Source organism: Mycobacterium sp. E3247, assembly GCF_001667785.1.
Taxonomy (GTDB): Bacteria; Actinomycetota; Actinomycetes; order Mycobacteriales; family Mycobacteriaceae; genus Mycobacterium.
This window is the reverse complement of record NZ_LZJG01000155.1, coordinates 1-41,399: the sequence shown is the minus strand read 5'-3', so window position 1 is coordinate 41,399 and position 41,399 is coordinate 1. Positions and strand designations below refer to the sequence as shown.

At 65.1% G+C, this 41,399-nt stretch carries 22 protein-coding genes; 16 read left to right on the top strand and 6 right to left on the bottom strand.

The window, feature by feature from the left end:
* The 3 genes from A9X04_RS08265 to A9X04_RS08255 all read right to left on the bottom strand — a co-directional run.
* A partial coding sequence (locus tag A9X04_RS08265) for a non-ribosomal peptide synthetase (RefSeq protein WP_067919227.1) occupies positions 1–7,052 on the bottom strand: 7,052 nt, incomplete at its 3' end.
* Positions 7,049–17,293, bottom strand: coding sequence for an amino acid adenylation domain-containing protein (locus A9X04_RS08260; protein ID WP_067919220.1), 10,245 nt, complete (start codon positions 17,291–17,293; stop codon positions 7,049–7,051). The genes A9X04_RS08260 and A9X04_RS08265, both read right to left, overlap by 4 nt.
* A gap of 40 nt (positions 17,294–17,333) precedes the next feature.
* Entirely contained in the window at positions 17,334–17,564 is a 231-nt protein-coding gene (locus tag A9X04_RS08255) for an MbtH family protein (RefSeq protein ID WP_067919218.1), read from the bottom strand.
* A 992-nt stretch (positions 17,565–18,556) separates the two neighbouring features.
* Between A9X04_RS08255 and A9X04_RS08250 the strand changes: the two genes are divergently transcribed.
* The 14 genes from A9X04_RS08250 to A9X04_RS08190 all read left to right on the top strand — a co-directional run bounded on the left by A9X04_RS08250 (position 18,557) and on the right by A9X04_RS08190 (position 35,063).
* Positions 18,557–18,976 (top strand): MmpS family protein, encoded by a 420-nt coding sequence (locus A9X04_RS08250; protein WP_067919225.1) that lies wholly within the window; start codon positions 18,557–18,559, stop codon positions 18,974–18,976.
* Complete coding sequence (locus A9X04_RS08245) at positions 18,973–21,870, top strand: RND family transporter (RefSeq protein ID WP_067919215.1); 2,898 nt, start codon at positions 18,973–18,975, stop codon at positions 21,868–21,870. Before A9X04_RS08250 ends, A9X04_RS08245 begins: the two co-directional genes overlap by 4 nt.
* Positions 21,871–22,035: 165 nt before the next feature.
* Positions 22,036–24,948, top strand: coding sequence for an RND family transporter (locus A9X04_RS08240; RefSeq protein ID WP_067919213.1), 2,913 nt, complete (start codon positions 22,036–22,038; stop codon positions 24,946–24,948).
* A 99-nt stretch (positions 24,949–25,047) separates the two neighbouring features.
* Positions 25,048–25,995 carry an ATP-binding cassette domain-containing protein gene (locus A9X04_RS08235; protein ID WP_156764268.1) on the top strand — a complete coding sequence of 316 codons (948 nt, stop codon included), beginning with the start codon at positions 25,048–25,050 and terminating at the stop codon, positions 25,993–25,995.
* A complete protein-coding gene (locus tag A9X04_RS08230; protein ID WP_067919211.1) occupies positions 25,992–26,732 on the top strand; it encodes an ABC transporter permease in 741 nt (246 codons plus the stop codon). Before A9X04_RS08235 ends, A9X04_RS08230 begins: the two co-directional genes overlap by 4 nt.
* Positions 26,732–27,523: an ABC transporter permease gene (locus A9X04_RS08225; RefSeq protein ID WP_197509095.1), complete on the top strand. Its 792-nt coding sequence runs from the start codon at positions 26,732–26,734 to the stop codon at positions 27,521–27,523. The genes A9X04_RS08230 and A9X04_RS08225 overlap by 1 nt, the downstream gene beginning before the upstream one ends.
* Positions 27,520–28,506, top strand: coding sequence for a glycosyltransferase family 2 protein (locus A9X04_RS08220; RefSeq protein WP_067919209.1), 987 nt, complete (start codon positions 27,520–27,522; stop codon positions 28,504–28,506). Before A9X04_RS08225 ends, A9X04_RS08220 begins: the two co-directional genes overlap by 4 nt.
* Before the next feature lie 114 nt (positions 28,507–28,620).
* A complete protein-coding gene (locus A9X04_RS08215) occupies positions 28,621–29,382 on the top strand; it encodes a class I SAM-dependent methyltransferase (RefSeq protein ID WP_156764267.1) in 762 nt (253 codons plus the stop codon).
* Between the two features lie 215 nt (positions 29,383–29,597).
* The gene (locus A9X04_RS30285) at positions 29,598–30,518 is read left to right on the top strand and encodes a hypothetical protein (RefSeq protein ID WP_156764266.1); all 921 of its coding nucleotides are present in this window, start codon (positions 29,598–29,600) and stop codon (positions 30,516–30,518) included.
* The gene (gene rfbF, locus A9X04_RS08210) at positions 30,515–31,288 is read left to right on the top strand and encodes a glucose-1-phosphate cytidylyltransferase (protein WP_067919205.1); all 774 of its coding nucleotides are present in this window, start codon (positions 30,515–30,517) and stop codon (positions 31,286–31,288) included. The genes A9X04_RS30285 and rfbF overlap by 4 nt, the downstream gene beginning before the upstream one ends.
* Complete coding sequence (gene rfbG, locus A9X04_RS29540; RefSeq protein ID WP_231985678.1) at positions 31,276–32,364, top strand: CDP-glucose 4,6-dehydratase; 1,089 nt, start codon at positions 31,276–31,278, stop codon at positions 32,362–32,364. The genes rfbF and rfbG overlap by 13 nt, the downstream gene beginning before the upstream one ends.
* Positions 32,361–32,912, top strand: coding sequence for a dTDP-4-dehydrorhamnose 3,5-epimerase family protein (locus A9X04_RS08200; protein WP_067919201.1), 552 nt, complete (start codon positions 32,361–32,363; stop codon positions 32,910–32,912). The genes rfbG and A9X04_RS08200 overlap by 4 nt, the downstream gene beginning before the upstream one ends.
* Complete coding sequence (locus A9X04_RS08195; protein WP_067919199.1) at positions 32,909–34,132, top strand: class I SAM-dependent methyltransferase; 1,224 nt, start codon at positions 32,909–32,911, stop codon at positions 34,130–34,132. Before A9X04_RS08200 ends, A9X04_RS08195 begins: the two co-directional genes overlap by 4 nt.
* Before the next feature lie 79 nt (positions 34,133–34,211).
* Positions 34,212–35,063 carry a hypothetical protein gene (locus A9X04_RS08190; RefSeq protein ID WP_067919197.1) on the top strand — a complete coding sequence of 284 codons (852 nt, stop codon included), beginning with the start codon at positions 34,212–34,214 and terminating at the stop codon, positions 35,061–35,063.
* 478 nt (positions 35,064–35,541) lie between these two features.
* On the opposite strand, the gene A9X04_RS29535 is transcribed toward A9X04_RS08190, so the two are convergent.
* The 3 genes from A9X04_RS29535 to A9X04_RS08175 all read right to left on the bottom strand — a co-directional run bounded on the left by A9X04_RS29535 (position 35,542) and on the right by A9X04_RS08175 (position 39,063).
* Entirely contained in the window at positions 35,542–36,591 is a 1,050-nt protein-coding gene (locus tag A9X04_RS29535; RefSeq protein ID WP_082974872.1) for a putative sugar O-methyltransferase, read from the bottom strand.
* 343 nt (positions 36,592–36,934) lie between these two features.
* The gene (locus tag A9X04_RS08180; RefSeq protein WP_067919193.1) at positions 36,935–37,852 is read right to left on the bottom strand and encodes a bifunctional 2-polyprenyl-6-hydroxyphenol methylase/3-demethylubiquinol 3-O-methyltransferase UbiG; all 918 of its coding nucleotides are present in this window, start codon (positions 37,850–37,852) and stop codon (positions 36,935–36,937) included.
* On the bottom strand, positions 37,852–39,063 hold the full coding sequence (locus tag A9X04_RS08175) for a glycosyltransferase (RefSeq protein ID WP_082974870.1): 1,212 nt from the start codon (positions 39,061–39,063) through the stop codon (positions 37,852–37,854). Before A9X04_RS08175 ends, A9X04_RS08180 begins: the two co-directional genes overlap by 1 nt.
* 459 nt (positions 39,064–39,522) lie before the next feature.
* Here A9X04_RS08175 and A9X04_RS08170 point away from each other — a divergent pair, with 459 nt between their 5' ends.
* Complete coding sequence (locus A9X04_RS08170; protein WP_067919189.1) at positions 39,523–40,344, top strand: NAD(P)-dependent oxidoreductase; 822 nt, start codon at positions 39,523–39,525, stop codon at positions 40,342–40,344.
* A 150-nt stretch (positions 40,345–40,494) separates the two neighbouring features.
* A partial coding sequence (locus A9X04_RS08165) for a glycosyltransferase (protein ID WP_082974869.1) occupies positions 40,495–41,399 on the top strand: 905 nt, incomplete at its 3' end.

Here is a 41,399-nt window from a genome sequence, read left to right as displayed (position 1 = left end):
AACACCGAGACCGGCAGCCCGCACAGGTCGTGGGCCTCGCGCAGCAACACCTCGCCGGCCCACTTGCTGTTGCCGTAGCCGTTGGCGTAGCTGCCGTCGATCTTGCGGATGGGGCTGATGACGCGGATGTCGGCGTCCTCGGTGAATGCCGCCGGGTCGATCTGGCGGCCGACGTCGGAGGTGGACACGTAGGCGTACGGCTTCAGCTTGCTCGTCAGGGCCACCCGGATCAGCTCGGCGGTGCCGGCGACGTTGGGGGCGAACAGCTCGCTGTAGGGCAGCACGCCGTTGACCAGGGCCGCCGAGTCCACGATCAGGTCGACGGTGTCGGCCAGCCGTTGCCACGTCGGCTCATCCAGGCCCAGGTTCGCCGCACCCTTGTCGCCCGCGATGACCTCCAGGTGATCGGCGGCCAACTCCTGGAAATACCGCAGCAACTTCGGGTCACCGCTGTCGAAGGTCTTCTCCAGCCGCTGACGAGCCTCCTCGTCCGAGCCGGCCCGCACCAGGCAGATCAGCTTGCCGTCCACCAGCTCCAGCTGCTCCAGCCACTGCAGGGCCAGGTAACGGCCCAAGAAACCGGTCGCCCCGGTCAACAGGACCGTCCGCACCTCCGAGCTCGGGCCGGGCAACGACGGTGCGCCGCTCAGCGTCGCCGCGTCGATGAACTTCTCCAGCGTCAGATCGCTCGCGTAGATCTGGGTGGCGTCGCGACCATGCACCGAGGCGAAGCTGGCCTCCCCACCCTCGGCTTCGTCCGCGCCGCTGGCGTCGTGCTCTGCCCGTTGGCCGAGGCGTCGCACCGTCGGCGCCTCGAACAAGGTGCGCACCGAGAGGTTGGCGTCGAGGGCCGTGTTGATCTCGGCGATCACCCGCATAGCGGACAGCGAGTCGCCGCCGAGGTCGAAGAACGAGTCCTCGACCGAAACCCGCTGCAGCCCAAGGACGTTGGCGTAGATCTCGGCGAGGGTCTCTTCCACTGGGGTGGCCGGGGCCCGGTATTCGCCGCCGGTCTTCTGGTACTCGGGGGCGGGCAGGGCCCGCTTGTCGAGCTTGCCGTTGACGGTCAACGGCAGCGCGTCCAGTACCACCACCGCAACCGGCACCATGTACGCCGGCAGCCTTTCGCCCAACTGGGCCCGGATCTCGGCCGGGTCGGCGGTGCCGGTGATGTAGCCGACCAGCCGCTTGTCGCCGGGGCGGTCCTCGCGGGCGATCACCGCCGCCTGCTCCACCCCGTCCAAACCGGCCAGGGCCGCCTGGATTTCGCCGAGCTCGATGCGGTAGCCACGGATCTTGACCTGCTCGTCGACCCGGCCCAGGTACTGCAGCTGCCCGTCGGCGCCCCAGCGGACCAGGTCCCCGGTGCGATACATGCGCGCACCGGGCGCCCCGAACGGGCACGCCACGAACCGCGAGGCCGTCAGGCCGGAGCGGCGCGCATAACCGGACGCCACACCGCGACCGGCGATGTAGAGTTCGCCGACGACGCCCTGCGGCGCCGGACGCAGCCACCTGTCCAGCACGAACAGCGCCGCCCCCGGGACCGGGGAGCCGATCGGGGCTCCCGTGTCCGGGTTCAGCGGCGAGCTCATCGCCGCGTACACCGTGCCCTCGGTCGGGCCGTAGGCGTTGATCATCACCCGGCCCGGCGCCCACCGGTCCACCACCTCGGGCGGGCAGGCCTCCCCGGCGACCACCAGGGCCGTCGCTTCCAGCCCCTCGGGCGAGAGCATGCCCACGGCCGACGGGGTCTGGCTGAGCACCGTCACGCTCTCCGCGACCAGCAGGGCGTGCAGGTCCTTCGGGGAGCCGGCCACGGACTCGGGCACCACGACCAGCCGGCCGCCGTGCAACAGCGCGCCGAAGATCTCGTGCACCGAGACGTCGAACACCAGCGAATGCCACTGCGCCCACACGCCCGGGGCCGGCAGGTCGGCGTGCAGCTTCTCCAGCAGTTGGGTGGCGTTGAGGTGGGTGACTGCTACACCTTTCGGGACACCCGTGGTGCCCGACGTGTAGATCAGGTACGCGATGTCCGCGGCCGTCGGTGCCGGTAGCGCCGTGGCGGGCTGGGTGTCCACCGCCGGGTCGTTGACGTCGATGACCAGCAGGTCGGAGCCGTCCAGCCGCGACCGCAGGTCGGCGGTCGTCACGGCGGCGACCGGCGCGGCGTCGGTGAGCACGAACTCGATCCGCGCCGCCGGAACCGCCGGGTCGATCGGCAGGTATGCCGCCCCCGTCTTGAGCACCGCCAGGATGGCGACGATCGCCTCGGCCGAGCGGGAGAACAGCAGCGCCACGCTTTCGCCCGGGCCCGCGCCGTGCGCGGCGAGCAGGTGGGCCAACCGGTTCGCGGCCTCGTCCAGCTCGCGGTAGGTCATCGAGCGACCCTCGAACGTCAGCGCGACGGACTCCGGCACGCGGGCTACCTGCCTGGCGAACAGGGCCGGGATCGACTTCGCCGCCCGCACCGGCGCGGTCAGCACCGCCCGGTTGCCCCACTCGTCGAGGCGGGCACGCTCGTCGCCGTCCAGCACATCCATGACCGAGAGCCGCTGGCTGGAGTCGGCGGTCATGGCCCCCAACACCCGCTGGAAGCGCTCGATCAGCGACTCGATCCCGGCGGTGTCGAAGACGCTGGTGTCGAACTCGACGCGCAGGCCCAGTTCACGGCCCGGCAGCGCCATCACCGAGAGCGGGTAGTGGTTGTATTCGCGGTTGGTGACATCGGTGATCGCCAGCTCGTGGAAGCCCAGCGGCACGCTGGTGTCGATCGGGTAGTTCTCGTACAGGAACAGGGTGTCGAACAGCACGTCGTGTCCCGTGACGCGGTGAATCTCGTTGAGCGCCAGGTGCTCGTGCTCGATCGTGTCGTTATGGGCGCGCTGCAGTTGTTGCAGCAACTCGGCCACCGTCGTGCCCGCGCTGACGTTGGCGCGCACCGGCACCGTGTTGATCAGCAGGCCCACCATCGAGTCGGCGCCGACCAGATCGGCGGGCCGGCCCGACACCGCGGTGCCGAAGGCCACGTCGTGCTGGCCGGTCAACCTCATCAGCAGCTGCGCCCAAGCCGCCTGCAGCACGGTGTTGATCGTGGTGTGGCAGGACCGGGCCAACTCGCCCAGCGCGCGTGTCGTCTCCGCGGGCAGCCGGTACGACTCGACGCCGCGCCGACCCAGACCCAGCCGGGCCGGCGGACCCACCAGCGTGGGGGTGTCGAAGCCGGCCATCACCTCGGCCCACGCCGCCCGGGCGGCCGTGCGGTCCTGGGCCGTCAGCCAGTTCAGGTAGCTGCGGTAGGACGCGGGCGCGGGCAACCGCTCGCCGTAGTAGCTGGTCAGGATCTCCCGCAGCATGATCGGCAGCGACCATCCGTCCATCACGATGTGATGGTTGGTCAGGACGAACCGGTGCCGGTTGTCGGCGGTGCGGATCAACGCGGCCCGGAACGCCGGCCGGTGGGCGAGGTCGCTGACCGCCGCGCGCTCGGCAGCGCAGAGCTGTTCGATCTTCTCCTCGGGGTCCAGGTCTTCCGAGCCGAGCTGGACGTAACGCCATGCCATCACCGGGTCGGCAGGAATGACCTGAACCGGCTCGCCGAACTGCGGGCAGAACCGGGCCGCCAGGTTCGGATGCCGCTCGACGACGGTGTGGACGGCCTCACGCAACCGGTGCGCATCGAGGTCACCGGTCACGGTGATACCGAGCTGCACCGCATACACATCGTCGCCGAGGTCGTGCGCGAAGCTGGCGTGGAAGAGCAGCCCCTGCTGCAGCGGGGTCAACGGCAACACGTCGGCGACCGCGTACTGCTGGCACAAGTCGTCGAGCTGCTGCTGGGTCAGCCGGGCGGGGGCGACGTCCGACGGGGTCAGGCCGCCGCCGCCGCTGCGCACGTGCGCGCAGATCCCGGCGAGGGCCTCGAACCACAACTGGCTCAACCGGCTGACCTGCTCGTGGTCCAGCGCCGAGGGCGCCCAGGTCCAGTTGGCCTGCAGGTGGGGGCCGGCCTCGGTGTCCATGGTCCCGGCGTTGAGGTCGACGGTGTGCATCAACGGCATGGGCAGCGCCGCGCTGGCGGCGCCGGTGAACGACAGGCTGTCCTGGCTGATCCGCCACATCTCGCCGGGCAGGTCGGCGGCAGCACCCAGGCGGCCCAGGTAGTTGAACCCGATCACCGGGTCGGACCCTTCCAGGTCCACCTCGGCGTTCATGTACCGCAGCAGCCCGTAGGTCAGCGGGTCGGGCAGGGCGCGCAGCTGTTCCTTTGCCTTCTTCACCAGCTCGCCGAGCGCGGGGTCGCCGGCCATCACCTGCGCCCAGTCCAGCTCGCCGACGGTCAGCGCGACCGGGTACTTGGTGGTGAACCAGCCCACGGTGCGGGACAGGTCGACGTGCGGACCCAGTTCCTCGTGGCGGCCGTGGCCCTCCACGTCGATGCCGATCGGCGCGCCGGTGCCGACGAACCGCGCCCAGGCCAACCCGAACGCGATCAACAGGATGTCCTGCACCCCGGCGTGGAACGCCGCGGGCACCTCACCCAGCAGCATCCGGGTGGTGTCGACGTCCAGCGACACCGACAGCTGCTTGGCCGTCTCGTAGGTGTCGAGGTCGGGGCGCACCGCCGGCAACAGCGCCGGGGTCGCGGCGACCTCACGCCACGCGTCGGCCTGGGCGACGACGTCGGGGCGCTGGGCGTGCTCGGCCAGGATCGCCGACCACCGGGCGAACGACGTCCCGCCCGTCGGCAACGCCACCGGCTGGCCGCTGTGGTGCTGGGCCCAGGCGATGTTCAAGTCTTCCAACAGGATTCGCCACGACACCCCGTCGACGGCCAGGTGGTGAATCATCAGCGCCAGCTGGGCCGTGGCTTCGGCCCACACGGCGCGCAGCATGATGCCCGCCGCGGGGTTGAGCTGCGAACGCGCGGCCACCAGCGCCGCGTCGGACAACGTGTCAACGGTGTGCATGCACGCTTCCGCCTCGACCGCACCGACCTCGGGCACGTGCAGCGACCAGCCGCCGGCGCCGTCGTCGTCCACCCGCATCCGCAGGGTGGCATGCCGGTCCAGCAGCGACTGGAGCACCACCTGGACGTCCTCGCGGGTGACGCCCGCGGGGGCCTGCACGACCATGGTCTGGTTGAACTGGTCGGTGGGGCCGTCGACCTGCTGGAGCCAGCGCATGATCGGGGTGGCGACCACCGCGCCGAGGCCCTCGTCGACGACGTCGTCGTCGGAGGCCACACCGGCCACCCGGGCCAGCCGGGCCACGGTCTGCTCGACGAAGACGTCGCGCGGGCGGCACACCACGCCGGCGGCGCGGGCGCGGGCGACGACCTGCATCGACAGGATGCTGTCGCCGCCCAGGTCGAAGAACGAGTCGTCGACGCCCACCCGCTCGAGGCCGAGGACCTGGGCGTAAATGGCGGCCAGGGTCTCTTCGACGGCTGTGGTCGGGGCGCGGTATTCACCGGTTGTCTTCTGGTACTCGGGGGCGGGCAGGGCCCGCTTGTCGAGCTTGCCGTTGACGGTCAACGGCAGCGCGTCCAGCACCACGATCGCGGCGGGCACCATGTATTTGGGCAGCCGTTCGCCGAGCCGGGCGCGGATCTCGGCCGGGTCGGCGGTGCCGGTGATGTAGCCGACCAGTCGCTTGTCGCCGGGGCGGTCCTCGCGGGCGATCACGGCCGACTGCTCGACGCCGTCCAGCGCGGCGAGCGCGGTCTGGATCTCGCCGAGCTCGATGCGGTAGCCGCGGATCTTGACCTGCTCGTCGGCCCGGCCCAGGTACTGCAGCTGGCCGTCGACGCCCCAGCGGACCAGGTCGCCGGTGCGGTACATCCGCGTCCCCGGCGCCCCGAACGGGCACGCGATGAAGCGCGACGCCGTCAGACCCGCCCGGCGCACGTACCCGGAGGCCACGCCGCGACCGGCGATGTACAGCTCGCCGACGACGCCCTCCGGCGCGGGCCGCAGCCACTTATCCAGCACGAACAGCGCGGCCCCTGGCACCGGTGAGCCGATCGTCGGCGCCCCCGACTCGGCGGTCAGCGGCGCGCTCATCGATGCGTACACCGTGCCCTCGGTCGGGCCGTAGGCGTTGATCATCACGCGCCCCGGCGCCCACCGGTCCACCACCTCGGCCGGGCAGGCCTCGCCCGCCACGATCAGCGCAGTCGAATCCAGGCCGTCCGGCGACAGCATGCCCACCGCCGACGGGGTCTGGCACAACACGGTGACCTTCTCGGCGACCAGCAGCGCGTGCAGGTCGTCCGGGGAGCCGGCCACCGACTCGGGCACCACGACCAGGCGCCCGCCGTGCAGCAGCGGACCCCAGATCTCCCAGACCGACACGTCGAACACCAGCGAGTGCCACTGCGACCAGACACCGGCCTTCGGCAGGTCGGCGGGCAGCTTCTTCAGCAGTTGGGTGACGTTCTGGTGGGTGACCGCCACGCCCTTGGGCGTTCCGGTGGTGCCCGAGGTGTAGATCATGTACGCGATGTCCTCGGGGGCCGGCCCGGGCAGCCCCGAGGTGGGCTGTTCGGCCACCGCCGGGTCGTCGACCTCGACGACCAGCAGGTCGAACCCGTCCAGGCGCGGCCGCAGCTCGGCCGTCGTCACCGCGGCGACCGGGGCCGCGTCGCCGAGCATGAACTCCATCCGGGAGGCCGGGACGGCCGGATCGATCGGCAGGTAGGCCGCGCCGGTCTTGAGGACGGCCAGGATCGACACGATCGCCTCAGCCGAACGTGACTGGAGCAGCGCCACGCTTTCGCCGGGGCCCGCGCCGTGCTCGGCCAGCAGGTGCGCCAGCCGGTTGGCGGCCTCGTCGAGTTCGCGGTAGGTCAGCGTGCGGCCGTCGAACGTCAGCGCCGGAGCCTCCGGGACGCGGGCGACCTGCTTGGCGAACAACGCCGGGATCGAGACAGCACCCGTCGCCGGCGCGGTCAGCACCGCCCGGTTGCCCCACTCGTCGAGGCGGTCGTGCTCGCCGCCATCGAGCAAGTCGATGGACAACAATCGCCGCCCTGCACCGACGGTCATGACTGCTCCTCCAGATCTGCGGTCATGGCTTCCAGCACGCGCCGGAACCGCTCTATCAACCTCTCGATTCTGCCCGTGTCGAAGACTTCTGTATCGAATTCGACGCGAAGACCCAGTTCGTGACCCGGCACGGCTTGCACCGAGAGCGGGTAATGGTTGAATTCCCGGTTCGTGAAGCCGTCGATGGCCAGTTCGTCGACGGTCGATAACGCGGCGGTGTCGATTGGATAGTTCTCATACACGAACATGGTGTCGAATAATTGGTCGTGTCCCGTTACACGATGAATCTCATTCAGCGCTAAGTGCTGGTGCTCGAGCGTGTCGTTGTAGGCGCTTTGTAGCTGGTTGAGCAGGTCGGCGATGGTGGTCTCGGCGCCGATCGTGGCCCGCACCGGCACCGTGTTGATCAGCAGCCCCACCATCTGGTCCGAGCCGGCCAGATCGGTCGGGCGGCCGGAGACCGCCGTCCCGAAGGTGACGTCGTGCTGGCCGGTCAGCCACATCAGCAGCTGCGCCCACGCGCCCTGCAGCACGGTGCTGACGGTGGTGTGGCACGACCGGGCCAGCTCGCCGAGGGCCCGGGTGGTCTCCGCCGACATCTGGAACGACGAGACGGCCCGCGGCCCGAGGCTCATCCGGCCGGGCGGCCCGACCAGCGTGGGGGTGTCGAAGCCGGCCAGCACCCGCCGCCACGCCGCCTGGGCGGCGCCGCGGTCCTGCGCGGCCAACCAATCGACGAACTTGCGGTAAGGCACCGGGGCGGGCAGCGGCACCCCGTAGTAGGCGGCGAAGATCTCCTGCAGCAGAAGGGGTTTCGACCACCCGTCGAGCACGATGTGATGGTTGGTCAGCACGAAGCGGTGCCGGTTGTCCGCGGTGCGGATCAGCGCGGCCCGGAACGGCGGGCGCTCCGCCAGGTCGCACACCGCGGCGCGCTCGGCGGCGCACAGCTGCTGGATCTGCTCTTCGGGCTCGAGGTCTTCGGCGTCGAGTTCGACGTAGCGCCACGCCAGCGGCGGGTCGGCCGAGAGCACCTGCACGGGCTCGCCGAAGTCTTCGATGAAGTGCGCCACCACGTTGGGATGCCGCTTGATGACGGCGTGCACGGCGTCGCTCAGCCGGTGCGGGTCGAGCGCACCGCTCACGCTGATGTCGAGCTGCACCGCGTACAGATCGTCGCTCCCGTGCGCCGTGCCGGTGTGGAACAGCAGGCCCTGCTGCAGCGGGGTCAGCGGCAACACGTCGGCGACCGCGAAGCGCTGGCACAGCTCGTCGATGTCGCGCTGGGTCAGCCGGGCGGGGGCCAGGTCCGACGGGGTCAGCCCGCCGCCACCGCTGCGCACGTGGCTGCAGATGCCGCTCAGGGCGTCGAACCACAACTCGCTCAGCCGCCCGATCTGGACCTCGTCGAGCGCCGAGCGCGCCCACGTCCAGTTGGCCTGCAGCAGCGGGCCGGCGGCGGTGTCCAGGGTGCCGGCGTTGAGCTCGACGGTGTGCGGCAGCGGCATGGGCACCGCCGTCGCCGACCCGGCCGACGCGAGGCTGTCCTGGTCGAGGCGCCAGAAGTCGCTGGAGAGGTCGGCGGCGCCGCCCAGGCGGCCCAGGTAGTTGAACCCGATCACCGGGTCCGAGCCGTCCAGCTCGACGTCCGGGTTCAGATAGCGCAGCAACCCGTAGGTCAGCGCGTCCGGCAGGGCACGCAGCTGCTCCTTGGCGTCCTTGACCAGCGCCCCCAGCTCGGCCTCACCGGCGACGACCTGACCCCAGGACAGGCCGCCGACCTTGAGCGCGACGGGGTACTTGGTGGTGAACCACCCGACGGTGCGGGACAGGTCGACGTGCGGACCCAGCTCCTCGTGGCGGCCGTGGCCCTCCACGTCGATGCCGATCGGCGCGCCGGTGCCCACGAACTGCGCCCAGGCCAACCCGAACGCGATCAACAGGATGTCCTGCACCCCGGCGTGGAACGCGGCGGGAACCTCGCCCAGCAACAACCGGGTGGTGTCGGCGTCGAGCGACACCGACAGCTGTCCCGCGCTGACGAAGGTGTCGATGTCGGGCGCCACCGCCGGCAGCGGCGCCGGCGTCGATGCGATCTGCCGCCACGCCTCGGCGGTGTCGACAACCTCCGGCCGGCGCGCGTGTTCGGCCAGCAGCGACGACCACCGGGCGAACGACATCCCGCCCACCGGCAGCGCCAACGGCTGGCCGCTGTGGTGCTGAGCCCAGGCAATATTCAAGTCTTCCAACAGGATTCGCCACGACACGCCGTCGACGGCCAGGTGGTGGATGACCAACGCCAACTGGCCCGTGGAGGGCACCCACACCGCGCGCAGCATCGCGCCGCTGGCCGGGTTCAGCTGGTCGCGCGCGGCCGCCAGTGCCGTGTCGGACAGGGCCTCGACGGTGTGCACACACCCCGCGGCGTCGACCGCGCCGACCTCGGGCACCCGCAGGGACCAGCCGCCCTCGCCGTCGTCGTCGACCCGCAGCCGAAGCATGGCGTGCCGATCCAGCAAAGCCTGCAGGATCAGCACCACGTCGCTCTCGCCCACCCCGGCCGGGGCCTGCACAACCATGGTCTGGTTGAACTGCTCGACCGGCCCGTCGACGCTGTGCAGCCACCGCATGATCGGGGTGGCGACCACCGGGCCGATGCCCTCGTCGACCACGTCGTCGTCGCTGGCCACCCCGGCGACCCGGGCCAGCCGGGCCACCGTCTGCTCGACGAAGATGTCCCGCGGGCGGCAGACCACACCGGCCGCCCGGGCGCGGGCGACGACCTGCATCGACAGGATGCTGTCGCCGCCGAGGTCGAAGAACGAGTCGTCCACCCCGACCCGCTCCACCCCGAGTACCTGGGCGTAGATGCCGGCCAGGATCTCCTCGATGGCCGTGCCCGGCGCCCGGTAGTGGTCGGTGTCGGAGTATTCCGGCGCCGGCAGCGCGCGGGTGTCCAGCTTGCCGTTGACGGTCAGCGGCAGCGCCTCGAGCACCACCACGGCCGTGGGCACCATGTAGGCGGGAAGCCGCTCCCCGAGCTGGTTGCGGATCTCGGCCGGGTCGGCGGTGCCGGTCACGTAGCCCACCAGCCGCTTGTCGCCGGGGCGGTCCTCGCGGGCGATCACCGCCGCTTCGTTGACGCCGTCCAGGGCGGCCAGGGCCGCATGCACTTCACCGAGTTCGATGCGGTAGCCGCGGATCTTGACCTGCTCGTCGGCGCGCCCCATGTACTGCAGCTGGCCGTCGGCGCCCCAGCGCACCAGGTCCCCGGTGCGATACATCCGGGCGCCAGCCCCGCCGAACGGGCAGGCCACGAACCGCGTCGCGCACAGCCCCGAGCGGCCCACGTACCCGTAGGCGAGGCCCCGGCCGGCCACATACAACTCGCCGACGACGCCCTCGGGCACCGGCCGCAGCCAGCCGTCCAGCACGAAGAAGCCCAGGTGGGCCAGCGGGACGCCGATGGGGCTGGCGTTGCTGTCCACGTCACCGTCGACGATCTCCCGGAACGACGCGTGGACCGTGGTCTCGGTGATGCCGTACATGTTGATCAGCCGCGGCAGCCCCGGGTGGTGGTGCAGCCACTTGCCCAGCTTCTGCGGCTCGAGCGCCTCGCCACCGAACACCACGGTCTGCAGCTTGAGCTGCTGGCCGAGTTCGGGCGCGAGAGAGTCGGCGGTCTGCAGCGCGTAGAACGCCGACGGCGTCTGGCTCAGCACGCTGACCTGTTCGCGGACCAGCATCGCATGCAGCTCTTCGGGTGAACGCACCACCGCGTCGGGCACGATCACCAGCCGGCCGCCGTACAGCAGCGACCCGAAGATCTCCCACACCGAGAAGTCGAAGGCCAGCGAGTGGCACTGCGTCCACACCTGCCCCAACGCCAGCTGTGCGTCCAGGGACTCCAGCAGCTGGGTGACGTTGCGGTGCGGCACCGCGACGCCCTTGGGGGTGCCCGTGGTGCCGGACGTATAGATGATGTAGGCGATGTCCTCCGGCGACGGTGCGGGCAGCCCGTCGGTGGGCTGGCTCGCGACGGCGGGGTCGTCGAAGTCGATGATGTCCAGGTTCGAGCCGTCGAGCCGCGACCGCACCTCCGCGGTGGTGACCGCGGCGATCGGCGCGGCGTCGCCGAGCACGAACTGCATGCGCGTGTCCGGCACCGTCGGGTCGACCGGCACGTAGGCCGCCCCGGTCTTGAGCACCGCCAGGATCGCCACGACGGCCTCGGTCGTGCGCGGGAACAGCACCGCGACGCGCTCCCCCGGGCCGGCGCCCCGGCCGGCCAACAGGTGCGCCAGCCGGTTCGCGGACTCCTCGACCTCGCCGTAGGTCCACGACCGGTCGCCGTAGGTGATGGCCACCGCCTCCGGCGCGCGGGCCGCCTGGGCGGCGAACAGCTCCGGAATCGACGCCAGCTTGGGCGCCGCCTCGGCCAGCACCGGGCGGTTGCCCCAGTCGTCGAGCCGGTGGTGCTCGGCGGCGTCGAGCAGGTCGATCGAGGACAGCCGCCGTGAGGAGTCGGCGGTCATGGCCACCATCACCTGCTGCAGCCGCTCGATCAACGTGTCGATGGCGGCGCGGTTGAACACCTCGGTGTCGAACTCGACGCGCAGGCTCAGTTCGTGACCGGGCGAGGCCACCACCGACAGCGGGTAGTGGTTGAACTCCCGGCTGCTGAAGTCGGTGACGGCCAGCTCGTGGACGCCCAGCAGCGCGCCCGCGTCGATCGGGTAGTTCTCGTAGAGGAAGAGGGTGTCGAACAGCTGGTCGTGACCGGTGACGCGGTGGATCTCGGGCAGCGCCAGGTGCTCGTAGTCGACGGTGTCGTTGTGCAGGTGTTGCAGCTGGTCGAGCAGGTCGGCGACGGTGGTGGTCGCGGTGATCGTCGCCCGCACCGGCACCGTGTTGATCAGCAGGCCGACCATCGAGTCGGAGCCGTGCAGTTCGGTCGGCCGTCCGGAGACCGCGGTGCCGAAGGCCACGTCATGGTGGCCGGTCATCCAGGTCAGCAGCTGCGTCCACGCACCCTGCAGCACGCTGCTGATGGTGGTCCGGCACGAGCGGGCCAGCTCGCCGAGCGCCTTCGTGGTCTCGGCGGGCACGTGGAAGGCGGCGACGCCCCGACGGCCGATCTGCCCGGGCGGGCCGACCAGGGTGGGGGTCTCGAAACCGGCCAGCGCCTGCGCCCACGCCGCCTGCGCGGCGGCGCGGTCCTGGTTGGTCAGCCAGGTCACGAAGCTGCGGTACGACGGGGCGGCGGGCAGCCGCTCGCCGTAGTAGCTGGCGAAGACCTCCTGCAGCAGGACGGGCAGCGACCAGCCGTCGACGACGATGTGGTGGATGGTCAGCACGAACCGGTGCCGGTCGGGCGCCGTGCGGATCAGCAAGCCCCGGAACGTGGGCTGGTCGGCCAGGTCGCACACTGCCGCGCGTTCGTCCGCGCACAAGCGCTCGACCTGGTCGTCGACGTTGCCGGCGTCCAGCTCGACGTACCGCCACGCCATCTGCGGATCGGCCGGGATGACCTGCACCGGCTCGCCGAAGTCCTCGGTGAACCGGGCGACCAGGTTGGGGTGGCGCTTGACGGCGGTGTGGACGGCCTCGCGCAGCCGCGCCGCGTCGAGGGCGCCGCTGACGGTGATGCCCAGCTGAACCGCGTACAGGTCGTCGGTGACCTGTCCGAACTCGGTGTGGAACAGCAGTCCCTGCTGCACCGGGGTCAGCGGCAGCACGTCGGCGACGCCACCCTGGCGGCAGAGGGCGTCGAGTTGTTGTTGGGTGAGGTGGGCGGGCGCGATGTCCGACGGGGTCAACCCGCCGCCGCCAGCCCGGACGTGCGCGCAGATCCCGGTCAGCGCCTCGAACCACAACTGGCTCAACCGGCTGACGCGCTCCTCGTCCAGCGCCGACGGTGCCCACGTCCAGTTGGCCTGCAGGTGCGGGCCGGCGTCGGTGTCCATGGTCCCGGCGTTCAGCTCGACGGTGTGCGCCAGCGGCATCGGCACCGCGGTGGCGACGGCCGCCACCGCCAGGCTGTCGTGGCTGACCCGCCACAGCTCGTCGGAGAGGTCGGCGCCCGCGCCGAGCCGCCCGAGGTAGTTGAACCCGATGACCGGGTCGGGCCCGTCGAGGTCGACGTCGGCGTTGAGGTAGCGCAGCAGCCCGTAGGTCAGGCCGTCGGGCAGGGCGCGCAGCTGTTCCTTGGCGGCCTTGATCACCGGGCCCAGCGCGGCCTCGCCGGCCGCCACCTGCGACCAGTTCAGCCGGCCGCCGTTCAACGCCACCGGGTACTTGGTGGTGAACCAGCCCACGGTGCGCGACAGGTCGACCCGCGGGAAAAGCTCCTCCTGGCGCCCGTGGCCCTCCACGTCGACGCCGATCGGCGCCGCGCCGGTGCCCAGGAATTCGGCGAACGCCAGCCCGAATGCGATCAGCAGGATGTCGCCCACGCCGGCGTGGAACGCCGCCGGCACCTCGCCCAGCAGCAGCCGGGTCGTCTCGACGTCCAGCGAGACCGACAGCTGACCCGCCGTGACATAGGTGTCGACGTCGGGCCGCACCGCCGGCAGCGCGGTCGGGGTGGCCGCCACCTGTCGCCACTCGTCCGCCCGGGCCACCACGTCGGCTCGCTGCGCGTGCTCGGCAAGCAGCGTCGACCAGCGGGCGAACGACGTCCCGGGCGCCAGCAGAGAGATGGGCTGCCCGTTGTGATGCTGGGCCCAGGCAATGTTGAAGTCTTCCACCAGGATTCGCCACGACACCCCGTCGACGGCCAGGTGGTGGATGATCAGCGCCAGCTCGCCCGTGGACTCCGCCCAGGCCGCGCTGACCATCACCCCGGCCGCCGGGTTCAACCGCGACCGCGCGTCGGCCAACGATTCGTCGGACAGCGACTCGACGGCGTGCACGCAGCCGCGCGCGTCCACCGCGCCGATCTCGGGCACCTGCAGCGACCAACCGCCCGCGCCGTCGTCGTCGGCGCGCAGCCGCAGCGCGGCATGGCGATCCAGCAGCGCCTGCAGCACCGCCACCACGTCGGCCTCGGTAGCTCCGGCCGGGGCCCGCACCACCATGGTCTGGTTGAACTGCTCGATCGGGCCCTCGATGCCGTGCAGCCACCGCATGATCGGGGTGGCCACCACCGGCCCGACGCCGTCGTCGGCCGCGCCGGCCGCGCCGTCGACCGCCACCTCGGCCACCCGCGCCAGCCGGGACACCGATTGCTCGACGAACACGTCGCGCGGCCGGAACAGGATCCCGGCCGCCCGCGCCCTGGCCACCACCTGCATGGACAGAATGCTGTCGCCGCCGAGGTCGAAGAACGAGGCGTCCACCCCGACCCGCTCCAGGCCCAGCACCTGGGCATAGATGTCGGCGAGGATCTCCTCGACCGGGTCTTCCGGCGCGCGGTATTCCGCGGTCGCGTATTCGGGTGCGGGCAGGGCGCGCTTGTCGAGCTTGCCGTTGCCGGTCAGCGGCAGGGTCTCCAGCACCACCACCGCGGCCGGCACCATGTACGGCGGCAGGCGGTCGGCCAGCGCGGCGCGGATCGCGGCCGGATCGGCCGTGCCGGTGATGTAGCCGACCAGGCGCTTGTCGCCGGGCCTGTCCTCGCGGGCGATCACCGCGGCCTGGTCCACCCCGTCGAGGCCCTTGAGCACCGATTGGATTTCGCCGAGCTCGATGCGGTAGCCGCGGATCTTGACCTGCTCGTCGGAGCGGCCGAAGTATTGCAGCTGCCCGTCTTCGCCCCAGCAGACCAGGTCGCCAGTCCGGTACATGCGCGCGCCCGGTCCGCCGAAGGGGTTGGCCACGAACCGGGAGGCCGTCAGCCCGGCGCGGCGCACGTACCCGATGCCGACGCCGCGGCCGGCCAGGTACAGCTCGCCGACCACGCCGGCCGGCACCGGCTGCAACCACTTGTCGAGGACGAACATCGCCGCCCCGGCGATCGGCGAACCGATCGGCACCACGGCCGATCCCGGGGTCAGCGGCTTGCTGATCGACGCGCACACCGTGGTCTCGGTGGGGCCGTAGGCGTCCAGCATCACCCGCCCGGGCGCCGCCCACCGATCCACCAAGTGGGCCGGGCAGGCTTCGCCGGCCACCACCAGGGCGGTGGACTCCAGACCGTCGGCCGGCAGCATCGCGACCGACGACGGCGTCTGGGTGAGCACGCTGACCTTCTCCGCGACCAGCAGATCGTGCAGCTCTTCCGGGGAGCTCGCCACCGACTCGGGGACCACCAGCAGCCGCCGGCCACGCAGCAGGGCGCCGAAGATCTCCCAGACCGAGAAGTCGAAGGCCGACGAGTGGCACTGCGTCCACACCTGCCCCTTGGGCAGGCCGGCGTCGAGCGAGTCGATCAGCCAGGTGACGTTGAGATGAGGAATCGCAACGCCTTTGGGGGTTCCGGTGGTTCCGGAGGTGTAGATGATGTAGGCGATGTTCTCCGGGGCCGGCGCCGGGAGCGGCGTGGCGGGCTGGGCGTCGACGGCCGGGTCGTGGACATCGACGACCAGCAGGTCGTGGCCGTCCAGCCGCGACCGCAGGTCGGCGGTGGTGATGACGGCGCTCGGCGCCGCGTCGGAGAGCACGAACTCCATGCGCGCCGCGGAGTGCGCGGGGTCGATCGGCACGTAGGCCGCCCCGGTCTTGAGCACCGCGAGCATCGCGACGATCGCGTCGGTGCACCGGGGGAACATGACGGCGACGCAGCCACCCGGGCCCACCCCGTGGCCGGCCAGCAGCTGCGCCAGCCGGTTGGAAGCCTCGTCCAGTTCGGCGAACGTCAACGACTTGGCGGAGCAGGTGACGGCCGGCGCGTCGGGAGTCCGCTGCACGTGTTCGGCGAACGCGACCGGGATCGACACCGGGGCGGGCACCGGTTCGGCCAACGCCGCCCGATTGCTCCACTCGTCCAGCTTGGCCGGCTCGTCGGCGGCCAGCAGGTCGATCGAGGACAGCCACCGCTCCGGGTCGGCGGTCATCTCCTCCAGCACCTGCTGCATCCGGGCCGCCAGGTCGGCGACGCCGAAGTCGGCGAACGGCTGGCCCGGTCCCGCGGTGCTCAGGAACATCTGATCGCCGGAACCGAGGAAAAACAGGCTGAAGTGCCCCACCGGCCCGTGGTTGGTGTAGGTGGCGGTCGCCGGCGATCCGGCGAGGTCGAGGGTGAGCCGCATCGGGAGGAAGTTGATGCCGACCCGGCTCGCCGCCTGCCGCAGACCGTCGCTCTCGAGGGTGTGCACGGGGAACCGCTGGTGGTGCAGCAGCTCACGGATTCGAATGTCGACGTGTTTGCAGAAGTCGGCGACCGTGCCCGTGGGCGGGGTGTCCAGCACCAGCGGCACCACGCCGGCGAACATCCCGGGCAGGGTTTTCGACTCCGGGCGAACTCGCCGGCTCACCGGGAAGTCGAGCGCGACCTGCGAACCGCTCCCCGACCACGCCCGCACCAGCAACGCGCAGGCCGCGGTGGTGACGGAGAACCGGCGGATGCCCAGCTTCTTGGACAGCTCCTTGATCCGGGTGGTGACCGAGGGGTCCAACTGGACGGAGGCGGACGGCGAGTAGTGGTCCCGGCCGCTCGGGGCGTCCGACGGCCGGTCGACCCATGAGGTCTCCGGCGGCAGGTTGTGGCTCCAGTACTCCTTGTCCTCCTGATAGTCGGAGGACGCTTCGTACTCCGACTCCAGGTCCACCAAATCCTGGGCCGAGCCGAAGTAGGCGTCAGGAATGGGCTTTCCGGCAACCATGGCCGTGTAAATCGTGGCGACCCGACGGCATACCAGCGCCATTCCCAATCCGTCGATTGCGATGTGGTGGCAGCAACCGAACAAATAGAACTCGTCAGCCTGTGTCTGGAACAACACGAATTGGAACAGCTGACCGTTCAATGCCATCGGCGTGCGCTGGATCGACGACGCCATGGTGCGGGCTTCCTGCACGGGATCCGGCAAGGAAGTCAGGTCGTGGAAAGTGAGTTCGACGTTCGGGTAGTCGATCGGCTTCTGCACGACGTGGCCGTCGACCTCGAAGAACGACACCCTGCCGGCCTCGGCCTCCGCGACGGCCTGCGTGAGGGCGCGCTCGAGGGCGTCCCGGTCAACCGGACCCTCGATCTTTATCAAGAGGCCGAGCTGCCACTCCGTGCCGACGAAGCCCGTTTCCTGCGAGAGCCAGATGTCAAGCTGCCCGCGCGTCAGCGGAAGTGTGTGATCACCAACTCCCATCGACTCCCCCAAAGCTCCATCCGCCCCATACCCCGACTCGTTACTGCTCAAAACCCCGACCCGATGCGAGCTTGTCGCGCAGACTCTTTGGCCGGATGTCGGGCCAGTTCTGTTCGATGTACTCCAAGCACGCAGCGCGATCCGTCTCCCCGTACACCACTCGCCAGCCGGCTGGAACATCGGCGAAGGCCGGCCACAGACTGTGCTGCTCCTCGTCGTTTACCAAGACGAAAAAGCTGCCGTTGTCGTCGTCGAACGGATTGATGCTCACAGTTCTCCAAGATGCCTAGTTGACACGAGTGGAACGGTCCAAACCCTACTGGAGGCACCAGCGTGCCGCCGTGATTTGGACAAAGTTCCCGGTGTGACCTGTCAGGCTCTTAACGCAGCCTAAGAATTGGGCTGACGGGCTGCGCAGCTGCCGCCGTTGGCAACTGTGACCTGCAACAAAGACTCACCGGTGCGGTTAGCGATTGGGCGTGGTCGACCTTCAAGGACGATGCAATTTTGGGTGGTTGTCACCGGCCAGGATACCGGCCCCGGAGCAACCGCGAAAATCACCGCGAGGCGAACCGGCGGCGGCGGCGCGAACATCGCGGAAACGGGCGCGATCCAACCTCAGCGGCGCACATCCGTTCGCCGCCCGAACGCGACTCGGGAACCCATTGACTCCGGGCGGCGATCGTCGTTAGCTGACTAGGGCTGCTGATCCGTCAGCGGGCTTCAGCCGTCGGGGCGCACCGTGGGTGGGCGTGTGCCGTTCCGGACCGAGTGGGGCGCTCGATGACAACCGGGTGAATCATCCGGCCGGGAGATCGAAAAAGTGCCGTTACGCATGCGGTATGCATTACGATCCCGTATCTCGTTGCCGAAGGGCTGATACGGAGACCAATGGCGTGGTTTACTCATGAAGACTCGGTCGCGCTCCCCGGGGGCGGGGCTCGTATGAGGTGCCGAAGCACGACTAGTCTGCGACGTACACCGCATTCGGAGTGCCCTCACCTGGCGTATCGCTTCCAGCATGTAACAGCTTGTTAGGGCCGGCGGAATAACAAGACGACGTGAAAACGTGCAGAAGGGGGTGCGGTGACCGAACCCGACGTGCGGGCCCGGCCTGGTAGCGCGACGGAAGGCGGCGACGGTGGCCAGCCTTCTGGTGGCCGACGGGGCTTCCTGGGCATTGGTCGCCAATCCCCGACTGGCCCGCAGCGGCCGGTCGGACGCCAACAGACTCATCCCCGCGGCGCGGGAATCATTGCCGCGCTGAAGCGGCTTTGGATCCCGTTGCTCATCGTGGCCGTGGTCGTTGCGGGAGGAATGACCGTCGCGCGACTGCACGGCATCTTCGGCTCCGAGAAGCGCGAGTCGTATGCCGACACCCGGATCAAGGACACCAAGCCGTTCAACCCCAAGCACATCCGGTACGAGATCTTCGGTCCGCCGGGGACGACCGCCGACATCAGCTACTTCGACGTCGACGGCAACCCGGTGCATGTCAACGGACAGCCCGTACCGTGGTCCTTCGATATTTCGACGACACTGCCGTCAATCCTGGGAAACGTTGTGGCACAAGGCAATGGCGACACGCTCGGCTGCCGCATCGTGGTTGACGGGGTGGTCAAAGCCGAGAGGGTTTCGCACGAATTGAACGCGTTCACCTACTGCATGCTGACGGCCACATGAGCGACGTGCAGAGCGACGCACCGGTGGAAACCGAACGCGCAAGGCCGTTCATAGCGCGGATGATCCATGCCCTGTCGATACCGATCATCTTGGGGTGGTTGGGTATCGCCGTCATCGTGGCGATCGGCGTTCCCCCGCTGGAGCAGGTCGAGGCGGAGAATGCGGTCCCGCTGAGTCCCGTTGCGGCACCGTCGTTCAAGGCGATGGAGCACTTGGGCCAGGACTTCAAGGAAACCAATTCCGGCGCTTTGGCGATGATCGTCCTGGAGAGTCAGCAACCCCTCGGCGACGACGCGCACAAGTACTACAACCAATTGATCCGTGAGTTGCGGGCCGATAAGCACGTGCAGAACGTCCAGGACTTCTGGGGCGATCCGGTCACGTCGAAAGCCGCGGAGAGTTCCGACTCGAAGGCCGTCTATGTGCAGGTCCAACTCGCCGGCACCCAGGGCGGAGCGGCGGGAGATGAATCTGTAGCGGCCATTCGACAAATAGTCGCGCAGACACCCACGCCGAATGGACTGAAGGCTTATGTCACCGGCCCCGCGCCCACGGTTGCGGACATGAACATCGCCGGTCAAAAGACCGTCATGTTGGTGACCGTGACGAGCCTCGCGGTGATCTTTATTACCCTGCTCCTGGTCTACCGGTCGATCCTGACGGTAATTCTTTTGTTGCTGATGGTCGGGCTGCAACTGCAGGTGTCACGCGGAATAGTCGCTTTCCTCGGTCATCTCCAGCTATTGGGCCTCACCACATTCGCCGTCAACCTGCTGGTCGCCGCGGTCATCGCGACGGGAACCGACTACGGCATATTCTTCGTCGGGCGATATCAGGAGGCGCGACAGGCCGGCGAGGACCGGGAAACGGCCTTCTACACCACGTTCGGCAGTGTGGCCAAGGTCGTGTTGGCTTCGGGGTTGACCATCGCCGGGGCGGTTTTCTGCCTCAACTTCACCCGGTTGCCCTATTTCCAGCCACTGGGCATCCCGTGCGCCATCGGCATCACCGTCGCGGTTCTTGTGGCCCTTACGCTCGCACCGGCACTCCTTGTCGTTGCCGGCCGTTTTGGCATCTTCGACCCAAAGCGGGTGATCACGACTCATCGCTGGCGGCGGATCGGCACCGCAATCGTACGGTGGCCCGCGCCAATTCTGGTCACCACCATGGCGATTGCGCTGATCGGCTTGATAACCCTGCCCAATTACAACCCCAGCTATGACGACCAGAAATTCATCCCTAGCGATATTCCCGCGAGTGTGGGAAATGCTGCCGCGCAGCGACACTTTCCCCAGTCGCGAACCATGATGCCCGAGATTCTGCTGCTCGAGAGCGATCACGATCTGCGCAATCCGGCCGACATGATCGTCTTGAACAAGGTCGCCAAGGGTGTCCTTGCGGTTCCAGGCGTTTCCACCGTGCAGTCCGTGACCCGGCCCGAAGGCATCCCGCTCGAGCACACGACGATCCCGTGGATCATGAGCATGTCGCAGTCAAGCCAGCAAATAAACATGGCGTTCCAGAAGGACCGCATGGACGACATGCTCAAGCAGGCCGAAATGCTGGGAAGAATGATCCAGATCATGCAGCACATGTACGGCCTGATGAAAGAGCTCGTCGCGACGACGCATCACATGGTCGGCACAACGCATGAGATGCAGCAGATCACGTACGAATTGCGCGACAAAGTCTCCGATTTCGAGGATTTCTTCAGGCCGATCCGTAGTTATTTCTATTGGGAACGCCACTGCTACGACATTCCCATCTGCTTTTCGTTGCGGTCCATATTCGATGCGCTCGACGGGGTTGACGAGATCACCGATAAGCTCAAAGAACTAGTGTCGGATCTGGATCAACTCGACGTGCTGCTGCCGCAAATGGTGGTTCTGCTACCTCCCATGATCGAAAGCATGGAAAGCATGCGGACCATGATGCTGACGATGCACAGCACCATGTCCGGCGTCATGGGCCAGATGGAGTCACAGGGCAACAATTCCGCCGCGATGGGGCAGGCTTTCGACCAGTCCAGGAACGAGGACTCCTTCTACCTGCCACCGGGCATCATCAACGACTCGGAGGCCTTCAAACGGGTCGAGAAAATCTTTATGTCGCCGGACGGAAAAGACGTCCGGATGCTTATCTCACAGAAGGGCGATCCCGCGACGCCCGAAGGTCTTTCGCGCGTGGAACCCATCAAGACCGCGGCCGAGGAGGCCCTCAAGGGAACCCCATTAGAGGATGCCAAGGTCTACCTCACGGGCACCGCGGCCATCACGAAAGACATCGTGGACGGCTCCAAATGGGACCTCTTGATCGCGGGCGTCGCCGCAATCTGCCTCATCTTCATCATCATGCTGATCATGACGCGAAGTTTTATTGCCGCGCTGGTGATCGTCGGTACGGTGCTGTTGTCGATGGGCGCGTCCTATGGGCTGTCCGTTCTGGTCTGGCAGTATCTTCTCGGCCTGCAACTGCACTGGACGGTGCTGTCGACGTCGGTCATCGTCCTTTTGGCGGTCGGGTCGGACTACAACCTGCTGCTGGTCTCCCGGATGAAAGAGGAATTGGCCGCCGGCATCAACACCGGCATCATCCGGGCGATGGCCGGTACCGGCAAGGTCGTCACCAACGCGGGCCTGGTGTTCGCCTTCACCATGGCTTCGATGGGGGTCAGTGACCTGCGCAGCGTCGCCCAGACCGGTACGACGATCGGGTTGGGTTTGCTGTTCGACACCCTGGTCGTGCGCGCGTTCATGACGCCGTCGGTCGCCGCTTTGCTTGGACGCTGGTTCTGGTGGCCGCAACGCGTGCGCCCGCGTCCCGCCAGCTCGATGCTTCGGCCGTCAGGACCCCGGCCGGCGGTGCGCTCGTTGTTGCTCAAACAGCCGTTGTAACCGGCGGACTTCCACTTTCAGCACAGGGACCGCGACCGTGGGGAACATCGTGACAGAGGACAACAGGGACGGCATTCGCCGCTGCGCCGCAGCCGACGGAACCGGCGAGGCTGTGCGCGTCCCGGACCGACTGCGCACCGCCGTTACCTGGCCGTCGAGGGCCGCATGACCACGGAACACACTCGACCACCTTTCTTCGCCCGGAGCATCCGCCGGCTTTCGGTGCTCATCGTGCTGGTGTGGGTGGCGCTCACGCTGCTGGTGACCTTCTGCGTTCCGTGGCTGGAGACGGTCGGCCGCGAACATTCCGTGCCGCTGGCGCCTCAGGACGCACCGGCGGTCCAGGCCATGCAGCGCATGGGCAAGGATTTCAAAGAATCCGACTCGGACAGCATCGCGATGGTTGTGCTCGAGGGGCAGCAGCGCCTCGGGGACGACGCCCACAACTATTACGACCAATTGATGCGCGCGCTGAAAGCCGATCCGAAGCACGTCGAGCACGTGCAGGACCTGTGGGGGGATCGCCTGACGGCGGCGGGTGCGCAAAGCGACGACGGCAAGGCCGTCTATGCGCAGATAAACCTCGCAGGCAACCAAGGCACAACGCTGGGGCAGGACTCCATTGCCGCGGTTCGCAACATCATCGCGCATAGCACGCCGCCCCCGGGACTTAAGGTCTATGTGACCGGTCCATCGGCGCTGTTGTCGGATATGCAGCAGGCTGGTGACAGGTCCATTCTGAAGATGACCGCGGTGGGCGCGCTGATCATTTTCGTGGTCCTGCTTTTCGTTTATCGATCGATATTCACTGTCGTCCTTTTGTTGGTCACCGTGGGGATCGAGGTTCTTGCCGCCAGGGGAATCGTTGCGTTCCTCGGCGACCACAGTCTGGTCGCGCTCTCGACTTTTGCCGTGAACCTGCTGGTGGCGCTCGCGATGGCGGCCGGAACCGACTACGCGATCTTCTTCTTCGGCCGATATCAGGAGGCACGTCAGGCCGGCGAGGACCGGGAAACGGCCTTCTACACCACTTTCCGTGGCGTCGCTCCCGTCGTCTTGGGCTCCGGTTTGACGATCGCCGGCGCGATGCTGTGCCTGGGCTTCACCCGAATGCCCATCTTCCAGGCAATGGGCGCGCCCTGCGCCGTCGGCATGCTCGTGGCGGTCGTGATCGCGCTCACGCTGGTCCCCGCCGTTCTGACCATCGGAAGTGGCATCGGACTGTTCGACCCCAAGCGAGTTCTCGGCTTCGGTCGATGGCGCCGGGTCGGGACGGCGATTGTCCGCTGGCCCCTGCCCATTCTCGCGGCGACTATCGCGGTGGCCGTGGTCGGTCTTGTGACGTTGCCCGGCTACCAGACGAGCTACAACAACCGGTTCTACATGCCCAATGACATTCCCGCCAATGTCGGATACGCGGCCGCTGATCGCCATTTCTCTCAAGCGCGAATGATGCCTGAAATCGTGATGATCGAATCGGATCACGATATGCGCAACCCCGCGGATTTTCTGGTCCTGCATAGGCTAGCCAAGGCGATCTTCAAAATTTACGGCATTTCGCGGGTACAGGGCATTACCCGGCCCGAGGGCACGCCAATCCAACACACGTCGATACCTTTTTTGATGCAGATGCAATATGCGGTCATGCAGCAAGATCAGAAATATATGCGAGACCGTACGCAAGACATTCTCAAACAAGTTGATGTGATATCGTTCCAAATCGCGACGATGAAGCGCATGTATGCTCTGCAAAAGCAGCTCACAGACATCACACACGACACTATCGCCAAGACCAAGGAAATGAAGCTCATCATAGGTGAGCTTAGCCAGCATATGTCGGATTTTGAAGATTTCTTCAGGCCGATTCGAAGTTATTTCTATTGGGAACGGCATTGCTACGATATTCCCATCTGCTGGACTTTAAGGAATATATTCGAGACGCTCGACGGTATCGACACGCTGAGCGATAAACTCGGCGACCTGATCGTAGACCTGAACAAGATGGATGCGCTTCTGCCGCAATTGCTCGAGATTTTCCCACCGTCGATCGCAATCGCCGAGGAAGCACGGACTATGATGCTGACGGCCTACAGCACCATGAACGGGACGCTCGGTCAGATGGACAACCAGAAAGAGAACGCCACCGCCATGGGGGCGACGTTCGACGCCGCGAGGGACGACGATTCGTTCTACCTGCCGCCCGACATCTTTCAGAACGAAGACTTCAAAAAGGCGATGAGCCAGTTCTTGTCGCCAGACGGGAAAGCCGCCCGATTCATCATCTCGCATAAGGGTGATCCCGCAGCGCCCGAGGGCCTCGCGCGCATCGACAAGATCAGGACGGCGGCCGAGGAGGCACTCAAGACCACACCGCTGGAACCGTCGAAGATCTATATCGCCGGCACGGCGTCGACATTCAAGGACTTCCGCGACGGCTCCACCTACGATCTCTTTATCGCGGGCGTCGGGGCACTCTGCCTCATTTTCATCATTATGCTGATCATCACCCGAAGTTTCGTGGCCTCACTGGTCATTGTCGGCACGGTGGCGCTCTCGCTCGGCTCGTCGTTCGGGCTGTCAGTTCTGATCTGGCAATACATTTTGGGCGTCAAGTTGTACTGGATGGTGCTGCCGATGTCCGTAATCGTCCTGTTGGCGGTGGGTTCGGACTACAACCTGTTGCTGGTTTCCCGGATGAAAGAGGAAATAGCCGGCGGCATCAACACCGGCATCATTCGCGCGATGGGCGGTACCGGCAAGGTCGTGACGAACGCAGGTCTGGTGTTCGCATTCACGATGGCCTCGATGGTGGCCAGCGATCTGCGGATCATCGGTCAGGTCGGTACCACCATCGGCCTGGGCCTGTTGTTCGACACGTTGATCGTGCGCTCGTTCATGACGCCCTCCATCGCTGCGCTGCTCGGACGTTGGTTCTGGTGGCCACAGATCGTCCGTCCACGCCCGGCCAGCCAAATGCTTCGGTCGGAGGGGCCGCGTCCGCTGGTGCGGTCCCTGGTGCTACACCGAGAGTTCGCGGACGATACGCCCACTGCGGAGATCCCGAGGCCCTCCGTCTAAATGGCCGGCCGCCATCGGAGAGAGCAGCAGCAACGCCTTGATTCCTGTGATGCTCCAACACGGCCAACCGCGGGCACCGACCATGAAATACTCACTACTGTGAGACCACTGGCGATCGAGGTTCAAGGCCTCACAAAGACATTCGGGGGAAAGACGCGAGCGCTGGATGGCGTGAGCTTCACAGTTCCGGCCGGGACGGTCTGTGGTCTGCTGGGCCACAATGGTGCGGGCAAGACGACCACCATCAACATCTTGTCCACGCTCATTCGCCCGAGTTCGGGCCGTGCCACCGTCGCCGGATACGACATCGCTCGCGAGCCCGCTCAAGTGCGAGCGAGCATCGGGATGGCCGGGCAGTTCACCGCGTTGGACCCGTTGCTCACCGGCAGGGAAAACCTAGTGCTTTTTGGGAGGCTCCGAGGGCTGCGCCGCGGGCAGGCGAAGGCTCGCGCTGGCGAGCTGATCGAACAGTTCAACCTCGGCGCGTTCGCCGACCGGCAAACATCGACCTATTCCGGGGGCATGATGCGCCGCGTCGACCTCGCGGCCGCCCTGGTAGTGGTGCCGAAAGTACTCTTCCTCGACGAGCCGACCGCCGGGCTCGACCCGCGCGGACGCCGTGATGCCTGGGCGCTGGTGAGCTCGTTGGCGCTGCAGGGCACTACCGTCCTGCTGACCACCCAATACCTGGAAGAGGCCGACGTGCTGAGCGACTCAATCGTCGTCATCGACCATGGCCAGGTGATCGCCAGCGGCACCGCCGAGGACCTCAAACGCAGGGTCGGCACCACTTATTGCCAGGTGACCCCGACGAACCCGGCCGACTTGCCCCTGGTAGCTACAGCGCTGGCCGGCTTGAATGGAATCGACGTCGACGCCGACACGAATTCGGTATCGGTTTTTGCCCCTGATGGCGTGGCCACCCTGGGCCACGTGTTCCGCCGGGTCGATGCGATCGGCATCGAACTCGCCGACATTTCGCTGCGCAAACCCTCACTCGACGAGGCGTTCCTCCACATCACCGAACGAGCCGTCCACCAGCCATGAGCGCCCTGGCCGCCCTCACCGAACGTTCGCTGAGGTCCTCCGCGCGCGACGGCGGGCTAGTTTTCGAGATACTCTCGCCCGTCGCCTATCTAGCGGGTTTCAGCGTGGCCTTACACGGCCTGGTCAACACGGGCAGCACCAGTTACCCGCAGTATTTGCTACCCGCGGTGGTCGTCCAGTCGGTCGTCTTCGTCGCTCTCCTCACCGCGGACCGCGCGGCACGTGATCAGCTGCATGGCGTGGCCAAGCGGTTAGGGACGATGCCGATCGTCGCGGCAGTCCCGGTGAGCGCCCGCATGACCGCCACCCTGCTGCGGGGAATGCTCGCTCTCACGGTGTCTTTGGTCGCCGGCTATGTGTTCGGCTTCCGGATGACTGGCGGGTTCGGCTATACGGTGGCCTTCATAGTTCTCGCGATGCTGCTGTGCCTCGCCGTGGCTTTGGGCGCCGACGCATTGGGATCTGCCGCAAGCAGTGTCGAAGGCGCGAGCTATATGCTGTTCGTGCCCCAGTTGCTGCTCTTCATGCTGTCCACCGGGATCGCGCCCGAGAAGACCTTTCCAGGTTGGTTGCGTCCGTATGTGCGCAACCAACCCGTGTCGCAGATCTCGGAGGCCCTGCGCGGCCTCGCCGCCGGCCACGTGGTGGCTGCCAACATGGCGGCCGCCCTCAGCTGGTGTCTGGGTATGGCCGTGCTCTTCGGCGCGATCACGCTGCGGATACAGAGGCGCGGGTGATGACAGCGCAGCCCACGATGCAGGGTTCCCTGCTTACCCAGAGCTGGGTGCTTGCCGGTCAACTCCTTACCCGATGGCGGCGGGATCGAGCGGTGCTGATGGGCTCACTCCTCTTCCCCGTTTGCCTCATGCTCGTCTACCACGTTGTCCTCGGAGAGCAGGTGCGCAAGGTCACCGGTGTCGACAGCCTTTACGGCCTGGTCCCGATCAGTGCTGTCTTGTCCGCGCTGTTCGGTTCGATGGGCAACGCGGTCAGCATCACGATTGATCGCCAGTCGGGACTGCTGAGCCGGATGTGGGTGCTACCGATACACCGGTCGAGCGCCGTCACCGGGCGGCTGACGGCCGAAGCCATGCGCGCGTTGATAGGGACCGTCTCGATCACAGTGCTAGGTCTCGCCATGGGGATGCGCTTCGCGCACGGTTGGCTCGCCGCATTGGCGTTCATTCTCGTCCCCTCCGTCGTTGTCTTGGGGTTCACCGCGCTGGTGATGGCGCTGGCCATCCGCGCTAATGCCCGCACGGTGATGACCTGGTTGGTGGGCATTATCGTGTCGCTGGCGTTCGTCAATCCCGGTACCACTCCGATCGGGCTGTTTCCCGATTGGCTGCGACCGTTTGTCCGTGTGCAACCGATGTCGCCTCCCGTCGAGACAATGCGCGCACTCGCCTACGGCGGCCCCCTCCTGTGGCCCCTGACGTTGACGCTGATGTGGGCGATCGGCCTGCTGGCCATATTCACTCCGATAGCCCTCCGCGGCTATCGGAAGGCAGCCGAGTCGCGTGAATGACGGGCGCCTCCGCGGTAGGTCCCGACGGGATTGACGACAGAGCGGCCAGCCCGCTCATCTCAGTATGCGTACCGATGTACAACAACGGCGCGACGATCGAGCGGTGCCTGCGCAGCATCCTCGATCAGGACGGCGTCGACTTCGAAATCGTCATCGTCGATGACCAGTCGACCGACGGTGGACCAACCACCGCCGCGTCACTGCTCCGTGCGGAGGATCGCTTGTTACGCAACGAGTCCCGCCTCGGATTGAACGGCAACCACAACCGGTGTTTAGAGCTCGCGCGCGGCGAGCTTGTACAGTTCCTGCACGGCGATGACTGGCTACTCCCCGGGGCCCTTCGTACTCTCGCCGAGCGTTTCGGCGATCCCAGCGTTGGCATGGCATTCGCGCCTCGGCGTGTGCTGACCGAGGACTTACCGTGGAGCGAACGACGGCGAGCGCCAAGCAAGCTCCACGTCTACTTCGTGAAACTTCGGGATCGCAATCGCGGGTCGTCATTAGTGCTGCAGATCGTCGCTTTGTGGGGCGCGAGTGCCAACTTGATCGGCGAACCAAGTTGCGTGATGTTCCGACGCCGGCTGGCACTGGATGCAGGCGGGTTACGGGACGACGTCTATCAGACCGTGGACCTGGATTTTTGGCTCCGCCTAATGCTGCGCTCCACAGTCTGCTTTGTGTCACAAGAACTTTCGGTACGGCATCACACCGCGACCACCGAATCGGCGAATATTACAAAGGCCCACCGGCACTGGCTGGACCAGCTGCGCATCTTGACGTGGATGATCGTGGATCCCGCGTCTACCTGCGCCATCCGGGTCGCCGCATCAGGTTGGTGGATAGCCAGGTGGCTGACGCTGATTATCGCGGTCTCGGTTTCGGGACCCCAACGGCGGTCCCGCCTCAAGACCCTGGCGGCGGCACCGGTAAGTGAGTTCGCCCGCGCCAGGCAGTTCCGCGACGGGCTGCTGCATGCCGGATAACGAGTGCCGCCGAGCGCACCCGAAACACGCCAACGAACTCGCCCTCGATCGATGCGAAGTTACGACGGGCCCGACGAACGGCACCGGGACACTGCAGATGAGAGATTGGCAACTGTGAAAGTCGTTCTGAAGCTTTCCCTTCCGGCTCGGCGGTATCGGTTCCGCGGCCGCCGCAGAATGTTACGGGCGCTAGGACCCGACCTTGCCGCGATGACTGCGTGTCCGGCTCCCGCCGCCGAGCTTGAAGGCGAGGCCGTCGGAGCGACCGACCGCGCGCAGCCGGGGCATAAGTTGGCGCACTACTTACCGATCTACAAATCTGCTGTCGATCGGACCAGGCCGATCCGGATGTTGGTGATCGGTAGCTTTTATGCGCATTCACTGAACAGGTGGCGGGAATTTTTGCATGCCGATTCCGTTATTGTTGGTGTCGATACGAACTCGAAGTTGTTAAAGATTGCGGAGAAGCGGGGCATTCATGTCCGCATCTGCAACGAACCTAACAGGGCCTCCCTGGAAGAAGTGAGCGCAGAGTTCGGGCCATTCGACGTCATTCTCGACGAGGGGAATCATACCAGCTCTCACATGGTTAATTCCTTTCGCCAGCTCTTCATCACCGCGTTGACCGATGATGGTGTTTACATGGTTCAAGATGTTGATTGCGATTACTTGAAGCCCTACCGCGACAGCCGCATTTCTTTCATCGATTTCGTCAGGGCATTGATCGACGCGATGCACGCCCAGTACCCAGCCACGAAAAAAGAAACCAACCATCCGAATCGGATTGGGGAAGTTGCCGTACCAACAATCAAGCCGGTTTTGGGCAGCGTCGAAGTCCACGATTCTATTGTGCTTGTGCGCCGCGCCGCCGGGTAGCCGACGAGCAGCATAGGACGATCGGTGCACAAGGCGCTGCATACATGCCCGAGTTGCATGGCAGCTCTGTCCGATTCGACGTGTTCGGCAGCACCGGCCGCCTAGCATGGGCTAGAGTTGCCTGCATGCCGGACGATCGCGCCCCGCATGCTCGCGTTGTGTTGTGGTACCGAACGGTGGAATAAGCTCCCAGACGAACGAAAGAACACCCCCCAGTGGCAGCTTTAGACGCTCCTAGTGACGCTGAACAAGAACTGCTGACGCCCATGGTTCACAGGTTCTGCATTAGTCACGAGAAGCCTTTATTGCCCGAGAGCTGGTATGACGATTGTATCGCGCTCGGCGATTTTCAGCCCGACTCTGAATTTCATGTAAGAGAACTTGACAAGTTTTGGCACGAGGCCAGGCCGCTTGCATACGGCGCCGCGGGAACATACGTCTTACCCACCGCGATTAATAGGCTGTCCAACCGTCCTGAGCTTATCGAGATTTCTTCGCATAGAAAGAGAATCCTCCCCAGTCCGCACGGCGTAGAGTCTCAGTCATATGGCTACCCGGCCATGCGAGAGCTAAGGATTGAAGACGCCCAGAAGCGCGCCGATCTATCGGTATTCACGCCGAGCGATGGGCTCGAATTTCTGGTTGCGCATCCAATATATTTTGAAGGCTCGATAGTGGGGCAGTATGCCGATTCCCACTACCGCAGAGATATTCTGGATTATGCGTCTCTCGCGGTCGAGTTGAAGGTACTGGATCCGGAATCATCGTCAGAATTCTTGAACGCACATCATTTCATTTCCGGCGGCGTTCAACTTGGAATTTATCCACGGTCGTGGCTGGTAGAAACGTCATCGAAAATCGATCTTGTCAGCCGGGAATTCTTATCTCGTTACCGCGATCGCTTGAAAAAGTATGACATTTACCAGGTGAGGGCGGTCGGATTCCTCTCCGAAAGGCTGGGGTCATTTTTCCTGATCAGCCATCTCATGGATAGATACTCCAACAAGATCCCGGTTGATGTATTCGGCTATATGACGGCCATCGTCGAAGGTGACTCAACGTATTCCATCGCATTAGCGGATCGGCCGAAGAGACGGTGGAACTGGTCCCCGAAACGAGGAGAGCGAGCCCAATGAAAGCCGTATTGCTGGCGGGCGGCTTAGGCACTCGCCTGCGAGAGGAAACTACAATTCGCCCCAAGCCTATGGTAGAGGTCGGCGGACGGCCGATCCTGTGGCACATTATGAAGCTCTACTCCCATCACGGCATCAACGAATTTGTCGTTTGCTGCGGCTACAAGGGCTATGTGATTAAGGAATACTTCGCCAACTATTTCCTGCACATGTCGGATGTAACCTTCGACATGTCTGCGAACAAGATGGAAGTTCATGAGCGCCACGCTGAACCCTGGCGGGTAACGCTGGTGGACACCGGCGACGAGACCATGACTGGCGGACGCCTCAAACGCGTGGCGTCTTACATCAAGGACGACGATGCCTTTTGCTTCACCTACGGTGACGGGCTCAGCGACGTGGACATCGCCGCGAGCATCGAGTTCCATCGTCATCACGGGCGTCACGCCACGATCACGGCAGTGCTTCCGCCCGGGCGCTATGGTGCCATCGAGTGCGCGGACGGCCGTGTCACGCGCTTCGTTGAGAAACCACGCGGTGACGGCGGCCTCATCAACGGTGGATTTTTCGTCCTGTCCCCTGCGGTGCTCGATTACATCGACGGGGACGACACCACTTGGGAGGGTTCGCCCCTGGCTCGCCTGGCCGCCGATGGCGAAATGATGGCCTTCGAACATTCCGGCTTCTGGCAACCAATGGATACGCTTCGAGAAAAGAACCTTCTCGAAGAACTGTGGAGTAGCGGCGAAGCGCCGTGGAAATGCTGGCGTTGAACGCTTTCGGAGCCGCTTATCGCGGGCGACGCGCCTTGGTTACCGGCCATACGGGGTTTAAGGGCAGCTGGTTATGTCTCTGGCTGCAGGCGCTAGGGGCTGAGGTCGCCGGTCTCGCCCTGGACCCATCGACCGAACCCAGCCATTGGAACCTGTTGGAACTATCCATCGAGGATCATCGCGTCGACGTTCGCGATGAGGCAGCAGTCCGTGAGGTTTTCGCCGCCGAGCGGCCCGAGATCGTCTTTCACCTGGCTGCCCAGCCGCTGGTCCGCCGGTCCTATCGCGAGCCAGTCGCCACGTGGGCCACCAACGTGATGGGCACGGCGCATGTGCTCGAGGCCGCCCGTCATACGCCAGGAGTTCGCGCCGTCGTCGTCGTTACGACCGATAAGTGCTATGAGAATCGCGAATGGCCGTGGGCATACCGAGAACGAGACCGGCTTGGGGGCCATGACCCGTACAGTGCGTCGAAGGCCGGCGCGGAGTTGGTGGCCGCGAGCTACCGAACAGCGTTTCTGCAACATCCGTCGGGCCCGCTGCTCGCAACCGCGCGGGGCGGCAACGTGATCGGGGGTGGCGACTGGTCTGAGGACCGACTCATTCCCGACCTTGTGCGTTCGGTCGTCGCCGGCGATCCACTCGTCATACGTTCACCGCGCGCGACCCGCCCCTGGCAACATGTGTTGGATTGCCTCAGCGGCTATCTCCTGCTCGGCCAACGGCTTTTGGCAGGTGACACTACGTGTGCCGAGGCCTGGAATTTCGGTCCTGAAGGGGACGGAAACCGTACCGTTGAGGAGGTGCTCCAAAACCTTGCTCGCAGCTGGCCACAACTGCGGTGGGAGGTCACCTCCACTCCTCAGCCCCATGAGGCCGGCTTGCTGCAACTCGACACCGCAAAGGCAAAGATGCATCTCAGCTGGCGTCCCGTGTGGAATCTCCAAACAGCCGTCCACCACACGGCTAATTGGTATCGCCACTTGCTCGAAGCAGGCGGAATTTCGAGTTCCGAGCAATTGGCCGCTTATACCGCCGATGCCGTCAACTCAGGCCTGGGTTGGGCGACGGCATGAACATCCTTGACACCCGGTTGGCTGATCTGAAAATCGTGCAGTCGTCGCCACACCGCGACGCCCGCGGTGCATTCCTCCGCCTGTTTTGTGCCCAGGAACTCCGTCCCTTGCTCGGCGATCGCCAGATCGCGCAGATCAACCACTCCAGGACCAGTCGCGCTGGGGCGGTGCGTGGCATGCATTTTCAGCATCCACCGCACGCGGAGATGAAAATGATCCGCTGCCTGCGTGGCCGGGTCTGGGACGTCGCGGTTGACCTGCGTGCCGGTTCCCCCACCTTCCTGCAGTGGCACGCCGAAGAACTGGCCCAGGACGACGCGCAGATGCTCGTCATCCCCGAAGGCTTCGCCCACGGCTTCCAGGTTTTGGAGCCCGAGAGCGAACTGCTGTACTTACATACGGCGTTCTACCACCCACCTTCCGAGGGCGGACTGCGTTACGACGACCAACGACTTGCCATCACCTGGCCATTGCCGCCGCAGGACCTGTCATCTCGTGATCAGACTCATCCGCTCCTGAGCGCAGATTTCATCGGAGTCGCGTTATGAAGTGCCGACACTGCGGCGGGTCCGCGGATCTCAGCTTTGTCGACTTAGGCTTTGCTCCCCCGTCCAACGCTTACCTCGAGGCCAAGGACCTGGGCTATCCAGAAGTCTATTACCCACTGCGCGTGAAGGTTTGCCCCCAGTGTTGGTTGGTACAGACTGAGGACTACGCCAAGGCCGAAGAACTCTTCAGCCCCGACTACGCATACTTTTCCAGCACTTCGAGCAGTTGGCTAGAACACGCAGCACGGTATGCGCGAATGATCACCGATCGCCTGCAACTTACGCCCGACGGCTTCGTCATCGAAGTAGCGTCCAACGATGGCTATCTGTTGAAAAATTTTGCGGCCGCTGGGATCCCCTGCTTGGGAATCGAACCGACGGCGAGCACCGCCGCAGCCGCAGAAGCACTGGGAATACCGGTCTGGCGCGAATTCTTCGGCGAAGCACTGGGCCGTCGGCTAGCGACCGACGGACTCCGGGCGGATCTCATCGTAGGCAACAACGTGTATGCCCACGTTCCTGACATCAACGACTTCACGCGCGGGTTGTCCGAGGCTTTGAAACCCGAAGGCACCATCACGCTGGAATTTCCCCACCTCATGCCGTTGATCGAGCGGACACAATTCGACACCATCTACCACGAGCACTTCTCATACCATTCGCTCACGACTGTGGCCCGCATCTTCGGCGCGGCCGGTTTGCGTGTGTGGGACGTTGAGGAATTGCCAACCCACGGTGGCAGCCTGCGAGTGTATGGCTGCCATATCGAGGCGACAATCTCCACCACCGACCGTGTTGACTCATTGCTGATGCGGGAGAATGACTTTGGGTTGACTCGGCCGGAAACCTATGGGGCCTTCCAGCACCGCGCCGACCGTGTGAAAGACGACCTCTTAGCCTTCCTCATCGAGCAGAAGCGAGCCGGTCGACGACTGGCGGCCTACGGCGCAGCCGCCAAAGGCAACACGTTGTTGAACTACGCAGGCGTCAGACCGGACTTACTGCCGTACGTATGCGATGCCGCGGTGTCCAAACAGGGAAAGTTCCTGCCAGGAAGCCACCTCCCCATCTATCCGCCAGAGGCACTGCGAAAGGATCAGCCGGACGATGTGGTCATATTGCCCTGGAACATCGCTAAAGAAGTGCGGAGTCAGTTGGCTGATCTTGTCGATGGCGGAACGCGTTTCGTGACGGCGGTTCCCGCATTGCGGTTTCTATGATGTCGCGCATCCCTCACACCACGCGTTCGCTGCCGGAGTGCCGCCCCTCCTATCCGGTCAGGCAGAGCGGGCAATTGGCATGAGCGAGTTGACGGTTGTCCACCTGGCCCGCGGAAGCAACGGTCCGGCGCCGCTCGAGAGGTTCCTCGAGAGCTACCGGGCACACCACGCCGGCACCCCTCACCGGCTTCTTGTCGTGTTCAAGGGCTACGCCCAAGAAGATGCCCTGATCAAGGAGGAGGCGTACGCACGTTCGTTTGGTGCCGACACACTCAGGCTTGCTCGCGACGACTTGTTCGACATCGGCGCTTATCGCGAATCCGCAAGCGTGATCGAGTCGCGATACGTAGCATTCTTCAATTCCTTCAGTGAGATCGTCGCCGACGAATGGCTTGCACGGCTTCATTGCGGCATCCGGCAGCAAGGCGTCGGTCTGGTGGGCGCGACGGGCTCTTGGGAGAGCCACGCCTCCGCCGCCCTCCAGCGGATAAGGGCGCGGTCGCTTCCTACCGACCTGATCAATTGGCTGTACGTGTGGCGTTTGTTTCCGCATTTCCCCAATCCCCACATTCGTACAACTGGATTTATCATCCAGCGCGACATCTTCCTGGGTCTTAAGGGCGCGGAGACGCGTAGCAAGCAGCTGGCTTACGTGTTCGAAAGTGGATGGGCCGGCATGACTCGGCAAATCGAGCGCCAAGGCCTAAAGATTCTGGTGGCCGGACGAGACGGCCAGTATTTCGAAAAGAAGGACTGGCCCGAATCCGGAACGTATTGTGCAGACGGCCAGTCAAACCTGATCGTTCAAGACAATCACACGCGCAAGTATGATACGGGCTCCACCGCTTGGCGCAGGGAGCTTCAGCGTCGGGCGTGGGAGCGTCCTGCTCTAGCGGGCGCCAGGCGGCGGCACATTGAAGTTGAATCATAGACGAAATGGAACCTTTGGTCGGTCGGCAGTCTCGACTGCGACATCGCACTCGCCGTCATCGACGGAGTCGGATCCTGGGATCTGTTCGTCGCCCGATCGTGGGTTTGGGCCGGGAATCGGTAGACAGGCGATAGCCTCGGCACAGGTCACTTCGGCGGTGTTCGGTAGATAAGGGTTAGGGACCCCCATGTCGTCCACCGCGTCCCCGCCTCAGCTCAACGGTACAAAGTCACCGTTTGCAATCGCCGCTACCGATGGATTCTCATTTCCGAAGATCGGGTCTTCCGGTCATGGAATCGATGAAGAGGATTTGGCGGTGGCAGTGCAGGCATAGGTCAACGATCCAGCGGCACAGCAAGCGCCGCAGGTTGAGGCAGAGAGTTATTGGTCGGTCCCAGGCAATTGAAAGCCGCCCCAAGGCGGCTTTGCAGGGTATCCAGCGATAACGGCGCGACCAGGCATATGTGCCGGAATGCTACTACTTCGTTTCGCGGCGCCATACCCTATCGAAGAATTCCGGAACTATCGGATCGGAGAAGTCGCGACACAGATTCCATTCGTTCCCATTTATGTAATCGTCGGGCCCGATGTCGGTCCCATCAAGTGGATTTTTCCAAGACTTCCATTGCTTTAGATAAATGTAACCAGCCGATTTTTGCTGAAAAAGATCGATATAAAGTGCCACCTGTTCGCGCGTCATCTCCGGCAAGGTGCTGATAGAGAGTATTACATTGAAATACTTGTCTGGAAATTTGGTAATCTGATTAGCGGTAAAAAAAGCGATATCTGACGAAGCCAACTCTGCTTCGATCATTGAGAAATCGTCAAAGGGACGGAATTCAAAGATCTTTTTGTTCGGAAACAGTTGCGACAAGTACCACTGAGACACATAGAGGGCCGGCGGTATGTCGAAGATGACATACTGCCCCTGCAATTTCGCAGTGAAAACGTGAGCCAATCGACCAGATCCAGCGCCTATTTCCGCTACCCTTCGCTGCGATGAAGACGAATCCAGTAAATCAGCAATAACATTCGCTTCGATAATAGAATTGGCAAGATCCTGGCTTATCAGCCGCTCGCCCAACCAAATCTTGATCGGATTGCCCAAACTCGGCTCAGCCAGGTCAGCGCGCAGATTCCTGGTGTCGAACCGCGCCATCAGGTCCCAAAGGTAGGTTACGAACCGACGATAGTCGTTTTTTTGCTTTGTCGTCAGCGACACTGGGGTGTCTTGGGTAGTAAATGACAGGGTGACGTCAGGCTCTATCGAGCTTCGCCAAGGATTGAGCGTGGGTCGCTTGAGCCAGTTGCGATAGACGTGCCGGGCCATCCGCGTTCTCTTGCCGACGATCCAGTTGAAGTAATTTTGAGAAACCGTTCTTTTAAAATTGTCGAGGCCTCGGTCGTCCAGCATAGTCATGTTTTTTTGGCCAATATCAGTCCAGAACCGAGACGCCAAAAAGCGGCGATCTTTTTCGATTTCCTGTAGCATCGAATTGCACATTCGGTGAAGCTCGGTTTCGGTCATCTCGGGTTAACCCCCGCACCCCTCTTGCATTTCAGTACCTGTCGCGTCGCGGACAATTGACCAGCGTGAAGCGAAGGACGTCTCGCTTGGACGCAAAGGCCCCATTCCATGCTGCAGCGATCGCGTCGGTGACGGCGCGATTCCTGCCTGACTTGCCCACCGTGGAGATCAAGCGTGCTATCACCGTGGACAGCTGGCGGATTTGTGCTGCTCGGCCAGACCCCGCCGCTGAGAAGGCCGCCTATTATCTGGCTCCACAGAGCAAGGTGAGTTGCGCTCTGCACACTCACCCCGCTCAAGCTGTCGGACATATTTGTCGGGTAACAAGCCGGTCGAGTCTCGATCACTTCGCGGCCGCGGGCGACAAAGGCCGCTGCAGCACCATCGTGTAACACGCGCCTTCACCCTCCCCTCCCTCGAAGGGCAGCATCAGCGCGCCGAATCGCGTCCCCAGCCGCCACACCGTCCCCCCTGGTTTTGCCCCGGGCACAAGGCCGATTGCCCGCATCGCCCACGAAAAGCGGTTCCAGTCCAGGCTGCCTTCATCCCGGGTCGTGGCCAATACCACGTCCAGTCCCTGAGCTTCGGCCCAACGGCTCATCCACGGCATCGGCAATCCGAAGAGGTGGCGCGGCAAGTCATGATGCGGCCATCGGCGGCCCATCCTGCGGGCCTGGGTGCTCAATGGATTAGGTGCGGCAACGACGATCACGCCCCCCGGATTCAGCCGAGCCGTCGCCGCTGCCAGCAGGTCCCAGGGGCGCTGCAGATGCTCAAGAGCGTGCCACAGGCAGATCGCGTCGTAGGTCTGCGGTTGGTCCCGCAGGACCGAGGTCGGGTCGGCCGAACAGGTCGTAACAACCCCTAGTTCCGTCGTCAGGAACCGCGCGCACTCGGCGTCCATCTCCACTGCGTGAACCACGAACCCCGCTTCCTGCGCCAAGGCGCAGAACTGGCCGATCGAAGGTCCAATCTCCAGAAGTGTCCCGGTTTGGCGGTAGCGGCGCAGCAGGTCGATCTTGAAGCGCTGTGGCGGCAGATGCGCCTCCAGTTCGGCCCGGTCCTTCGGTACGTAATGATAGTCAGCCGTGTAATAGGGGCCGAGGTCCGCTGGCGGGTCGGCCAGGAAGATCAGTCCACAGCTACTGCACCGGCGTAGGTGGAACACGGTCCGCGTCACGCGGCGGTTTAAGTCCGGCGCCGCCAGGAGGGCGGTGGTAGGCGCGGCGCAATAGGGGCAGGCGGGCCCGTCGCCGTCCATTACGCGGTGCCCTCGGCCAGACGCAGGCCGTCCACGACGTCCAGCATATTGGACGGCGCCAGCGGCAGCCTGCGTGGCGCTAGTTGCGGGCCGTATTGTCCGAACCTGCGCGCAATGGAGTGGGCAATCACCTGGCGCAGGGCTTGCGGTAATGCGCGCCATGGCAGCAGTGCCAGCCGCAGCAACATCGCCAGTGCCCTTTCGGAGGGACTCAGCAGCGGCCGCACCTGACCGAGCGCCGGGCCCACCGGCCGCCCCGTGGTGAAGTGACGCAATACCGTGTCCACAATCTGCAGGCGCCGGTACCGGCCCACACCTAGGTGCAAAGACTCGTCGTCCGGCAGCGCATCGCGTACCAACGCAACGGATACCAGCCACAGCGTGTTCATGTAGCTGCCAGGCAGCAGCCGCTTGCGGAGTTCCGGTGCCACTTCGTCGCGAAAGTCCCGGTTCCCCAGAAAATCCACGCCCGCCTCCTCGGCGTCGTTGAGGTGGTAATAGCCGTAGGATTTGCGGGTGATGCCGATCACCGTCAATGGGCGCGGCACCACGCCCACACGCGAAGCAAGCAGCAAGGCAATGTTGGCGGTATAGAAATCCGGGAAAGGCCCCCTGAACACGGGTCCATGGGCGCGCAAGCGCTCCAGGAAGTCGCGCCGGAACAGAAAATACTGCATGTTGAACCCGTAGAGCGAACGCATGTCCAGCGCCGCCCGCACCGCCGCCCGCGCCTCCTCCGGCGGAATGACTACCGGCACATCGCGACCGTGAAGCATGCAGTGCAGCTGCGTCACATCAAACACCGCGCCCTGCGTCTGGCCGGGTGTGACACCAGGCGCCATGAAATGGTACGCGCCGTGATAGATCAGGTCGGGGTCGGCCAGCGCAGCACAGGCCTCGCGCATCGTCCGCATATATCCGGAGGTAAGCCCGTCATCATCACCCAGCATCACAACCCACCGGCCGGTCGCGGCATCGAGCGCGCGGTTCCAGTTGGCCGTCACCGGCAGAGGCGTATCGGTGCGTAGATAGCGAATGCGCGGGTCGTCAAGGCCCTCTACCAGGCCCCGCACATCTTCCTCGGAAGCGTTGTCGGAGACGACGATTTCCCAGCTCGTCTCATCCTGCGCCCGCACGGTGGTAATCGCCTGCGCCAGCAACTCCACGCGGTTGCGCGTGGGCAAGAGCACAGAAAATTCAGGTGCGCTCATGCAGCCCCACCAGGCGCGGTAAGGGAGCGCCCCCGGTGCCGGGCTTCCAGATCGCACCACCGCAACGTGCCCCAGGACTCGGCGGCCGCAACCGCGCCGACATCTGGGCACATTGCCATTACCAGCGACAGGGCGGGCCAGCCATCCCGCAGGACACGGCTGTGGGTGTTCAGCAACAGACGAACTCCCTTTCCGCAGGAACCCTTCGCCCGACCCTACCCGGTCATCTCGGCCCCAGGAAGCGACTTGACTCACGAAACCTGCCCGCGAATCACCGTCGGTTTGGCTAGGTACCCGCGAAGCTCAGAACGGCTATCAACAAGTTGTCGGGAGTTCAGCCCCTCAACGCTGCAGCTTATCCCGCGACGATCGCTTGCAGTATGAATAGAGGATGCGAATCAACACAGGTCCAGTCCCCGCCGGGAGAATGTGCTCTCAAATCTGCGCATCGGTACTCCCATGAGCGTAACTTTGACCGGCGCAACAGGATTCGTCGGAAGACAAATTTTGCGCGATCTTCTGGAGCGAGGCTGCCGGGTAAGGGTCCTCGTTCGCGATCCGTCATGTCTGGACGGTGTCTCGACACGCGGAGCGCTCGAGATCATCAGGACGCCTGACGTATTCGGTGAGAAGGCCGGTCGAATGGAAGAGTTGCTCGCCGGGTCGCAAACCTTGATTCACGCCGCGTGGTATGCGGTGCCCGGGCAATACCTCACGTCGCCACTGAATCTCGAATGTCTCACCGGCACCCTCAACCTGGCTCGCGCATTCGCGGCAGTCGGGGGCAAGAGATTCGTTGGTATCGGATCGTGCGCCGAGTACGACCCCTCCGGCGGCCTGCTGACAACCGACACCCCGCTGGCGCCGACCACGTTGTACGCCGCGTGCAAGGCATCGGCCTTTCAGGTGCTGCGCTGTCTACTTCCAACGGAGGGCATCAGCTTTGCCTGGTGCCGGATCTTCTATCTGTACGGGGAGGGCGAAGATGAGCGCCGCCTCGTGCCATACATCCGTAGGCAGCTTGAGGCGCGAGAAGAAGTCCTGCTCACTCGGGGTGATCAGGTGCGCGATTTCCTCGATGTGAAAGACGCCGCTCGGATGATCGTCGATACCGCCCTTGGGCAACAGGAGGGCGCCGTGAACATCTGCTCAGGTAACGGGGTGACCGTTCGGCAACTCGCTGAACGCATCGCCGACGAGTACGGGCAGCGCGAACTGTTGCGTTTCGGGGCAAAGCCGGAAAACATCTTTGACCCGCCGCGGATCGTCGGCGTGCGATGAGCAGGGCGGAGAAGCGCACGACTCGTATCCAAGCGGAAGCGATTGCGAACGGCCAATAGGCCTCCAAGACAAATGGCCGCCCGAGAACTGCAAAACGGAGATAATGGCCTCTGCCGCCGCCTAACCGCACGACCACCGAAAGGATCCGCCGTGAAGTTCGCCCTGGCCAGCTACGGCACCCGCGGCGACGTCGAGCCCTGCACCGCGGTCGCCCGCGAACTGCGCCGCCGCGGGCACGAAGTCGGCATGGCCGTTCCGCCCAACCTGGTCGCCCTCGTCGAGTCGGCCGGATTGACGGCCGCCGCCTACGGACCGGACCAGCAGGAGGGCTTCTGGGACACGGACTTCCTCGCCAAGTTCTGGAACTTCCCCGAAGTTCGACGGCGATGGCGCGAAGCCCAGGACATGCTTGTCCGGTCCTGGGCGGAGATGAGCGCGACGCTGACATCGCTGTCCGAGGGTGCCGATCTGGTGTTCACCGGCCCGGGCTTCCCGGGGGTCGCGGCGGACGTGGCCGAGTACCTCGGCCTTCCGCTGGCCACCATGCACTACTTCCCGATGCGGCCCAACGGCCAGCTCGCCCCGAACCTGCCCGCGCCGCTGGTCCGCTCTGGGATGGCCGCCCTGGACTGGGTCCAGTGGCGGGTGACCAAGAAGGCCGAAGATAGCCAGCGCCGGGCATTCGGCCTGCCGAAGGCAAAGGGTCCTGCGCCGCAACGGATGGCAGCCCGCGGCGCGTTGGAGATTCAGGCCTATGACGAAGTGTGCTTTCCCGGGCTGGCCGACGAATGGGCGAAGTGGAACGGCCAGCGCCCCTTCGTCGGGACACTGACCATGGAGCTGACCACGGACGTCGACGACGAGGTCGCATCGTGGATTGCCAAGGGCACGCCGCCGATCTGCTTCGGGTTCGGGAGCATGCCGGTCGCCGAGTCTCCCGCGGACACGGTCGCCCTGATCAGCGCGGCGTGCGAGGAGTTGGGGGAGCGGGCGCTGGTCTGCTCCGGCTGGAGTGACTTCAGTGGTGTGCCGCAGTCCGACCACGTCAAGGTGGT

Bases quoted from the DNA above. Each gene is read 5' to 3' on its own strand.
- A9X04_RS08260 (WP_067919220.1), bottom strand. From the start codon at position 17,293: ATGGGAGTTGGTGATCACACACTTCCGCTGACGCGCGGGCAGCTTGAC.
- A9X04_RS08245 (WP_067919215.1), top strand. From the start codon at position 18,973: ATGAGCGACGTGCAGAGCGACGCACCGGTGGAAACCGAACGCGCAAGG.
- A9X04_RS08240 (WP_067919213.1), top strand. From the start codon at position 22,036: ATGACCACGGAACACACTCGACCACCTTTCTTCGCCCGGAGCATCCGC.
- A9X04_RS08230 (WP_067919211.1), top strand. From the start codon at position 25,992: ATGAGCGCCCTGGCCGCCCTCACCGAACGTTCGCTGAGGTCCTCCGCG.
- A9X04_RS08225 (WP_197509095.1), top strand. From the start codon at position 26,732: ATGACAGCGCAGCCCACGATGCAGGGTTCCCTGCTTACCCAGAGCTGG.
- A9X04_RS08220 (WP_067919209.1), top strand. From the start codon at position 27,520: ATGACGGGCGCCTCCGCGGTAGGTCCCGACGGGATTGACGACAGAGCG.
- rfbF (WP_067919205.1), top strand. From the start codon at position 30,515: ATGAAAGCCGTATTGCTGGCGGGCGGCTTAGGCACTCGCCTGCGAGAG.
- rfbG (WP_231985678.1), top strand. From the start codon at position 31,276: ATGCTGGCGTTGAACGCTTTCGGAGCCGCTTATCGCGGGCGACGCGCC.
- A9X04_RS08200 (WP_067919201.1), top strand. From the start codon at position 32,361: ATGAACATCCTTGACACCCGGTTGGCTGATCTGAAAATCGTGCAGTCG.
- A9X04_RS08195 (WP_067919199.1), top strand. From the start codon at position 32,909: ATGAAGTGCCGACACTGCGGCGGGTCCGCGGATCTCAGCTTTGTCGAC.
- A9X04_RS08190 (WP_067919197.1), top strand. From the start codon at position 34,212: ATGAGCGAGTTGACGGTTGTCCACCTGGCCCGCGGAAGCAACGGTCCG.
- A9X04_RS29535 (WP_082974872.1), bottom strand. From the start codon at position 36,591: ATGACCGAAACCGAGCTTCACCGAATGTGCAATTCGATGCTACAGGAA.
- A9X04_RS08180 (WP_067919193.1), bottom strand. From the start codon at position 37,852: ATGGACGGCGACGGGCCCGCCTGCCCCTATTGCGCCGCGCCTACCACC.
- A9X04_RS08175 (WP_082974870.1), bottom strand. From the start codon at position 39,063: ATGAGCGCACCTGAATTTTCTGTGCTCTTGCCCACGCGCAACCGCGTG.
- A9X04_RS08170 (WP_067919189.1), top strand. From the start codon at position 39,523: ATGAGCGTAACTTTGACCGGCGCAACAGGATTCGTCGGAAGACAAATT.